Origin of the sequence: Pseudomonas sp. R5-89-07 (assembly GCF_003851685.1) — a bacterium.
Taxonomy (GTDB): domain Bacteria; phylum Pseudomonadota; class Gammaproteobacteria; order Pseudomonadales; family Pseudomonadaceae; genus Aquipseudomonas.
In genome coordinates this window covers 4,343,581-4,401,251 of sequence record NZ_CP027727.1, presented here as the reverse complement: position 1 = coordinate 4,401,251, position 57,671 = coordinate 4,343,581, and the positions used below count along the sequence as shown (strand labels likewise).

At 61.4% G+C, this 57,671-nt stretch carries 45 protein-coding genes, 1 other RNA gene and 2 pseudogenes (2 of these 48 only partly in view); 26 read left to right on the top strand and 22 right to left on the bottom strand.

Annotated elements, in window-relative coordinates:
* A protein-coding gene (locus tag C4J94_RS20020) for an OmpA family protein (RefSeq protein WP_124387731.1) crosses the window boundary here: on the top strand, nucleotides 1-197 show its 3' portion. 784 nt of this gene lie to the left of the window's left edge; 197 of the gene's 981 nt are visible here — the last part of the coding sequence; its start codon lies off the left edge, out of view; its stop codon occupies nucleotides 195-197.
* Nucleotides 198-257: 60 nt separating this feature from the next.
* Here the strand turns inward: C4J94_RS20020 and cobA are convergent, their stop codons facing one another.
* The 8 genes from cobA to C4J94_RS19980 all read right to left on the bottom strand — a co-directional run bounded on the left by cobA (nucleotide 258) and on the right by C4J94_RS19980 (nucleotide 11,554).
* Complete coding sequence (gene cobA / locus C4J94_RS20015) at nucleotides 258-1,001, bottom strand: uroporphyrinogen-III C-methyltransferase (protein ID WP_124387730.1); 744 nt, start codon at nucleotides 999-1,001, stop codon at nucleotides 258-260.
* Nucleotides 1,002-1,010: 9 nt separating this feature from the next.
* Entirely contained in the window at nucleotides 1,011-3,719 is a 2,709-nt protein-coding gene (locus C4J94_RS20010; RefSeq protein ID WP_124387729.1) for a nitrate reductase, read from the bottom strand.
* Entirely contained in the window at nucleotides 3,719-4,036 is a 318-nt protein-coding gene (nirD, locus tag C4J94_RS20005) for a nitrite reductase small subunit NirD (protein WP_065887851.1), read from the bottom strand. Before nirD ends, C4J94_RS20010 begins: the two co-directional genes overlap by 1 nt.
* A complete protein-coding gene (nirB, locus tag C4J94_RS20000; protein ID WP_124387728.1) occupies nucleotides 4,033-6,486 on the bottom strand; it encodes a nitrite reductase large subunit NirB in 2,454 nt (817 codons plus the stop codon). The genes nirD and nirB overlap by 4 nt, the downstream gene beginning before the upstream one ends.
* Before the next feature lie 224 nt (nucleotides 6,487-6,710).
* Entirely contained in the window at nucleotides 6,711-8,381 is a 1,671-nt protein-coding gene (locus C4J94_RS19995; protein WP_124387727.1) for a bifunctional protein-serine/threonine kinase/phosphatase, read from the bottom strand.
* Nucleotides 8,381-9,592 carry a NarK/NasA family nitrate transporter gene (locus C4J94_RS19990; RefSeq protein WP_057721199.1) on the bottom strand — a complete coding sequence of 404 codons (1,212 nt, stop codon included), beginning with the start codon at nucleotides 9,590-9,592 and terminating at the stop codon, nucleotides 8,381-8,383. The genes C4J94_RS19995 and C4J94_RS19990 overlap by 1 nt, the downstream gene beginning before the upstream one ends.
* 146 nt (nucleotides 9,593-9,738) lie before the next feature.
* On the bottom strand, nucleotides 9,739-10,314 hold the full coding sequence (locus C4J94_RS19985; RefSeq protein ID WP_057721200.1) for an ANTAR domain-containing response regulator: 576 nt from the start codon (nucleotides 10,312-10,314) through the stop codon (nucleotides 9,739-9,741).
* 13 nt (nucleotides 10,315-10,327) lie between these two features.
* Nucleotides 10,328-11,554 carry a CmpA/NrtA family ABC transporter substrate-binding protein gene (locus C4J94_RS19980; protein ID WP_124387726.1) on the bottom strand — a complete coding sequence of 409 codons (1,227 nt, stop codon included), beginning with the start codon at nucleotides 11,552-11,554 and terminating at the stop codon, nucleotides 10,328-10,330.
* A 238-nt stretch (nucleotides 11,555-11,792) separates the two neighbouring features.
* Between C4J94_RS19980 and C4J94_RS19975 the strand changes: the two are divergent.
* The 5 genes and pseudogenes from C4J94_RS19975 to C4J94_RS19955 form a co-directional block, all read left to right on the top strand.
* Nucleotides 11,793-12,629: pseudogene (locus C4J94_RS19975) on the top strand (secretin N-terminal domain-containing protein); the annotation flags it as partial.
* A gap of 106 nt (nucleotides 12,630-12,735) precedes the next feature.
* Nucleotides 12,736-12,957 (top strand): FliM/FliN family flagellar motor switch protein, encoded by a 222-nt coding sequence (locus C4J94_RS19970; protein ID WP_124387725.1) that lies wholly within the window; start codon nucleotides 12,736-12,738, stop codon nucleotides 12,955-12,957.
* Between the two features lie 161 nt (nucleotides 12,958-13,118).
* Nucleotides 13,119-13,505, top strand: coding sequence for a winged helix-turn-helix domain-containing protein (locus tag C4J94_RS19965; RefSeq protein ID WP_124387724.1), 387 nt, complete (start codon nucleotides 13,119-13,121; stop codon nucleotides 13,503-13,505).
* A complete protein-coding gene (locus C4J94_RS19960; RefSeq protein WP_256657564.1) occupies nucleotides 13,498-13,959 on the top strand; it encodes a transglycosylase SLT domain-containing protein in 462 nt (153 codons plus the stop codon). The genes C4J94_RS19965 and C4J94_RS19960 overlap by 8 nt, the downstream gene beginning before the upstream one ends.
* Before the next feature lie 85 nt (nucleotides 13,960-14,044).
* Nucleotides 14,045-15,064 (top strand): quinone-dependent dihydroorotate dehydrogenase, encoded by a 1,020-nt coding sequence (locus C4J94_RS19955; protein ID WP_124387722.1) that lies wholly within the window; start codon nucleotides 14,045-14,047, stop codon nucleotides 15,062-15,064.
* Nucleotides 15,065-15,205: 141 nt separating this feature from the next.
* Here the strand turns inward: C4J94_RS19955 and rmf are convergent, their stop codons facing one another.
* The gene (gene rmf / locus C4J94_RS19950; protein ID WP_002553055.1) at nucleotides 15,206-15,421 is read right to left on the bottom strand and encodes a ribosome modulation factor; all 216 of its coding nucleotides are present in this window, start codon (nucleotides 15,419-15,421) and stop codon (nucleotides 15,206-15,208) included.
* Nucleotides 15,422-15,953: 532 nt separating this feature from the next.
* Between rmf and rlmKL the strand changes: the two genes are divergently transcribed.
* The gene (gene rlmKL / locus C4J94_RS19945; RefSeq protein ID WP_124387721.1) at nucleotides 15,954-18,218 is read left to right on the top strand and encodes a bifunctional 23S rRNA (guanine(2069)-N(7))-methyltransferase RlmK/23S rRNA (guanine(2445)-N(2))-methyltransferase RlmL; all 2,265 of its coding nucleotides are present in this window, start codon (nucleotides 15,954-15,956) and stop codon (nucleotides 18,216-18,218) included.
* A gap of 156 nt (nucleotides 18,219-18,374) precedes the next feature.
* Nucleotides 18,375-20,762 carry a GGDEF domain-containing protein gene (locus C4J94_RS19940; RefSeq protein ID WP_124387720.1) on the top strand — a complete coding sequence of 796 codons (2,388 nt, stop codon included), beginning with the start codon at nucleotides 18,375-18,377 and terminating at the stop codon, nucleotides 20,760-20,762.
* Between the two features lie 2 nt (nucleotides 20,763-20,764).
* On the opposite strand, the gene dacB is transcribed toward C4J94_RS19940, so the two are convergent.
* A complete protein-coding gene (gene dacB, locus C4J94_RS19935; protein ID WP_124387719.1) occupies nucleotides 20,765-22,225 on the bottom strand; it encodes a D-alanyl-D-alanine carboxypeptidase/D-alanyl-D-alanine-endopeptidase in 1,461 nt (486 codons plus the stop codon).
* 237 nt (nucleotides 22,226-22,462) lie between these two features.
* Here dacB and C4J94_RS19930 point away from each other — a divergent pair, with 237 nt between their 5' ends.
* Nucleotides 22,463-22,807, top strand: a complete 345-nt coding sequence (locus tag C4J94_RS19930) for a YggL family protein (protein ID WP_010208515.1) — start codon at nucleotides 22,463-22,465, stop codon at nucleotides 22,805-22,807.
* Nucleotides 22,808-22,844: 37 nt separating this feature from the next.
* Here C4J94_RS19930 and C4J94_RS19925 read toward each other — a convergent pair whose 3' ends face one another.
* On the bottom strand, nucleotides 22,845-24,035 hold the full coding sequence (locus C4J94_RS19925; RefSeq protein ID WP_124387718.1) for a benzoate/H(+) symporter BenE family transporter: 1,191 nt from the start codon (nucleotides 24,033-24,035) through the stop codon (nucleotides 22,845-22,847).
* Nucleotides 24,036-24,367: 332 nt separating this feature from the next.
* Here C4J94_RS19925 and C4J94_RS19915 point away from each other — a divergent pair, with 332 nt between their 5' ends.
* Nucleotides 24,368-25,132: a GntR family transcriptional regulator gene (locus C4J94_RS19915; RefSeq protein WP_017739583.1), complete on the top strand. Its 765-nt coding sequence runs from the start codon at nucleotides 24,368-24,370 to the stop codon at nucleotides 25,130-25,132.
* A 140-nt stretch (nucleotides 25,133-25,272) separates the two neighbouring features.
* Here the strand turns inward: C4J94_RS19915 and guaD are convergent, their stop codons facing one another.
* The 4 genes from guaD to xdhA all read right to left on the bottom strand — a co-directional run bounded on the left by guaD (nucleotide 25,273) and on the right by xdhA (nucleotide 31,378).
* Nucleotides 25,273-26,577 (bottom strand): guanine deaminase, encoded by a 1,305-nt coding sequence (guaD, locus tag C4J94_RS19910; protein ID WP_124387716.1) that lies wholly within the window; start codon nucleotides 26,575-26,577, stop codon nucleotides 25,273-25,275.
* Nucleotides 26,578-26,584: 7 nt separating this feature from the next.
* Nucleotides 26,585-27,427, bottom strand: coding sequence for a xanthine dehydrogenase accessory protein XdhC (gene xdhC / locus C4J94_RS19905; protein ID WP_124387715.1), 843 nt, complete (start codon nucleotides 27,425-27,427; stop codon nucleotides 26,585-26,587).
* Between the two features lie 110 nt (nucleotides 27,428-27,537).
* Nucleotides 27,538-29,937, bottom strand: coding sequence for a xanthine dehydrogenase molybdopterin binding subunit (gene xdhB / locus C4J94_RS19900; protein ID WP_124387714.1), 2,400 nt, complete (start codon nucleotides 29,935-29,937; stop codon nucleotides 27,538-27,540).
* Nucleotides 29,930-31,378 carry a xanthine dehydrogenase small subunit gene (xdhA, locus tag C4J94_RS19895; RefSeq protein ID WP_124387713.1) on the bottom strand — a complete coding sequence of 483 codons (1,449 nt, stop codon included), beginning with the start codon at nucleotides 31,376-31,378 and terminating at the stop codon, nucleotides 29,930-29,932. The genes xdhB and xdhA overlap by 8 nt, the downstream gene beginning before the upstream one ends.
* A 280-nt stretch (nucleotides 31,379-31,658) precedes the next feature.
* On the opposite strand from xdhA, the gene C4J94_RS19890 reads away from it, so the two are divergent.
* The 4 genes from C4J94_RS19890 to ligA all read left to right on the top strand — a co-directional run bounded on the left by C4J94_RS19890 (nucleotide 31,659) and on the right by ligA (nucleotide 39,376).
* Nucleotides 31,659-32,318, top strand: coding sequence for a GntR family transcriptional regulator (locus tag C4J94_RS19890; protein ID WP_124387712.1), 660 nt, complete (start codon nucleotides 31,659-31,661; stop codon nucleotides 32,316-32,318).
* Nucleotides 32,319-32,320: 2 nt separating this feature from the next.
* On the top strand, nucleotides 32,321-35,809 hold the full coding sequence (gene smc, locus C4J94_RS19885; protein WP_124387711.1) for a chromosome segregation protein SMC: 3,489 nt from the start codon (nucleotides 32,321-32,323) through the stop codon (nucleotides 35,807-35,809).
* Nucleotides 35,810-36,067: 258 nt separating this feature from the next.
* Nucleotides 36,068-36,931 carry a cell division protein ZipA gene (zipA, locus tag C4J94_RS19880; RefSeq protein WP_124387710.1) on the top strand — a complete coding sequence of 288 codons (864 nt, stop codon included), beginning with the start codon at nucleotides 36,068-36,070 and terminating at the stop codon, nucleotides 36,929-36,931.
* 87 nt (nucleotides 36,932-37,018) lie between these two features.
* Nucleotides 37,019-39,376 carry an NAD-dependent DNA ligase LigA gene (gene ligA, locus C4J94_RS19875; protein WP_124387709.1) on the top strand — a complete coding sequence of 786 codons (2,358 nt, stop codon included), beginning with the start codon at nucleotides 37,019-37,021 and terminating at the stop codon, nucleotides 39,374-39,376.
* Here the strand turns inward: ligA and C4J94_RS28170 are convergent.
* Nucleotides 39,364-39,468, bottom strand: a pseudogene (locus C4J94_RS28170) (outer membrane lipoprotein carrier protein LolA); the annotation flags it as partial. The gene ligA and the pseudogene C4J94_RS28170 sit on opposite strands and share 13 nt — an antisense overlap.
* 98 nt (nucleotides 39,469-39,566) lie before the next feature.
* Here C4J94_RS28170 and C4J94_RS19865 point away from each other — a divergent pair.
* The 5 genes from C4J94_RS19865 (at nucleotide 39,567) to C4J94_RS19845 (ending at nucleotide 44,961) form a co-directional block, all read left to right on the top strand.
* Nucleotides 39,567-40,733: a putative zinc-binding metallopeptidase gene (locus C4J94_RS19865; protein ID WP_124387708.1), complete on the top strand. Its 1,167-nt coding sequence runs from the start codon at nucleotides 39,567-39,569 to the stop codon at nucleotides 40,731-40,733.
* A 225-nt stretch (nucleotides 40,734-40,958) separates the two neighbouring features.
* Nucleotides 40,959-41,055, top strand: an RNA gene (ffs, locus tag C4J94_RS19860) — signal recognition particle sRNA small type.
* A gap of 148 nt (nucleotides 41,056-41,203) precedes the next feature.
* The gene (locus C4J94_RS19855) at nucleotides 41,204-43,165 is read left to right on the top strand and encodes a hypothetical protein (protein ID WP_124387707.1); all 1,962 of its coding nucleotides are present in this window, start codon (nucleotides 41,204-41,206) and stop codon (nucleotides 43,163-43,165) included.
* Between the two features lie 157 nt (nucleotides 43,166-43,322).
* Entirely contained in the window at nucleotides 43,323-44,369 is a 1,047-nt protein-coding gene (locus C4J94_RS19850) for an N-acetylmuramidase family protein (protein WP_124387706.1), read from the top strand.
* Between the two features lies 1 nt (nucleotide 44,370).
* Nucleotides 44,371-44,961, top strand: coding sequence for a hypothetical protein (locus C4J94_RS19845; RefSeq protein WP_124387705.1), 591 nt, complete (start codon nucleotides 44,371-44,373; stop codon nucleotides 44,959-44,961).
* A 78-nt stretch (nucleotides 44,962-45,039) separates the two neighbouring features.
* On the opposite strand, the gene C4J94_RS19840 is transcribed toward C4J94_RS19845, so the two are convergent.
* Nucleotides 45,040-45,903, bottom strand: a complete 864-nt coding sequence (locus tag C4J94_RS19840) for a LysR family transcriptional regulator (RefSeq protein ID WP_124387704.1) — start codon at nucleotides 45,901-45,903, stop codon at nucleotides 45,040-45,042.
* A gap of 103 nt (nucleotides 45,904-46,006) precedes the next feature.
* On the opposite strand from C4J94_RS19840, the gene C4J94_RS19835 reads away from it, so the two are divergent.
* Nucleotides 46,007-46,906: a DMT family transporter gene (locus C4J94_RS19835; RefSeq protein WP_124387703.1), complete on the top strand. Its 900-nt coding sequence runs from the start codon at nucleotides 46,007-46,009 to the stop codon at nucleotides 46,904-46,906.
* Here C4J94_RS19835 and C4J94_RS19830 read toward each other — a convergent pair.
* Complete coding sequence (locus C4J94_RS19830) at nucleotides 46,857-47,609, bottom strand: ABC transporter substrate-binding protein (protein WP_124387702.1); 753 nt, start codon at nucleotides 47,607-47,609, stop codon at nucleotides 46,857-46,859. The two genes, C4J94_RS19835 and C4J94_RS19830, sit on opposite strands and share 50 nt — an antisense overlap.
* A 133-nt stretch (nucleotides 47,610-47,742) precedes the next feature.
* On the opposite strand from C4J94_RS19830, the gene dnaX reads away from it, so the two are divergent.
* From dnaX to C4J94_RS19805, 5 genes are all read left to right on the top strand, one after another.
* Nucleotides 47,743-49,800, top strand: coding sequence for a DNA polymerase III subunit gamma/tau (gene dnaX / locus C4J94_RS19825; RefSeq protein ID WP_124387701.1), 2,058 nt, complete (start codon nucleotides 47,743-47,745; stop codon nucleotides 49,798-49,800).
* A 43-nt stretch (nucleotides 49,801-49,843) separates the two neighbouring features.
* On the top strand, nucleotides 49,844-50,182 hold the full coding sequence (locus tag C4J94_RS19820; protein ID WP_124363899.1) for a YbaB/EbfC family nucleoid-associated protein: 339 nt from the start codon (nucleotides 49,844-49,846) through the stop codon (nucleotides 50,180-50,182).
* A gap of 134 nt (nucleotides 50,183-50,316) precedes the next feature.
* A complete protein-coding gene (locus tag C4J94_RS19815) occupies nucleotides 50,317-51,351 on the top strand; it encodes an NADP-dependent oxidoreductase (RefSeq protein WP_124387700.1) in 1,035 nt (344 codons plus the stop codon).
* Nucleotides 51,352-51,417: 66 nt separating this feature from the next.
* A complete protein-coding gene (gene recR / locus C4J94_RS19810; protein WP_005790294.1) occupies nucleotides 51,418-52,020 on the top strand; it encodes a recombination mediator RecR in 603 nt (200 codons plus the stop codon).
* A gap of 198 nt (nucleotides 52,021-52,218) precedes the next feature.
* On the top strand, nucleotides 52,219-53,367 hold the full coding sequence (locus C4J94_RS19805) for an acyl-CoA dehydrogenase family protein (protein WP_124387699.1): 1,149 nt from the start codon (nucleotides 52,219-52,221) through the stop codon (nucleotides 53,365-53,367).
* Between the two features lie 75 nt (nucleotides 53,368-53,442).
* Here C4J94_RS19805 and C4J94_RS19800 read toward each other — a convergent pair whose 3' ends face one another.
* The 3 genes from C4J94_RS19800 to fnr all read right to left on the bottom strand — a co-directional run bounded on the left by C4J94_RS19800 (nucleotide 53,443) and on the right by fnr (nucleotide 56,125).
* Nucleotides 53,443-54,591 (bottom strand): integrase core domain-containing protein, encoded by a 1,149-nt coding sequence (locus C4J94_RS19800; protein ID WP_124384542.1) that lies wholly within the window; start codon nucleotides 54,589-54,591, stop codon nucleotides 53,443-53,445.
* Between the two features lie 172 nt (nucleotides 54,592-54,763).
* Nucleotides 54,764-55,312 carry an adenine phosphoribosyltransferase gene (locus tag C4J94_RS19795; RefSeq protein ID WP_124387698.1) on the bottom strand — a complete coding sequence of 183 codons (549 nt, stop codon included), beginning with the start codon at nucleotides 55,310-55,312 and terminating at the stop codon, nucleotides 54,764-54,766.
* A 78-nt stretch (nucleotides 55,313-55,390) separates the two neighbouring features.
* A complete protein-coding gene (fnr, locus tag C4J94_RS19790) occupies nucleotides 55,391-56,125 on the bottom strand; it encodes a fumarate/nitrate reduction transcriptional regulator Fnr (protein ID WP_124387697.1) in 735 nt (244 codons plus the stop codon).
* Between the two features lie 151 nt (nucleotides 56,126-56,276).
* Here fnr and C4J94_RS19785 point away from each other — a divergent pair, with 151 nt between their 5' ends.
* Nucleotides 56,277-56,744: a hypothetical protein gene (locus C4J94_RS19785; RefSeq protein ID WP_124387696.1), complete on the top strand. Its 468-nt coding sequence runs from the start codon at nucleotides 56,277-56,279 to the stop codon at nucleotides 56,742-56,744.
* On the opposite strand, the gene hemN is transcribed toward C4J94_RS19785, so the two are convergent.
* Nucleotides 56,745-57,671, bottom strand: the 3' portion of a protein-coding gene (gene hemN / locus C4J94_RS19780; protein WP_124387695.1) for an oxygen-independent coproporphyrinogen III oxidase. 456 nt of this gene lie beyond the right edge of the window; 927 of the gene's 1,383 nt are visible here — the last part of the coding sequence; the start codon falls outside the window, past its right edge — the gene reads right to left on this strand; it ends in the stop codon at nucleotides 56,745-56,747.

The window sequence follows — 57,671 nt, the reverse complement described above, 5'->3', positions numbered from 1 at the left end:
CAGACGCTTACAACCAGAAGCTGTCCCAGCGTCGTGCTGACGCTGTTAAGCAAGTCCTGGTTAAAGATGGCGTAGCTCCTAGCCGCATCACTTCCGTAGGTTACGGCGAATCCCGCCCAGTTGCTGACAACGCAACTGAAGCTGGTCGTGCTGTTAACCGTCGCGTAGAAGCAGCGGTTGAAGCTCAAGCTAAGTAATTAGCCGAGCTTCACAAAAAGCCCGGCTTAGGCCGGGCTTTTTTTCGCCTGCGATTTGCCTCAGGCGCTGGCCGCAGCCGTGACGCAGGCCAGCTGTGCCGCGCTGGCAACACGGCCGATCACCAGGATTGCCGGGCTCTTCAGCGCAAAAGCCTGCGCGTCTTCGTGCATGGCGGTGAGGTCGCTACGGCATTCGCGCTGTTCGGGCAACGAAGCATTTTCGATCATCGCCACCGGCATATCCGCAGCCATTCCACCATCCAGCAACTGCTGGCGAATCTCTTCCAGCTTGGCGACGCCCATGTACACCACCAGCGTCGTTCCCCCCTCAGCCAGTGCGCGCCAGTTCAGGCGGCTGTCATCCTGGGTATGTGCCGTGACCAACGTCACGCCACGGCTCACACCGCGCAGCGTCAACGGGATATCGCAATTCGTCGCTCCAGCCAGCCCTGAGGTGATCCCATTGACCAACTCTACCTCGACACCTCGCTCGCGCAGCCACGTTGCTTCCTCGCCGCCCCGGCCGAAAATGCACGGGTCACCCCCTTTGAGCCGCACCACGCACTTGCCCTGGCGCGCATAGCGCAGCATCAGACGGTGAATGAAATCCTGCGGTGTAGAGCGACAGCCGCCGCGCTTGCCGACGGTGATCACTCGCGCATCGGCACAGTGTTCCAGCACGGCCGGGTTGACCAGATCGTCAATCAGCACCACATCCGCTTCATGCAGGGCTCTAACCGCTTTGAGGGTGAGCAATTCCGGATCACCGGGCCCAGCGCCTACCAGCCACACTTTTGCGCTCATGTTTTTACCTCACAGACTGATTGCGATTGGCTGCGGGCTGGCGGCCAAAAGACGTTTGATTTCGGGCACGCAGGAGCCGCATTGCGTGCCGCATTCCAGTTCTTGTTTGAGTCCATTCAAGTCCAGGCCACGGGCGATCCCGGCGCACACCGCGTTTTCGCTGACGTTTTTGCAATTGCACAGCACCTTGCTGCTGGCCGCGGCACCTCCCGGTGGCGCGCTTAAAGGCGCCAATAGCCAGCGGCGTAATTGATCGTCGGCGCGACCTTCCAGCCACAGGCTTTGCAGCCAATGGCGGGCAAGGGTTTCGCCGGCCAGGCGTAACGCGGTGATGCGACCTTTTTCGATTTTTACCCGTTTACCAATGGAGCGGCGTGGGTCGTCATAGGCCATCACCGGGCCGTCATTGAGCCCCAGCAACTGGTCGATGCGGTTCAGCAACTGCAGGTCTGGCGCTTCGGTATGGGCTGCGCGCACCAGCAGGGCGGGGCGCTCACGGCCGCACAGGCTCAGGCTGACATAGGCGAAACCCTCACAGAGCGGGCGCAGGGCTTCAAAATGTCGCTGCACGTCGCCCTCGATCAGCGCAAACAGCTGCCACGGCAGTTGCACCGCTTCCAGGCGCACGCCGCTGTGTTTGAGTTCCGGCTGTTTCGACAACGGATCGAATGCCGGCTGGGTGAGCACATTGACGCCGCCCTTGAGAAAACGGTCGCCCCAATGCATGGGCAGGAACGCTTGGCCAGGACGCACACTGTCATCGCTGGTGACCGCGACGACCACTTGGCCTCGACGGCTTTTCAGGCTGACCAGGTCGCCGTCTTTGAAACGGTGACGGCGTAACTCGTCCGGATGCAGGCTCAACAGCGCCTCGCTGACATGCCCGAACAACTGCGCCGCGGTGCCGGTACGGCTCATGCCGTGCCATTGGTCGCGCAGGCGGCCGGTGATCAGGGTCAACGGGAAGCGCGCGTCACGCTGCTCCTTGGCGGCGCGATAAGGGTCGGCGACAAACTGCGCACGGCCATTTTCAGTGGGAAAGATACCGTCGACGTAGAGTCGTGGCGTTCCAGCCCGTGCGTCCATGGGGAACGGCCACTGCTGCGGGCCGAGTCGGTCAAGCACGGCATGGCTGATGCCGGACATATCCAAATCGCGGTTTCGCGTGAGCAGCTTGAACTCGTCGAAAATCTGCGCGGGTTGCTCAAAGGCAAACAGGCTGCTCAGTCCCGGCCGCAGACGACGCTCCAGGCGTTGAGCGAAATCCACGGTAATCGCCCAGTCCGGCCGCGCTTCTCCCGGTGCGCTGATGGCGCGCCGTACGTGGGAAATACGCCGTTCGGAGTTGGTTACCGTGCCTTCTTTTTCGCCCCAACTGGCAGCGGGCAACAGCAGGTCGGCGTAGGCGGCGGTCTCGGTGGTTCGAAAAGCTTCCTGCAACACTACAAAAGGGCATGTCGCCAAAGCTGCACGCACTGCGTTCTGGTCCGGCAACGATTGAGCGGGGTTAGTGCAGGCGATCCACAATGCCTTGATCTTGCCCGCCTGTACCTGTTCGAACAGTTCGATGGCCGTGAGGCCGGTGGGGGCGGGCAGTTGATCGATGCCCCAATAAGCGGCCACTTCTGCACGGTGCTCGGGATTGGCGGCGTCACGATGCCCAGGTAGCAGGTTCGACAAGCTGCCGGTCTCGCGCCCGCCCATGGCATTGGGTTGGCCGGTCAGGGAAAACGGCCCACAACCTGGCCGGCCAATGGTACCGGTGGCCAGGTGCAGGTTGATCAGTGCGCTGTTTTTTGCGCTGCCGGCGGTGGATTGGTTAAGCCCCATGCACCACAGCGACAGGAAACTACTGGAGGTGCCGACCCATTGCGCGCACAGGCGCAATTGCTCGACGCTGATCCCGCACAGCTGAGTGACCATCTGAGGCGTGTAGTCATGTACCAGGCGTTTCAGCTCGGCCAGGCCGTCGGTATGCGCCTGGATAAAGTCGCGGTCGACCCAGTCTTCCCACAGCAGCAGATGCAAAATTCCATGGAACAGCGCGACGTCCGTCCCGGGCAAGATCGCCAGGTGCAGGTCAGCCAAGTCGCAGGTGTCTGTGCGCCGTGGGTCGATCACCACCACTTTCATCTGCGGCCGTTTCGTCTTGGCTTCCTCCAGGCGTCGGAACAGTACCGGGTGCGCGTAGGCCATGTTGCTGCCGACGATCATCACGCAGTCGCTGGTGTCCAGGTCTTCATAGCTGCAGGGCGGGGCATCGGCGCCCAGGCTGCGCTTGTATCCAACAACGGCCGAGGACATGCACAGCCGTGAGTTGCTGTCGATATTGTTGGTGCCCACCAACGCCCGTGCCAGTTTGTTGAAGCTGTAGTAGTCCTCGGTCAGCAATTGCCCGGAGATGTAGAAGGCAACGCTGTCCGGCCCGTGCGCGGCGATGGTCTCGGCAAACACCGTGGCTGCATGTTCCAGGGCGGTACCCCAGTCGATACGGGCGCGGGCCAGGTCTTTGCCCAACCGCAGCTCCGGGTACAAGGCGCGGGCGTCGAGGTCACCGGTCAGGTGCAGGCTGGCGCCCTTGCTGCACAGCTTGCCGAAGTTGGCCGGGTGGTCCGGATCGCCTTGCACGCCGAGGATCCGGGTGCCGTCATGCTCAATCAGCACGCCGCAGCCCACCCCGCAATAGCAGCAGGTGGACGCCGTCACCTGGCGGTTCATCACCCTGCATCCCGCAGGGCCAGCATCACTCGGCCGTTTTCCACGCGGGCGAGGTGATGATGGGCGCAGCCGATATCCGGCGCCTGGGCTTCGCCGGACGCCAGATCGATTTGCCAATTGTGCAGCGGGCAGGCCACGCGCTTGCCATAGATCAAGCCTTGGGACAGCGGCCCGCCTTTGTGCGGGCAGCGGTCATCCAGTGCGAAGACTTCATCGTCGCTGGTGCGAAAAATCGCAATGTCGCCCTTGGGTCCGTTGATGATGCGCGAGCCCAATGTGTTGATCTCTTCCAGGGCGCAGATATCCAGCCAGTTCATGCTGGCACCTCCAGTTGCTTGACCGGGATGACGTCGAATTCTTTTTTCAGCAGCGGCTGTTCCAGCCGCTCTTTCCACGGGTCTTGCTCGAACGACAGCGAAAACTGCAGGCGTTCGTTGAGGGCCTGGCGCCGAGCCGGGTCTTCCAACACGGCTTTCTTGATATGGTCCATGCCGACCCGCTGCAGGTAATGCACGGTGCGCTCCAGGTAGAAGGCTTCTTCGCGGTACAGCTGTAAGAAGGCGCCGTTGTATTCGCGCACCTCTTCGGCGGTCTTGAGCTTGACGAAGAACTCCGCGACTTCGGTCTTGATCCCGCCGTTGCCGCCGATATACATCTCCCAGCCTGAGTCCACGCCGATAATTCCCACGTCCTTGATACCCGCTTCCGAGCAATTGCGTGGGCAACCGGATACCGCCAGCTTGACCTTGTGCGGCGACCACATATTGAACAGGTCGTGCTCCAGCTCGATGCCCAGTTGCGTGGAGTTCTGCGTACCGAAGCGGCAGAACTCGCTGCCCACGCAGGTCTTCACGGTACGGATGGATTTGCCGTAGGCATGCCCGGACGGCATGTCGAGGTCTTTCCAGACGCCGGGCAAATCCTGCTTCTTGATGCCGAGCAAGTCGATGCGCTGGCCGCCGGTCACCTTGACCATCGGCACGTTGTACTTGTCGGCCACGTCGGCGATACGGCGCAGCTCCGACGGATTGGTCACGCCGCCCCACATCCGTGGGACTACGGAGTAGGTACCGTCTTTCTGAATGTTCGCGTGGGCACGCTCGTTGATCAGGCGCGATTGCGGGTCGTCCTTGGCTTCGCCAGGCCAGGTGGAGATCAGGTAATAGTTCAGCGCCGGGCGGCAGGTGGCGCACCCGTTGGGCGTGCGCCAGTTCAGGTAGCTCATGGTGCCGGCGATGGTCAGCAGGTGCTGGTCGCGAATGGCCTGGCGGATTTGCCCGTGGTTGAGGTCGCTGCAACCGCAGATGGCTTTTTCGCTCTTGGGTTTGACGTCGGCGGCACCGCCCACGGTGTTGATCAGGATCTGCTCCACCAGCCCCGCGCAGGAGCCGCACGAGCTGGCAGCCTTGGTGTGCTTTTTCACCTCATCGACGCTGAACAGCCCCTGTTCCTGGATCGCCTTGACGATGGTGCCCTTGCACACGCCATTGCAGCCGCAGACCTCGGCGTTGTCGGCCATGCTCATGGCTTTGTCCTGGCCTTGGTGGCCGACGTCGCCCAGCGCATTCTCACCAAACATCAAATGGTCGCGGATCTCGCCAATCGCGTGGTTCTCACGGATCTGACGGAAATACCAACCGCCATCGGCGGTATCGCCGTACAGGCAGGCGCCGACCAGGATGTCGTCCTTGATCACCAGTTTTTTGTACACGCCGCCGATGGGGTCGGAGAGGGTGATGGTCTCCGTGCCTTCGCCGCCCATGAAATCACCGGCGGAGAACAGGTCGATGCCGGTGACTTTCAGCTTGGTGGAGGTCACGGACCCTTTATAGGTGGCGAAACCCAACTGGGCGAGGTGGTTGGCGCAGACCTTGGCCTGTTCGAACAGCGGTGCCACCAGGCCGTAGGCAATCCCACGGTGGCTGGCGCATTCACCGATGGCGTAGATGCGCGGGTCGTAGGTTTGCATCGTATCGTTGACCAGAATCCCACGGTTGCAGGGGATGCCGGACTTTTCCGCAAGCTCGGTGTTGGGACGGATACCGGCGGCCATCACTACCAGGTCGGCGGGGATGATGTCGCCATTCTTGAACTGCACCGAGCCGACCCGACCGTTGCCGGCATCGTGCAGGGCCTGGGTCTGTTCGCACAGGCGGAACACCAGGCCACGGCTTTCCAGTTCGGTTTGCAGCAGTTGGCCGCTGGTCTTGTCCAGTTGCCGTTCCAGCAGCCATTCACCGATATGCACCACGGTCACGTGCATGCCGCGCAGCATCAAACCGTTGGCGGCCTCCAGCCCGAGCAGGCCGCCACCGATGACCACGGCGTGGGTGTGGGTCTTGGCGGTGTCGATCATGGCCTGGGTGTCTGCGATGTCGCGGTAGCCGATCACGCCCTGCAAAGTGTTGCCGGGAATGGGCAGGATAAACGGCGTGGAGCCGGTGGCGATCAGCAGGCGGTCGTACTCGGCTTCGGTACCGTCCTCAGCGATGACGCGACGCTTGACCCGGTCGATCTGCACCACCTTGCGGTTGAGCAGCAGCTTGACGTTGTTATCCAGGTACCAGTCCAGATCGTTGAGCACGATCTCTTCGAAGGTCTGCTCGCCGGCCAGCACCGGCGACAGCAGGATGCGGTTGTAGTTGGTGTGGGGCTCGGCGCCGAACACCGTGATGTCATAGAGCTCGCTGCTGAGCTTGAGCAATTCTTCCAGGGTGCGAACCCCGGCCATGCCGTTGCCGATCATCACCAGTTTGAGTTTTTTCATGTCGCTCTCCGACCAATCACGCGCAAACAAAAAAAGGCGTCCCCGCTAGTTACCTAGCGAGGACGCCTTTGTCCTGGTCCCGTTCTCTCGGGAAGCTCGATCCTTCGACGTTGAAGGCGCGGCTGTATGTGGGTTGTTGGGATAGCTAATGCAGCAGCTGTGCCAAGTGTGGATATCCCCTGTTTTATTGGGGTCTCAAGCGCAAAGCCGGGAAATTCTGCCCGTTAGTGGTGCAATAGCCAGAACAGCAGCACCAGATTGATCAGCAGCGAAACCGTCGCCAGGGTTTGCCAGACCTTGAGCGGTTCACGCTCCAGCAAGGGCCGTGGCCTCACGCTCAGCTCACGGCGGTCGGCCTGTTCCAGCACCAGCAACCATTCTTCGGCGGTTTCATAACGTTGCTGCGGGTGCGCGGCCACCGCCCGTTCGAGGCTTGCGGGCAGCCAGTCCGGCAAATCGGGACGGTAGCGGCTGGCGCTGACCGCATGGGTGAAGCGGGGGCGTTGGAAGGCTTCGATTTCGCCGTAGGGATAGTGGCCGGTGAGCAGGTAATAGAGCGTGACGCCGACGCTATACAAATCCTGTTGCGTCGTAGGACGTTCGCCGTTGAACGACTCCGGTGCGATAAAGCTCGGGGTTCCGGGCAGCACGCTGGCGCGGTCTTCGGAAAGCCCGGGGCAGTAGGCCAGGCCGAAATCCAGCACGCGCAGTTCGCCGTCGTCTCCCAGCAACAGATTTTCCGGCTTGATATCTCGATGCAGGATCTGCCGCCGGTGCAGCAGGCCGACCGCGCGCAGCAAGCGTTCGGCGATGGCCTGCCATTGCGCCAGGGGCAATGGGCCCTGGCGCTTGAACAGTTCGGCAAGGGTTTGCCCCGGATATTCACGCATCACGTAGTACAAATGCTGACGCCCACTGGCGGCATGCACTTCAGGGAAGGCGCGGCCGGCGACCCGGCGCAGGAACCATTCTTCCGAGAGTAAGGCCTGGGCGGCATCAGAATCTTCTTCGCGATTCAACGGCAAGGTTTTCAGCAGCCAGGGCCGCTGCTGATCATCCTGTACCCGATACAGCAATGACTGTCGGCTCTGCGCCAGCAGGCTTTGCACGTGCCAACCTTCGAAGCGTTGCCCGGCTTTGAGCAGTGGCGGCAGCGGCCACTGCTGCAACTGCACCAGTGCGTCACCAAGCGTGGCGGCGCCGAGGGCATCGATGCGCACCAGCAAAGCGCTGGCGTTGTCCTGGCTGCCTGCCAGGTGCGCGGCGGTGACCAGCGTGTTGACCGCCAGGTCCAGGTCGGTTTGCTCGCGCAGAATCGCGCTGATGCTGGGATCGCCCAAGGTGGCCCAGACGCCGTCACTGAGCAGCAGGAAACACTCGCCTGCGCGCAGTTCTCCGTCGAGAAAGTCCAGCACCAGGTGCTGGTCCAGGCCGAGGGCGCGCTTGAGCACATGCTGCATGCCCGGCTGCTCCCACACATGGTCTTCGCTGATGCGCTGCAACTCGCCGTCCAGCCAGCGATAGGCCCGGCAGTCACCGACATGGGCCAGGGTGAAACGCTGGCCGCGAAACACCAGGGCACTGAGGGTGGTCAGCAAAGGCTGGCCGCCGCCATTGGCTTGCAGCCAGCGATTCTGCGCGACCAATAAACGTTCCAGCGCCTGGGCCACGCCCCAGGTTTGCGGCGTGGCGTAGTAGTCCAGGGCCAGCGCCTGCAAGGTCGAGCGCGCGGCCAGGCCGCCGTCGGCGCATTGGCTGACACCGTCGGCCAGGGCGCACAGGTAGCCTTTGCTCGCGGCCAGTTCTGCCACGGGCGTGACCACCCGCAAGGCATCCTGGTTTTCCGCCCGTGGGCCGATCGCAGTGGCCTGGGCAACGCTCAGTTGCAGGCTCATCAGACGCGCGCGGCGGTCACGGCGGCCGAGCCCCAGGTGGTTCTCCAGCGGCGCTTGACGCCGTGCAGGCCAAACCAGGCCAGCACGCCCAGGCTGGCGAACAACCACAGGGCCAACTGGTAACTGCCGGTACTCTGTTTGATCGCGCCCATGCCGGCGGCCAGGGCAAAGCCGCCGATACCGCCAGCCATGCCGATCAGGCCGGTCATGACGCCGATCTCACTGCGAAAACGCTGCGGCACCAACTGGAATACCGCGCCGTTGCCGGCGCCAAGGCCGAGCATGGTGCACACGAAAAGCGCCAGCGCAGCGTAGGAACTGGGCAGGTTGAAACCCACCGCCGCAATGCAGATCACCGCCACGCTGTACATGCCGAGCAGGGTCTTGATCCCACCAAAACGGTCCGCCAGGGCGCCGCCCAGGGGGCGCATCAGGCTGCCACCGAAGACACAGGCCGCGGTGTAATAGCCGGCGGTCACCGGGCTCAGGCCGTACTGGTCGTTGAAGTAGCCGGGCAGGGCGCTGGCCAGGCCGATGAAGCCGCCGAAGGTCACGCTGTAGAAGAACATGAACCACCAACTGTCGCGATCACCCAGCGCCTTGAAGTAGTCGGCCATCGACTTGGCTTTCGGGCGTTGCGGAGCATTGCGCGCAAGCCAGGCGAACACGATCAGGGTGAGGATCAGCGGAATCAACGCAAAGCCGAACACATTGCTCCAGCCAAAGGCCGCCGCCAGTACCGGTGCCAGCAAGGCGGCAAACACGGTGCCGGAGTTGCCGGCGCCGGCGATGCCCATGGCTTTGCCCTGGTGCTCGGCCGGGTACCACTGGGAGGCCAACGGCAGGGCCACAGCAAAAGAGGCGCCGGCCATGCCGAGGAACATGCCCAGCAGCAGGGCTTGCTCGTAGCTGTGAATGCCCAGCTTCCAGGCGCAGAACAACGCGACGATGACAATGACCTGGCCAATCAGCCCGGCGGTCTTGGGTGACAGCTTGTCGGCCAGCATGCCCATCAGAAAGCGCAACACTGCGCCCGCCAGGATCGGCGTAGCGACCACAAGGCCACGCTGTTGAGTGGTCAGGTGCAGGTCGGCGGCAATCTGTACCGCCAGTGGGCCCAGCAGATACCAGACCATGAAGCTCAGGTCGAAATACAGGAACGCGGCAAACAGGGTCGGGGTGTGCCCGGATTTCCAGAAGCTTGATTTCATCACGCACCTCAACGGTTGGGGGTCTAAAACGAAAAAACGCCGCCACCGGGTTCGCGAGGGCAAACCGGGTGTGCGACGTCTTTGTCGTGGGTGGGGCAACCGCCGTTGGCTACCTGTAGAGGTTGTTTAGCAAGAGCCGCGCCAGATCAGCCGAGCAACTCGCTCATGGCAATAATCTGTTCGGCCACCTGAATCAGTTTCTGCTGACGGCTCATGGCCTGGCGACGCATAAGGGTGTAGGCCTCTTCCTCATTGCAGTCCTTCATTTTCATCAGCAGACCTTTGGCCAGCTCGATGCGCTTGCGCTCCGCCAACTGCTGATCGCGGGCGTGGAGCTGGGCGCGCAGGGCCTGGTCGCTTTCAAAGCGGGCCATGGCCACATCGAGGATCGGTTGCAGGCGCTGGGCCTGAATGCCTTCGACAATGTAGGCGCTGACGCCGGATTTGATCGCCTGGCGCATGACATTCGGGTCGTGCTCATCGGTAAACATCACGATAGGGCGAGGCTGGTCGCGGCTGACCAGCACCACCTGTTCCATCACATCGCGGCCGGGTGACTCGGTATCGATCAGGATCACGTCGGGGCGCACCGTTTCGACGCGCGCGGGCAGGTCGATGGTCAGGCCGGACTCATCGATCACTTCAAAACCGGCCTCGGTCAGCGCAGCCTTGAGTCGACCGACTTTGCGCGGGGTGTCATTGATCAACAGGATTCGCAGCATGGTTGTGCTCCTGTCAGCGCAGCGCTTGGCGTGTAGTGTTGTCCGCCATGGCGTGCAGGCGGAAGCTGCGGGCATAGCCGGCGGGGTCGGAGCCGTCCCAGACCTTGCCGTCGATCAACTGGCTGCTGCGCATGTCCTGGGCACTGGTTGCCACGCCCACGGCACTGGCGGCTTGACGATATAAGTCCAGTTGTTGCACCTGGCGCGCGACGGCAAGGTAGTCCGGGTCTTCGCGCAGCAGGCCCCAGCGGCGAAATTGGGTCATGAACCACATGCCGTCGCAGAGGTAGGGCAGGTTGACCGCACCATCGGCGAAAAAACGCAGCGCGTGCGGGTCTTGCCACTGGTTGCCCAGGCCATCGTCGTAGTTGCCCAGCAGGCGTGGTTCGATGCAGTCCAGCGGTGCATCGAGATATTCACGGGCGCTGAGCAGTTGGGCGGTGGAGCGACGGTTTTGTATGCTCGCCTCGATAAAACGACTGGCCTCGAGAATGGCCATCACCAATACACGGGCCGTATTGGGGTATTGGTCGACGAAGGCCTGGGTGCAGCCCAGGACTTTTTCCGGATGATTCGGCCAGATCGACTGGCTGGTCGCCAGGGTGAACCCCTGGTTCTGCTTCACTGCGCTGGCGCACCAGGGTTCACCGACACACAGGCCATCGATACGGCCCGCTTGCAGGTGCGCAACCATTTGCGGCGGAGGGACCACCACGCTGTCCACGTCCTGCAGCGGATGGATGCCCTGGCTCGCCAGCCAGTAATACAGCCACATGGCGTGGGTGCCTGTCGGAAACGTCTGGGCGAAGGTGAGTTTTGTGCGGCTTTGGTGCACGTGACGGTCCAATGCCTCAGGAGTGGTCACGCCTTGCTGTTGCAGCCCACGGGAAAGGTTGATGCTCTGCCCATTCTGGTTCAGCCCCATCAGCACCGCCATCGGGCTCGGAGCAACGCCGCCGATGCCCAGGTGCACGGCGTAGATCAGCCCGTAGAGGCTATGGGCGGCGTCCAGCTCGCCGCTGACCAGTTTGTCGCGCAAGTTGGCCCATGACGACTGACGCTTGAGGTTCAGCGTAAGTCCGTAGGGTTGTGCAAACCCCTGGGTGGCTGCGACCACCACCGAGGCGCAATCGGTCAAGGCCATGAACCCCAGATCCAGGCTGCTTTTTTCCGGGGCGTCACTGCCGTTCACCCAGGCCAGCGCAGGGCTCACCGGGCTGTTGCCGACCGAATCGTTCATCAATACCTACCTATTCTCTGAAAAAAAAACGTCGTTTCCTCGGATGGCGATACCGGCCATTACAGGGAAACGACGCCTTTGTCCGTAGGCCCGCTCCGTCGTTGGCGCGCGCCCTGATAGAAAGCGCATAGCAAGGCACATGCCACGGGGACGCCGTCAGCTTTCCATCATGATTGAAGTTCGCCCGCCTTTCAGTATGGCCGCTCTTTTGCGTTCTACCGCCCCAGGAAAATCCAAGGTGCCTGCTGATTCCGCCAATACGACGAACCACTACTGGCTCGGTAGCACGCTGCTTTGGGGCGCGCTGTTGCTGGTCAGCTGTGTCGCGTGGGGCGAGCCGTATGAGGCCAGGGACGAAAGCCTGGACAGTTTTTTCACTGCGCTGGCGGTGCCTTTGGGAATGCCTGTGGTGGTCAGCCGGGAAGCAGCGCACAAGCGTGTCAGCGGAACATTCGATTTCGAGGCGCCGCAACAGGTGCTCGAAGCGCTGGCCCGGCAGGAAGGCCTGATCTGGCACAGCGACGGGCAGGCAGTGCACCTCTACGACGCGGCCGAAGCGAGAACCTCTGCCGTGGCGCTGCGATACATTTCGGTCAATCGGCTGCGCGGCATCATGCGCCGCACGGGGCTGGATGAGTCACGCTATCCGCTGCGCGACAGCGGGGTGCGCACGTTCTACGTGTCCGGGCCGCCCAGCTATGTCAACCAGGTGCTGCGGCTGGCGCAATTGACCGATCGGCAACGCAGTGAGTTGCGTGTGGGGGCGCATGCCTTTGGCGTGGTGCAGGTGTTCAACACAAGCGTCGAGGATCGGCAGTATGGGACCGGTGCAAACAAGGTCAGCGTGCCGGGAATCGCATCCATCATCCGAGGCCTGCTGGCCAGTGAACAAAAGGGCCCGCTGGCGGACAAGAACCTCACGTTGATCGCTTATCCGGATACCAACAGCCTCCTGATCAAAGGCAAGCCTGCTCAGGTCAGCCTGATCGAAAAACTGGTAGAGGAATTGGATGTGCCCAAGCAACTGAATGAAATCTCGTCATGGCGGGCGGAAGTGAGCCGTGACGAATCGAAGCCCCCGGCCGGGCCGCCGCTGTTGACGGCTGCGCAATATGAACGCGTGCAACGTGCGTTCGTAAGACTGGGCCGCGAGCGTTCCCCCTGAATAAAGGCGTTTGCCTATGTACCTGGAAATACTGCTGCAGGAGCAATTGATCAGCCGCAAGCGTCTGGCTGCGTTTGCGCCGGGGAAGGTGTTGCCTTTGGCGCCTGAGGTCATCCATTGCGTGGAAGTACGGGTCAACGGGCAACTGATGGCGCTGGGCGAGTTGGTGCAGTTGGAGGACCGGCTAGGGGTTGAACTGCATGAGGTGTATCAGGATTGGATGCCTCATTCGGGCTAAGCCTCGAATTGTCTTACAACAAAAAGCTGAAAAGCGCTGACTGAATAGGGCTTTTCCTAGCGTGATGGGCGAGACAGGTTTTTATAGTCACAGCATCGGGCGAGTGCGCCGTCACGGGTAAAAGGGATTTGAATGTCAGCAGTCGAATGTACAGGTGCTCCATGGCCGTAGGGATTGAAGAGTCGCCAAAGCCCCTCGTTTTCGCTCACTGGACCTTGCAGGGCGATGGTCGGCTGACAAACAGGGAAGTCGATATTCAACTGCCACCAAAAGAGGGTCGCGTGCTTCGGCTGTTGCTGGCTTCCGGCGGTTCGTTGATGACCAAGGACCGGCTGTTGGCGCTCGCTTGGCCCAGGGGCGAGGTGGCTGATGAGTCATTGACGCGTTGCATTTACGCGTTGCGCAAACACTTGGGAGCCGACAAAGGCTTTATCAAGACCGTATATGGCAAGGGCTATCGATTTACCTGCCCCGTGCAGGTTGAAGACCCTGAGCCAAAGCAAGTCATGCACCTGTGTTCGGCGTGTGGGCAGGTCAGCAGTGTCTAAGGGATGGGGCAAGGCCCTGATACTGAGCGCGCTGATTAATAGCAACCAGGCCCTCGCCTACTGTTGGGATGAAGTGGCGCGTCGCTATGACTTCGAGCCGGAGTTGTTGCAGGCCATCGCGGCGGTAGAGTCGGGGTATCGTGCGCAAGCGATCAACTATGCCAACGGGAACGACACGCATGATATCGGTTTGATGCAAATCAACAGCAGTCACTTGCCTCGCTTGCTCAAGCTGGGCATTACCGAAGAACGGCTGTTGAACGAGCCGTGCTTGTCGGTGGAAGTCGGCGCCTCGATTCTTGCCGGGCTCGTTCAGCGTTTCGGCTATAACTGGACGGCGGTGGGTTCCTACAATGTGGGGCCGGGCGCCGGGCCGCAGCGCGACGCATTGCGCATGCGCTACGCCGAAAAAGTCTGGGTACGCTACGAGGCCTTGATGGCTCATCGTAATTGACGAATGGGCGGCACGCCTCGCATGCAGCCCTTCTCCCCGGCTATAATCGCGCCACCTTTCGCCGCCATCCGAGTCTAGCCCGCCCATGTATACCCTGGCCCGCCAGCTGTTGTTCAAACTCTCCCCGGAAACCTCCCACGATCTGTCCCTGGACCTGATCGGCGCCGGTGGCCGCCTGGGGCTCAATGGCCTGGTATGCAAGGCTCCGGCAAAAATGCCGGTGTCGGTGATGGGGCTCCAATTCCCCAACCCGGTCGGGCTGGCTGCCGGCCTGGACAAGAACGGTGCGGCCATCGACGGGTTTGCACAATTGGGTTTCGGTTTCGTCGAGATCGGCACTGTCACCCCCCGACCGCAACCGGGCAACCCCAAGCCCCGGATCTTCCGCCTGCCGGAAGCCGAGGCGATCATCAACCGCATGGGCTTCAACAACCTGGGCGTGGATCATTTGCTCACGCGGGTGCAGGCGGCGAAATACAAGGGCATCCTCGGTATCAACATCGGCAAGAATTTCGACACGCCGGTGGAGCGTGCGGTGGACGATTACCTGATCTGCCTGGATAAGGTCTACGCCCACGCCAGCTACGTCACCGTCAACGTCAGCTCGCCCAACACCCCGGGCCTGCGCAGCCTGCAGTTCGGTGACTCCCTCAAGCAATTGCTCGAAGCGTTGCGCCAGCGCCAGGAAGACCTGGCGGTGCGCCACGGCAAGCGGGTGCCGTTGGCGATCAAGATCGCGCCTGATATGAGCGATGAAGAAACCGTGCTGGTGGCCCAGGCCCTTGTGGATTCGGGCATGGATGCGGTGATCGCGACCAACACCACCCTCAGCCGCGTAGGCGTCGAAGGCCTGGCTCACGGTGACGAGGCCGGCGGTCTGTCCGGCGCGCCGGTTCGGGACAAAAGCACCCATATCATCAAGGTGCTCGCGGCCGAACTGGCGGGGCGCCTGCCGATCATCGCCGTAGGTGGCATCACCGAAGGCAAGCATGCGGCTGAAAAGATCGCGGCGGGCGCAAGCCTGGTGCAGGTGTATTCCGGCTTCATCTACAAAGGCCCCGCGCTCATTCGCGAATCGGTGGACGCAATCGCCGCCCTGCGCTGATGCGCCCAAAAAGCTACGAGACAGAGGCAATAAAAAGGGCTCCATAAAGGAGCCCCTGGGCCGAAGCCCGCCGCCCGGATAGGACGTGCGTGGTTAAGTCGTTACGTATTCAAGTTGATGTGTCGGAATTAAGTGCCCTGATTAGCCGACGGCGTGAAGTTCGTTGAGTCTGTGGATACCCGCAGTGCCAGTCATACCGTCCCAGTTGTCGCCGCGTCCTTCTCGCCAGCCATTGATCCAGGCTTGGCGTACCGACGGTAGAGTAAATGGGCAAAGCTCACGGGATTTTCCATGAACGCCATATTGATATCCGCGTAAAAATGCTCTTTCCAACGGATCACGCTTAAGTCTTCTCATAGGGTGTTTCCCTCACTTGTTGACTGTCTAGATATCCTTCGGCCTCGTGTGAGGCCGGGCAGAGTTTTTCTGCCGTTGGTGGGCTCGCTGCCGGCGTGGCGAGCCGATGTGTCGACGCCGTTACGGCGCCAACCTGTGTTGAGTTCTAACCAATAGGTCACATGGATTCAATGATCGTTTTGTCATAAGCACGTAACGATAACGATGCTATAGCCATAAGCTGGGACGGTTTTTCGCCCCTTTTACAGGGCAAAGCCAGTTATGATGTGCCCTGCGAAGCGCAACGGTTTAATCCTTTGGTGAGAATGCCCGCCTGTTGCAGTCGGTTATTATTCGACGAAGGGTCGGAATATTTCCTTTTGTTGCTTCACTTTCTTCTTCTGCCCCGTCAATAAAGGCCCAAGGGCCGGCCAGACGGAGTGGGACGGCACATTCGTGCCACGCGAGCACTCTTCGAGAAAAGTGCTTGATTGAAAACCGAGCCGGCGATGCGTCGCCCGCTCATTTATTGCTGAAAAGCCTGGAATGCCCCATGTCGGACCGTTTTGAACTCTTCCTCACCTGCCCCAAGGGCCTCGAAGGCCTGCTGATCGAGGAAGCCGTCGGGCTTGGCCTTGAGGATGCCCGTGAGCACACCTCGGCTGTGCGCGGCATGGCCGACATGGAAACTGCCTACCGCCTTTGCCTCTGGTCGCGCTTGGCCAACCGCGTGCTGCTGGTGCTCAAGCGCTTCCCGATGAAGGACGCCGAAGACCTCTACCACGGCGTGCTGGATATCGAATGGGCCGACCACATGGTCAGTGACGGTACGCTGGCGGTGGAATTCAGCGGTCACGGCTCGGGCATCGACAACACTCACTTCGGCGCGCTGAAGGTCAAGGACGCGATCGTCGACAAGCTGCGCACCCCGACTGGCGAGCGCCCCTCCATCGACAAGATCAACCCGGACCTGCGCATCCATCTGCGCCTGGACCGTGGCGAAGCCATTCTGTCCCTGGATCTGTCCGGCCACAGCCTGCACCAGCGTGGCTACCGCCTGCAGCAGGGCGCTGCGCCGCTGAAGGAAAACCTGGCGGCCGCGATCCTGATCCGTGCCGGCTGGCCGCGCATCGCTGCCGAAGGCGGCGCATTGACCGACCCGATGTGTGGCGTGGGCACTTTCCTGGTGGAAGGCGCGATGATCGCCGCCGACATGGCACCCAACCTCAACCGCGAACTGTGGGGTTTCACCACCTGGCTGGGACACGTCCCGGCGTTGTGGAAGAAACTGCACGCCGAGGCCACCGAGCGCGCCGCTATCGGCATGAACAAAACCCCGCTGTGGGTGCGTGGCTACGAAGCCGATCCGCGCCTGATCCAGCCAGCGCGCAACAACATCGAGCGCGCAGGCCTGAGCCACTGGATCAAGGTGTACCAGGGCGAAGTCGGCACGTTCGAGCCGCGCCCGGACCAGAACCAGAAAGGCCTGGTCATCTGCAACCCGCCCTACGGCGAGCGACTGGGTGACGAAGCCAGCCTGTTGTACCTCTACCAGAACCTCGGCGAGCGTCTGCGCCAGGCCTGCATGGGCTGGGAAGCTGCAGTGTTCACCGGCGCGCCGGACCTGGGCAAGCGTATGGGCATCCGCAGCCACAAACAGTATTCGTTCTGGAACGGCGCCTTGCCGTGCAAATTGCTGCTGATCAAGGTCAACCCGGATCAGTTCGTCACCGGCGAGCGCCGTACTCCGGAGCAACGCCAGGCCGAGCGTGAGCAAGCGGCTTACGATCAAGCCCCGGCCGAGCCGCAAGAGCGCCAGTACAACAAGAACGGCAACCCGATCAAGCCCGCCCCGGCCCCCGTGGTCGAACAGGCGCGCCTGAGTGAAGGCGGGCAGATGTTCGCCAACCGCCTGCAGAAGAATCTCAAGCTGCTGGGCAAGTGGGCCAAGCGTGAAGGTGTGGATTGCTACCGCGTGTACGACGCTGATATGCCGGAATATTCCATGGCTATCGACCTGTATCACGACTGGGTGCATGTGCAGGAATACGCCGCACCCAAGTCCATCGACCCGGAAAAAGCCTCCGCGCGCATGTTCGACGCGCTGGCCGCGATTCCCCAGGCGCTGAACATCGACAAGAGCCGCGTGGTGGTCAAGCGTCGCGAGCGTCAGAGCGGCACCAAGCAATACGAGCGCCAGAGCGCCCAGGGCAAGTTCACCGAGGTCAGCGAAGGTGGCGTGAAGCTGCTGGTCAACCTCACCGACTATCTGGACACCGGCCTGTTCCTTGATCATCGCCCGATGCGCATGCGCATTCAGAAGGAGGCGGCGGGCAAGCGTTTCCTCAACCTGTATTGCTACACGGCCACCGCCAGCGTGCATGCGGCCAAGGGCGGCGCGCGCAGTACCACCAGTGTCGACCTGTCCAAAACCTACCTGGACTGGGCGCGCCGCAACTTTTCCCTCAACGGGTTTTCCGACAAGAACCGCCTGGAACAAGGTGACGTGATGGCGTGGCTGGAAGCCAGTCGCGATGAATTCGACATGATTTTCATCGACCCGCCGACCTTCTCCAACTCCAAGCGCATGGAAGGCGTTTTCGACGTGCAGCGTGACCACGTGCAGTTGCTCGACCTGGCCATGGCGCGCCTGGCGCCGGGCGGCGTGCTGTACTTCTCGAACAACTTCCGCAAGTTCCAGCTTGAAGACAACCTCAGCGAACGCTATGCGGTCGAGGAGATCAGCGACAAGACCATCGACCCGGATTTTGCGCGCAATGCGAAGATCCACCGCGCCTGGAAAATTACCGCACGCTGATTGTCAGCAGGGAGCGAGCTCTGGTGGTGAGGGAGCTTGCTCCCTCACACAGCAAGCGCTCGCGGTATTTGCGCTGGTCAAACTCTCGACCGATGGCTATAACTTAACGTCCAGCCAAAGTGACACCCCCGCACGCTGGCGTTGTGAGTGTTGCCTATGCCGATGCAAGCCGTACGCCCGAAAATCCTTGGTTTTATCAGTGAACAGGCATCGGCTTGGCTGGTGGCAGTGGTGGTATTGGCAACCGGTAGCGCATTGACCCTGGTCATCGCATGGGCCGCTGCCGACCTCTATCAGCAACAGGTGCGCCAGCGCTTCCAGTTGCTGGTCAGCGAGCGCTACAACCGGATTCAGGAGCGCTTCGAAGACCAGGAACTACGCCTGGACAGCCTGCGCCGCTTCTTCGTCAATTCCGGCGAGGTCTCGCGCGCCGAATTCGACGGTTTCGCCCAACCCTTGTTATTGCATGCGCGTGCCTATGCCTGGGCGCCGCGGGTGTCTCGGGAACAGCGCAGCCAGTTTGAACAGGACATCTCGCGCCAGCGCGGCGCACCGTTCAATATCCGTGAACTGAATTCGGCGGGTGAGTTGGCGCCGGCTTCCGAGCGCAATGAATATGTACCGGTGCTGTACAGCCAGACCCAAAGTCTGTTGGGCTCGCCATTGGGCTTTGATCTGCTGGCCCAACCCCTGCGGCGCGCGGTGCTTGAACGTGCGCAAAAAAGCGGCAAGGCGGCGGTGTCCCAGCCCATGCAATTGGTGGGCGTGGAGCCGGCCTATGCCGCGGGAGTACTGCTGGTGGCGCCGGTCAGCAAAACTGTCGATGCGCAGCCGTACGGCTATGTCATGGCAGTGATCAGCATGCGCCAATTGGTGGCCGACGGCTTGCCCAAGCCAAACCGGGATAACCTGGCGATGCAGATCGTCGATACCTCCGACTCTCAGCAGCGTGTGCTGTATGCATCCAGCAATGCGCCCGGCGGCAGCAACCTGGTGGCCGCCCGGCGTCTTAGCCTCGGTGACCATGTGTACGCGCTGAGCCTGCGTGCCAGCGGGGTATTCGACAAGGCCAACCATTCCTCGACCAACACGATACTGGCCATGGGCGTGTTGCTGAGTGCACTGCTCAGCGCCTTGCTCTACGTGCTGGTCAGCCAACGCCAGCGGGCGCTGACCCTGGTAGAGCAGCGCACCGCTCAGTTGCGCATGCGTGAACAGGAATTACGGGGAACGCATGGTCAATTGCGCAGCGTGCTGAATGCCGCGACGCATGTCGCAATCATTGCCACGGATTTGCGTGGTGTCATCAACATGTTCAATGCTGGCGCCGAACGAATGCTGGGGTTCAAGGGCGAGCACGTGGTAGGTCGCCTGACGCTGGAAAGCCTGCACCTGGCCTCGGAACTCGAAACCCGCGCCGCGCGTTTGAGTGTGGCGCTGGGTAAGCGCATCGCACCGAGCCAGGCGATGCTGGTGGACAGTCCGGACAGTCAGCATGACGCCCGTGAGTGGACGCTGGTGCGTGAGGATGGCAGCCCCTTGACCGTCAACATGCTGGTCACGGTGTTGCTGGATGACCATGGCCTGTGGGTCGGGCACCTGGCCATTTACCTGGATATCACTGAGCAGAAGCGCGCCTACGAGGCCTTGGCCGCGCGGGATCGCTTGCTGAAAAAGCTCAGTGCCCATGTGCCTGGCGGCATCTTCCAGTTCACGCTGGAGCCCCACGACACCTGGCGTTTCATATACGCCAGCGAAGGCATGCGCGATATCTATGAAATCGAGCTGGGCGTGTTGCAGCAGGATGGGGGCAAGGTGCTTGAGCGTATTCACCCCCTGGATGTGGAGCGGGTACGCGCCTCGATACGTTTGTCGGCGTTGCAACTGAGCCACTGGCGCGAAGAATATCGCGTGCAGTTGCCCCAGCGCGGCCTGCGCTGGATTCGTGGCGAGGCTACTCCGGAGGAATTACCCGGTGGCGGTACGTTGTGGCACGGTTATGTGTCGGATATTTCCGATCTTAAGCGTGTGGAAGAAGAGCTGCGCACGCTGTCCATCACCGACTCCCTGACGGGCATCCACAATCGCCGCTATTTCCAGGACCGTATGAAAGCTGAACTGCTGCGCCTCAATCGGACGTCGGGGGCGCTGTCGGTGATCATGCTGGATATCGATCACTTCAAGCGGATCAACGACCAGCACGGGCATGGTGCCGGCGACGGCGTGTTGCAGGAGCTGTGCAGGCGCATCAGCCAGCGCCTGCGCCGCTCCGACGTGTTCTGCCGGTTGGGTGGGGAAGAGTTCGTGGTGTTGTGCCCGCACACCGATGGCGAGCAGGCATACCGCCTGGCGACGGAGTTGTGGCAGTCATTGCGCAGCGTGCCGATGGCGCCGGTGGGCATCGTCACCGCCAGCTTTGGGGTTGCCAGCTGGCGTGTCGATGAAGGCATCGACGGGTTACTGCTGCGCGCGGACTCGGCGGTGTATGCGGCCAAGCAGACGGGCAGGGACCGGGTGGAGGCCTGTGGCAGCGGCGTGCAATAGTTCTAGAGCACCGGCGCGGCTGCAACTGCCTTCGGCTGGCGATACAGGTCCAGCAGCACCTGGTCCAGCACCGATGACGCGCCCCACGGCTTGGAATCGTTGAGAATCGCCACCACCGCCCAGGTGTTGCCGTTGTTGTCGCGGCTGAAACCGGCGATGGCGCGCACGGTGTTCAAGGTACCGGTCTTCACATGGGCTTCGCCGCGCATGGCGGTGGTTTTCAGGCGTTTACGCATGGTGCCGTCGGTGCCGGCGATCGGCAACGAGCTGATGTATTCGGCGGCGTAGGGGCTTTTCCAGGCGGCTTGCAGCATGGCGGCCATCTCGCGCGCGCTGATCCGCTCGGCACGGGACAGGCCGGAACCGTTCTCCATTACCAGGTGCGGTGCGGTAATGCCTTTCTTCGCCAGCCACTGACGCACTACGCGTTGCGCAGCCTTGGCATCGTCGCCGTCGGCATCGTTGCGAAACTGCGCACCCAGGCTCAGGAACAGCTGCTGGGCCATGGTGTTGTTACTGTATTTGTTGATGTCGCGGATGATTTCCGCCAGGTCCGGCGAGAACGCACGCGCCAGCACCTTGGCATCCTTGGGCACTGGCGCCTGGATATCACGGCCCTGGATGGTGCCGCCCAGTTCCTTCCAGATCGCCCGCACGGCGCCGGCGGTGTAGGTGGCATGGTCGAGCAGCGACAAGTAGGTCTGCGAACTGCAACCGTCGGCCAGTTGGCCGCTGACCGTCACGGTCACACTGCCATCGGCGGCGGTTACCGGGCTGTAGCGCACGTCGCCGGTGCACTGTTTGGCGTTGGACACTTTCACCTGGTTGTCGATGCGAATGTTCGCAATCGGCGGCTCGACCGACACGATCACCCGGCCTGCATCATTGCGCGTCACGAAGCGCAGGGCCTTGAGGTTGACCAGCAGCGCATCGGGCTTGACCAGGAACGGCTTGTTCTCATCGTTGCCGTCGTCATTGAATTCCGGCAACTGCGGCTGCTGGAAGAAGTTGCGATCCAGCACCAGGTCCCCGGTGACCTGCTGTACGCCGTTGGCGCGCAGGTCGCGCATCAGCAGCCAGAGTTTTTCCATGTTCAGCTTGGGGTCGCCGCCGCCCTTGAGGTACAGGTTGCCACGCAACACGCCGCCACTGAGTACGCCGTCGGTGTAGAACTCGGTTTTCCACTGATGGTTGGGGCCGAGCATTTCCAGGGCCGCGTAGGTGGTGACCAGTTTCATGGTGGAGGCCGGGTTTACCGAAACATCGGCATTGAATACGGTCGGTGTACCGGGGCCGTTCAACGGCAACATCACCAGGGACAACGCCGTGTTTTGCAGTTTTGCTTTCTGGAGGGCCTGGGCAACGCTAGGGGGCAGGGTGTTATTGACGGGGGCGGCGGTGGCACAAACGGCCAGTGGCAGGAGAACGCCGGCGAGGAGAACAGAACGTAAAGATTTGATCATAAGAAATAAGACCCTACTGCAGGGAAGGGTGAAAAAGGTGAGGGGTATGCAAGAAAAATCCCTCATTGGTCATGAAAGTGTCGGCATTATGCCCCAACCCAAGCTTACTTGTAGCTGAACGATAGCGGGGAATCCGGGTTTTTTTATCGGCAAAGCGCCGCCCGTCCCAGAGAGTCGGGCAATTGCCGTCTTAAACTGCTAAAGTGCCGCCCGTTATTACTTATGAGGATTGTTCCAATGGCGACTAACCGTTCCCAGCGTCTGCGCAAAAAACTGTGCGTTGATGAATTTCAAGAGCTGGGTTTCGAACTGAACCTGGACTTCAAAGAAGGCCTGAGTGAAGAAGCTATCGACGCTTTCCTCGAAGCATTCATCAAAGAAGCCATGGAAGCCAACGGTCTGGGCTATGTCGGCGGCGATGACTACGGTCTGGTTTGCCTGCAGAAGCGCGGCTCGGTCTCCGAAGAGCAGCGTGCTGCCGTTGAAGCCTGGCTGAAAACCCGTTCCGAGCTGACCAAGGCTGAAGTCAGCCCGTTGCTGGACGTGTGGTATCCGGAAAAGCCGATCAACGCGGCCAAGTGATACTAAACAAAACGGCGACCTGAGGGTCGCCGTTTTTTTATGCCTTGCGCCAATTCAGGATCAGCAGCGTCAACACCCCCGCCACAATCCCCCAGAACGCCGAACCGATGGAAAACAACGTCAGGCCTGACGCGGTGACCATAAACGTGATCAGCGCCGCTTCCCGTTCCTTGGGCTCATTCATGGCGATGCTCAGGCCATTGATGATCGAGCCAAACAACGCGAGGGCCGCAATCGACAGCACCAGTTCCTTGGGCAACGCTGCGAACAGTGCCGCCAAAGTGGCGCCGAATACCCCGGCAATCCCGTAGAACACCCCGCACCATACGGCGGCGGTGTAGCGCTTGTTGCGGTCTTCATGGGCGTGCGGCCCGGTGCAGATCGCCGCGCTGATTGCCGCCAGGTTGATGCCGTGGGAGCCAAAGGGCGCCAGCACCAGCGAGGCGAGGCCGGTGGTGGTGATCAGTGGCGAGGCCGGCACGGTGTAGCCGTCGGCGCGCAGCACGGCGACGCCCGGCATGTTTTGCGACGTCATCGCCACCACGAACAGCGGGATGCCAATGCTGATGGTCGCCGCCAGTGAGAAATGCGGTGTGGTCCATACCGGTGTCGCGACTTCCAGGTGAAAACCGCTGAAGTCCAGCAGCCCCATCAAGCCCGACAGCAGGGTGCCGATCACCAGCGCAGCGAGCACGGCATAACGCGGCGACAGGCGCTTGATGATCAGGTAAGTGAAAAACATCCCCAGCACCAGGCCGGTGCGATGCTGCGCGGCGACGAAGATTTCGCTGCCGATCTTGAACAGAATCCCCGCCAGCAACGCCGCCGCCAGTGATGCGGGGATGCGCTTGACCAGTTTTTCAAAGCTGCCGGTCAGCCCGCAGATCGTTACCAGCACCGCGCAGGTGATGTAGGCGCCGATGGCCTCGCCGTAGCTGACCCCGCCCAGGCTGGTGATCAGCAGCGCCGCGCCGGGGGTGGACCAGGCAATGGTGATCGGCGTGCGATAGCGCAGGGACAGGCCGATGCTGCACACCGCCATGCCGATGGAGATCGCCCAGATCCACGAGGAGATCTGCGCCGTGGTCAAGCCCGCTGCCTGACCGGCCTGGAACATCAGCACCAGCGAGCTGGTGTAGCCGGTCATCATGGCGATGAAACCGGCGACGAGAGCCGACGGCGAGGTGTCGGCCAGCGGGCGCAAGGGCGCTTGGGTGGCGTCGGTCATGGGAAGATGTTCCTTGTGTCAGGCTTTCTTGTAGGAGCGAGCTTGCTCGCGAAAAACGTCAACGATAACGCGAGCTTCCTGAATAACCGTGGCGTTCTCAGGTTTTTCGCGAGCAAGCTCGCTCCTACAAAAACGGCGTGGGAAATCGTGGAATCAAGCCTAAACTCAAACGTAACGTCCCATTGCAATACAGCCGACGCCGCAAACAGCCGTACAGTGTGTTGGCCCATTGGGTTGTGTACAATGTGCCCTGTTTTTAGGTGATACTTGCCAGCGACCCGCTGTTGCCGTATTACCGTTAATTCGCCGCCGTTCTCCAAACCCGAGTGCCCATGAACGAACAGTTGCAACCTCTCAAGAAACAACCGCGAGCCGGCAAGGCTGGTCGCAGCGGAACCCAGGACGATATCGTCTACGCGCATATCTTCGAGGCGATCCTCGAACAACGCCTGGCACCCGGCACCAAATTGAGCGAAGAGGCACTGGGCGAAATTTTCGGCGTGAGCCGCACCATCATTCGCCGCGCGTTGTCGCGCCTGGCCCATGAAGGCGTGGTGTTGCTGCGGCCCAATCGTGGCGCGGTCGTCGCCAGCCCCAGCGTTGAGGAGGCGCGCCAGGTATTCATGGCCCGGCGTCTGGTGGAGCGGGCGATCACCGAATTGGCGGTACAGCACGCCACCGCTGAGCAACTGGCCGAGCTGCGCCAGATGGTCAACGACGAACGCGACAGTTTCTCCCGTGGCGACCGGGGTGCCGGCATCCGCCTCTCTGGCGAGTTTCACTTGAAGCTGGCTGAAGCGGCGAAGAATGCGCCGCTGATCAGCTTCCAGCGTAGCCTGGTGTCCCAGACCTCATTGATCATCGCCCAGTACGAAAGCGGCAACCGCTCGCACTGTTCTTACGATGAACACACCCAGTTGATCGACGCGATCGAAGCGCGCGATGCGGTACTGGCGGTGGATTTGATGATGCATCACATGGATCACATCGACAGCAAGCTCAACCTCGATGAGGAAAGTGCGTCGGACGACTTGCATGCGGTGTTCTCGCATTTGCTGCAGACCAAGAAGCCTGGGCGCTCTTCGGTAAAACTGTAATTTCCCTGGCTCACCTGGGATAAAAAATGTGGGAGGGGGCTTGCCCCCGATGGCGGTGTGTCAGTCAACTGAATCAGTGACTGATACTCTGCTATCGGGGGCAAGCCCCCTCCCACATTGGTTTTGTGGTGTGGCTGGGATCAGCGCTGGTGCACCAGTTGGCCGGCGGCGTAGGCCTGCAACACCGTCCGATCATCTCCCAGCGTCATCAGCACGAACAACGTCTCGGCAATGTTATTGGCCTGCTTCAGGCGATAGCTCAGCAGCGGCGTGGCGTTGTAGTCCAGCACCAGGAAGTCCGCATCCGTGCCCGGTTGCAGGGTGCCGATCTTGTCTTCCAGGCGCAGCGCTCGCGCCCCGCCCAGGGTGGCCAGGTACAGTGATTTGAAAGGGCTCAACCGCGCGCCTTGCAGTTGCATGACCTTGTAGGCTTCATTCAGCGTTTGCAGCAGCGAGAAGCTGGTGCCGCCGCCCACGTCCGTGCCCAGGCCTACATGCAGTTTGTGCTTTTCGGCCATCGGCAGGTTGAACAGGCCACTGCCGAGGAAGAAGTTCGACGTCGGGCAGAACGCCACGGCCGAGCCGGTCTCGGCCAGCCGTGCGCATTCCTCGTCGCACAGGTGCACGCCATGGGCAAACACCGAGCGTTCGCCGAGCAGTTTGTAGTGGTCGTACACGTCCAGGTAGCCGTTGCGCTCCGGAAACAGCGCCTTCACCCACTCGACTTCCTGCTTGTTCTCACTGATGTGGGTCTGCATGTACAGGTCCGGGTATTCCCCCAGCAGTTGCCCGGCCAGGGCCAGTTGCTCCGGCGTGCTGGTGGGGGCGAATCGCGGCGTGACGGCGTAATGCAGGCGGCCCTTGCCGTGCCAGCGCTCGATCAGCGCCTTGCTTTGCTCGTAGCCCGATTGTGGGGTGTCGGTCAGGTAGTCCGGCGCGTTGCGGTCCATCATCACTTTGCCGGCGATCATGCGCAGGTCGAGTTTTTCGGCGGCTTCGAAGAATGAGTTCACCGATTGCGGGTGCACGCTGCCGAATACCAGCGCAGTGGTGGTGCCGTTGCGCAGCAGTTCCTTGATGAAGATATCCGCCACTTCGTCAGCGTGCGCCTTGTCGGCGAACTGGCTTTCACACGGGAAGGTGTAGGTGTTGAGCCAGTCCAGCAGTTGCTCGCCATAGGCGCCCACCATGCCGGTCTGCGGCAGGTGGATGTGCGTATCGATCAGGCCGGGGGTGATCAGCGCGTCCTGATAGTGGGTGACCTCGATATCGGCGGGCAGGGTCGGCAGCAGGTCGCCGGCGTGGCCAACCGCGCTGATCTGGCCGTTGTCGATCACTAGCAGGCCGTCTTCGAAATACTCGTAGGACGCGTCGATGCCGACCTCGGCGGGGTCGGCGATGCTGTGCAGGATGGCGGCACGGTAGGCTTTGCGAGTCAAAGGCATGGTTATCTCAATTCTTGGCTTGGCTGCGGCGTGACACCGGCAGCAATTTGGCAATCGGTTCAGCGCTGGCGGCGTGCTGGCCGAACTGGGCGTTATAGGTGGCGATGATTTCGCCGGCGATGGAAATGGCGATCTCCACTGGCAATTTGCCCTTTACCTCGGTGAGGCCCATCGGGCAGCGCATGCGTTGCAGTTGCGCGGGGTCGAAGCCGCGATCACGCAGGCGGTGTTCGAACTTGACGCGTTTGGTCCTGGAGCCGATCAGGCCGAAGTAGGCAAAATCATTGCGCTTGAGCAGGGCGGCGGTCAGTTCCAGGTCCAGGGCGTGGTTGTGGGTCATGACGATGCAATAACAGCCCGCCGGCAAGTCGGCTATTTCGTCGACCGGCTCTTCGCTGACGATTTTACGCACGCCCTGGGGGATCTGCTGCGGAAACTCCTGCTCGCGCGAATCGATCCAGCGCACGCGGCACGGCAGGCTCGCCAGCAACGGCACCAGCGCACGCCCCACGTGGCCGGCGCCGAACACGGCAATCTGCGCCTGCACCTGGCCCATGGGTTCGAACAGCAGCACCGTCACGCCGCCGCAGCACTGGCCCAGGCTCGCGCCGAGGCTGAAGCGTTCCAGGTGGGTGTTGTGCTGGCCACTGGCAAGCATCTCGCGGGCGATGTGCGTCGCCTTGTATTCCAGGTGCCCGCCGCCGATGGTGTCGAAGGTGTGGGCGGCGCTGATCACCATCTTGGAACCGGCGTTGCGCGGGGTGGAGCCGAGTTCTTCGATGATGGTGACGAGCACGCAGGGTTCGCCTTGGTTCTGCAGGTCGGCGAGGGCGCTGATCCAGTTGTTCATGGTCACCTCTTGTGGTGTCTGTCAGGCCGTCATCGGGGGCAAGCCCCCTCCCACATGGGAACGCATTCCAAATGTGGGAGGGGGCTTGCCCCCGATGGCAGCGCCTCGGTCTAGAGCGAAGCTGTCTCGGTTTCAATCTCAACGGCTGGCGCCACCTGTAACCGCCGCATCTGCTCACACCCCCACAACACCCGCTCCGGCGTTGCCGGCGCGTCGATCCTGGGCTGATGGCGATAGTCACCCAGGCTCGCCACCGCATCCTTGATCGCGCACCACGAGGCTATCCCGAGCATGAACGGCGGCTCGCCCACGGCCTTGGAATGGAACACCGTGTCTTCCGGGTTCTTGCGGTTTTCCACCAGCTTGACCCGCAGGTCCAGCGGCATGTCGGCCACGGCCGGGATCTTGTAGCTGGCCGGGCCGTTGGTCATCAGCTTGCCTTTGTTGTTCCACACCAACTCTTCCATGGTCAGCCAGCCCATGCCCTGGATAAACCCGCCTTCGACCTGGCCGATGTCGATGGCCGGGTTCAGCGAGGCGCCCACGTCGTGCAGGATGTCGGTGCGCAGCATCTTGTATTCGCCGGTCAGGGTGTCGACGATCACTTCGCAGCACGCCGCGCCGAAGGCGAAGTAGTAGAACGGCCGCCCGCGTGACTGGCTGCGGTCGTAGAAGATTTTCGGGGTCTTGTAGAAACCGGTGCTCGACAGCGACACCTGGGCGAAATACGCCTGCTGGATCAGCGCCTCGAAGCTCAAAATCTGTTCACGCACGCGCACATGGCCGTTGCGAAATTCCACGTCCGCCTCGCTCACGTCGTACTTGCGCGCGGCAAACTCCACCAGGCGCTGCTTGATGGTTTCGGCGGCATTCTGTGCGGCCTTGCCATTCAGGTCGGCGCCGCTGGAGGCGGCTGTCGGCGAGGTGTTGGGCACCTTGTCGGTGTTGGTGGCGGTGATCTGCACGCGGTCGATGTCCACCTGGAACACTTCGGCCACCACCTGGGCGACCTTGGTGTTCAGGCCCTGGCCCATCTCGGTGCCGCCGTGGTTCAGGTGGATGCTGCCGTCGGTGTAGATATGGATCAGGGCGCCGGCCTGGTTGAGAAAGCTCGCGGTGAACGAAATACCAAATTTGACCGGAGTCAGCGCCAGGCCCTTTTTCAGGATCGGGCTGTGGGCGTTGTACAGACGCACCGCTTCGCGGCGCTCGGCGTATTGGCTGCTGGCTTCAAGTTCGGTGGTCATTTCTTCGAGCATGTTGTGCTCGACGGTCTGGTAGTAGTGGGTGACGTTGCGCTCGGTCTTGCCGTAATAGTTGGCCTTGCGCACGGCCAACGGATCCAGCGCCAGGTGGCGAGCGATGGCATCCATCACTTCCTCGATGGCGACCATCCCTTGCGGGCCACCGAAGCCACGATAAGCGGTGTTGGACGCGGTGTTGGTCTTGCAGCGATGGCCATTGACCGTGGCATCGCCCAGGTAATAGGCGTTATCGGCGTGGAACATCGCGCGGTCGACAATCGAGTTGGACAAGTCCGGCGAGCAGCCGCAGTTGCCCGCCAGTTCCAGGTTGATGCCGTGCAACCGGCCGTTGTCGTCAAAGCCCACGTCATATTCGATATAAAAAGGGTGGCGCTTGCCCGTCATCAGCATGTCTTCGACCCGCGGCAGGCGCATCTTGGTGGGCTGGCCGGTGAGGCGCGCCACCACCGCGCACAGGCAGGCGGGGCTGGCGGCCTGGGTTTCCTTGCCGCCGAACCCGCCGCCCATGCGGCGCATGTCGACGACGATTTTGTTCATCGACACGTCGAGCACTTCCGCCACCAGTTTCTGCACTTCGGTGGGGTTTTGCGTGGAGCAGTAGACGATCATGCCGCCGTCTTCGGTGGGCATCACCGACGAGATCTGGGTTTCCAGATAGAAGTGTTCCTGGCCGCCAATATGCAGCGTGCCCTGGATACGGTTTTTCGCCGTGGCCAGCGCACTGGCCGAGTCACCGCGTTGATGGCTGTGGCTGTCGAGCACGAAGTGTTTGTTGCGAAACGCCTCGACCACATCCAGTACCGGCTCCAGGTCTTCGTACTCGATCACCGCTGCCATCGCGGCCTTGCGGGCCGTTTCAAGGTCACGGGCGGCCACGGCCAATACCACCTGGCCGACGAACTGCACGGTGTCGATGGCCAGCAGCGGATCGCCCGGCATCAGTGGGCCGATGTCCTTGAGGCCCGGTACGTCTTCGTGGGTGATCACGATGCGCACGCCGTCGAAGGCATAGCAGGGGGCTGTGTCGATGCTGAGGATTTTTGCGTGGGCGCGGTCGGACATGCGCGCGTACAGGTGCAGCTGATTGGGGAATTCGAGGCGGTCGTCGATGTACTGCGCCTCACCGCTGACATGCTTGGCGGCGCTGTCATGCTTGACGCTGCGCCCGACCCCGCAAGTGAGGTCGCGGGCAAACAGTTCGGCCAGTTCGGCCTGGGTTTTTTCCACGGCGTGATGGTTAGACATAAGCGGTCACCCGAGTCTCGATGTGCGGCGTTTGCAGTTCGATGAAGTATTTGCGCAGCAGGTTTTGCGCGCTGAGCAGGCGGTATTCCTTGCTGGCGCGGAAGTCCGAGAGCGGGGTGAAATCCTCGGCCAGGGCGGCACAGGCTTTCTCCACGGTGGCTGCGTTCCAGGTGGCGCCAATCAGTTGCGTCTCGCAGTGCCTGGCGCGCTTGGGGGTGGCGGCCATGCCGCCGAAGGCAACGCGGGCCTCGCTGACCACGCCGTTGTCGAGTGTCAGGTTGAAGGCGGCGCACACGGCGGAAATATCGTCGTCCAGGCGCTTGGAAACCTTATAGGCGCGAAACAGCGAGTGGCCCTTGGGCACGATGATCTTCTCGATGAATTCACTGTCCTGGCGGGCGGTGACGCGGTAATCGATGAAGTAGTCCTCCAGCGCCAGAGTACGGCGGGTATTGCCCTTGCACAGCACAATCTGCGCGCCGAGGGCGATCAGCAACGGCGGCGAATCACCAATCGGCGAGGCGTTGCCGATATTGCCGCCCAGGGTGCCCTGGTTGCGGATCTGCAGCGAGGCGAAGCGATGCAGCAGTTCGCCGAAGTCGGGGTATTCGTGGTGCAGCGCGGCGTAGCAGTCGGAGAGGGCGGTGGCGGCGCCGATTTCCAGGCGGTCGTCGAAGGCTTCGATGCGCTTCATCTCGGCAATATTGCCGACGTAGATCATCACCGGCAGGGTGCGATGGAACTGGGTGACTTCCAGCGCCAGGTCGGTGCCGCCGGCCAGCAGGCGGGCTTGCGGGTAGGCGTCGTAAAGGTCGGCCAGGTCGGCGACGGTCAACGGTACCAGGCAGCGCTTGTCGCCACTGTTGAGTTCGCCGGTTTGGGTCGGCGCGATGGCTTTGAGGCGGGCAATGGTCTCGGCCTGGCGGCTGTCGAACTGGTCCTGAGGCTTGTTGCAGCAGGCTTGTTCCGCAGCCGCCAGAATCGGCCGATAGCCGGTGCAGCGGCACAGGTTGCCGGCCAGGGCTTCGTGGGCCTTCTGGCTGTCGGGCCTGTCGCTGTTCTTTTGCAGGGCAAACAACGACATCACGAAACCTGGGGTGCAGAAGCCGCACTGCGAGCCATGGCATTCGACCATCGCCTGCTGCACGCTGTGCAGTTGGCCCTGGTGCTTGAGGTCTTCGACGCTGATCAGTTGCTTGCCGTGCAGCGACGAGACAAAGGTCAGGCAGGAATTGAGGCTGCGATAGCGAATCTGCTCAATGCCTTGATCGTCGCTGTGCAGTTCGCCCACCACCACGGTGCACGCACCGCAGTCGCCGCTGGCGCAGCCTTCCTTGGTACCGGGTTTGCCCACATGCTCGCGCAAGTAGTTGAGCACGGTAAGGTTGGGGTCCAGGGCGTGCTCGCTACGGAGTTCCTGGTTAAGTAAAAACTGGATCACGGAAGGCCTCGCAGACTCATTATTGTTGTTAACCGCTTTGCGCCGAATCTAGTCATGTCTGACTTTTCGGTCAATGGTTTTCTGACCTAAGGGTCAAGAAAATGCGGTCACAACACTTACTATTATGGTTCAGTCTTCTGGAACCGGCGTTTTCAGGGGCTTATGGCTTTTCAGGCTTGCGTGTTTCATGCCAAATTCGCCACGGTGGGCGTAGCGCCATCAGCGGGCCAATGCGCTACACTGCCGCGTTTGTACCGATAGCAGATTTTGAAGGGAAAACATGACGTTCAAGGCGCCGGACAGTCTCGCCGAGCAAATCGCTCACCACCTCGCCGAACGTATCATCCGCGGCGATCTCAAGCCTGGGGAGCGGATCCAGGAACAGAAGGTCACGCTGGCGCTGAATGTCAGCCGTGGCTCCGTGCGCGAAGCCTTGCTGATCCTCGAGCGCCGGCACCTGATCGCGATCCTGCCGCGCCGTGGCGCCCACGTCACCGAACTCACCGCACACAAGGTGCAGAGCCTGTGTACGTTGATGGGCGAGATGTACATCCTGCTCGGCAATGCGGTGGCCGAAGGCTGGCAGACCCAGGCCGACATGGCGCCCTTCCTGCAAATCCAGCAGCGCCTGATGGGCAGCTATGAGCGTCAGGACATCCGCGCCTTCGTCGAAGAAAGCTTCAATGTGATGCGCGCCGCGTACCCCTTCGCCAACAACCCGTATCTGCAGGAAACCGTAGAGAACCTGCAGCCGGCGATGAACCGCGCCTATTACCTGGCCCTCGAGCAGCGCAAGGCGGAAATGAGCGAATACCTGACGCTGTTCGAACAGTTGCTCGCTGCCGTGCTGGCCCGTGACCTGGCGCAGATCCGTCTGGTGCTGTCGGCCTACTGCCAGCGCAGCAGCTCGCTGGTGATCGCAGCGTTGGCGGACGCCTAAGCGTGCGGCTCAAGTGCATCAAGCTGGCGGGGTTCAAATCCTTCGTCGACCCGACCACGGTAAACTTCCCCAGTAACATGGCGGCGGTGGTCGGGCCCAATGGTTGCGGCAAGTCGAATATCATCGACGCCGTCCGCTGGGTGATGGGCGAGAGCTCGGCGAAAAACCTGCGCGGCGAGTCGATGACCGACGTCATCTTCAACGGCTCCACCAGCCGCAAGCCGGTGAGCCAGGCCAGCATCGAGCTGGTGTTCGACAACTCCGATGGCACCCTGATCGGCGAATACGCGGCCTACGCGGAAATCTCCATCCGCCGTAAAGTCACGCGTGACAGCCAGAACAGTTACTTCCTCAACGGCACCAAATGCCGTCGACGCGACATCACCGATATCTTCCTCGGCACAGGCCTGGGCCCGCGCAGCTACTCGATCATCGAGCAGGGCATGATCTCCAAGCTGATCGAAGCCAAGCCTGAAGACCTGCGCAATTTCATCGAAGAAGCGGCCGGCATCTCCAAATACAAGGAGCGGCGCCGCGAGACCGAAAGTCGCATCCGCCGCACCCATGAAAACCTCGCCCGCCTGACCGACCTGCGCGAAGAGCTGGAGCGCCAGTTGGAGCGCCTGCACCGCCAGGCCCAGGCCGCCGAGAAGTATCAGGAATACAAGGCCGAAGAGCGCCAGCTCAAGGCACAGCTGTCGGCCCTGCGCTGGCAGGCGTTGAACGATCAGGTCGGCCAGCGCGAGGCGATCATCGGCACCCAGGAAGTCAGCTTTGAAGCGCTGGTGGCCGAGCAGCGCAATGCCGACGCCAGTATCGAGCGTCTGCGGGACGGGCACCATGAGCTGTCCGAGCGCTTCAATCTGGTGCAGGGGCGTTTCTATTCGGTGGGGGGCGACATTGCCCGGGTCGAACAGAGCATCCAGCACGGCCAGCAGCGTCTGCGCCAGCTGCAGGACGATTTGAAGGAAGCCGAGCGCGCGCGCCTGGAAACCGAATCGCACCTGGGCCACGACCGCACCTTGCTGCTGACCCTGGGCGAAGAGCTGGACATGCTCACCCCCGAGCAGGAAATCACCAGTGCCGCCGCCGAAGAAGCGGCAGCGGCCCTGGAAGAAGCCGAAACCAGCATGCACGGCTGGCAGGAGCAGTGGGACACCTTCAACCTCACCTCCGCCGAACCGCGGCGCCAGGCCGAGGTGCAGCAGTCGCGCATCCAGCAGCTGGAAACCAGCATGGAGCGTTTGGCCGAGCGTCAGCGCCGCCTGCAGGAAGAGCGCGTATTGCTCGCCGCCGACCCGGAAGACGCCGCGATCCTGCAGTTGAGCGAGCAACTGGCCGAAAGCGAAATGACCCTGGAAGAGCTCGAAGCCAGCGAAGAGCAGCAAGTGGAGCGCCTGGAGCAATTGCGTCAGCAACTGCACACCGCGACCCAGGCGCAGCAGCAGGCCCAGGGCGATTTGCAACGGCTCAACGGGCGGCTGGCATCACTTGAAGCCTTGCAGCAAGCCGCGCTGGACCCCGGCACCGGCACCGCCGAATGGCTGCGCGACCAGCACCTGGCCGAGCGCCCACGCCTGGCCGAAGGGCTGAAAGTGGAGGCCGGTTGGGAACTGGCGGTGGAAACCGTGTTGGGCGCCGACCTGCAAGCGGTGCTGGTGGATGATTTTGGCGGCTTCGACCTGGCCGGTTTTGCCCAGGGTGACTTGCGTCTGCTCAGCCCGGCTGCAGACGGTACGCGCGTGCCGGGCAGCCTGCTGGACAAGGTCGAGGCGGCGATTGACCTGTCGCCGTGGCTGGGCCAGGTCAAGCCGGTTGAATCGCTTGAGCAGGCCCTGGCCCAGCGCGGTCAGCTCGGTGCTGGTGAAAGCCTGATCAGCCGCGACGGTTACTGGGTCGGTCGCCATTTCCTGCGCGTGCGGCGTGCCAGCGAAGCCGAGAGCGGGGTATTGGCCCGTGGCCAGGAAATCGTCAACCTGAGCGCCGAGCGTGAAGAGCGCGAAGCCACCCTGGAAAGCCTGGAAGCCGAGCTGCAAACCCTGCGTGCTACCCAGCGCCAGCAAGAGACCGGCCGCGAACACCTGCGCCGCCTGTTACAGGACGAAGCGCGTCAGCAAGGCGAACTCAAGGCCCAGCTGTCGGCGAGCAAGGCCAAGGTCGAACAACTGACCCTGCGCCGCACCCGCCTCGACGAAGAAGTGACCGAGATGGGCGAGCAGCGCGCCCTTGAGCACGAACAGATCGGCGAAGCGCGCCTGCAACTGCAGGAGGCCCTCGACAGCATGGCCCTGGACACCGAGCAGCGCGAATTGCTGCTGGCCCAGCGCGACAGCCTGCGCGAACGGCTCGACCGCGTGCGCCAGGAAGCCCGCCAGCACAAGGACCACGCCCACCAGTTGGCGGTACGCCTGGGCTCGTTGCGCGCCCAGCACGCTTCCACGGCCCAGGCGCTCGAGCGCCTGGAGATGCAATCGGAACGTCTCACCGAGAAACGCGAGCAACTGAGCCTGAACCTGGAGGAGGGCGAAGCGCCCCTTGAAGAGCTGCGCCTCAAGCTTGAAGAGTTGCTCGACAAACGCATGAGCGTCGACGAAGAACTCAAGACCGCGCAGATCGCCCTGGAAGATGCCGACCGCGAACTGCGCGACGCCGAAAAGCGCCGCACCATGGCCGAGCAGCAATCCCAGCTGATTCGCGGCCAGCTCGAACAGCAACGCATGGAGTGGCAAGCCCTGACCGTGCGCCGCAAGACCCTGCAGGACCAGTTGCTGGAAGACGGTTATGACCTGCACGGCGTACTCAACACGCTGACCGCCCAGGCCAACGAAAAAGACGCCGAGGAAGAACTTGAGCGGATTGCTGCGCGTATCCAGCGGCTCGGTGCGATCAACCTCGCGGCCATCGATGAGTACCAGCAGCAGTCCGAGCGCAAACGTTATCTGGACGCCCAGGACGCCGACCTGGTGGAAGCCCTGGATACGTTGGAAAACGTGATCCGCAAGATCGACAAGGAGACCCGTAACCGCTTCAAGGATACCTTTGATCAGATTAATGGCGGTTTACAGGCGTTATTCCCAAAAGTTTTCGGTGGCGGCAGCGCCTACTTGGAACTGACGGGCGAAGATCTACTCGATACAGGGGTAACGATCATGGCGCGGCCACCGGGCAAGAAGAACAGCACCATCCATTTGTTGTCCGGCGGCGAAAAGGCGCTGACCGCTCTGGCACTGGTATTTGCCATCTTCAAGCTGAACCCGGCGCCGTTCTGCATGCTCGACGAGGTTGACGCACCGCTGGATGACGCTAACGTTGGACGCTACGCTCGGCTGGTCAAGGAGATGTCCCAGACAGTGCAGTTCATCTACATCACCCACAACAAGATCGCCATGGAAATGGCCGATCAGTTGATGGGCGTGACGATGCATGAGCCCGGCTGTTCGCGTTTGGTGGCGGTGGATGTGGAAGAAGCCATGGCAATGGTTGAATCCTGAGATCAGTCAGGAAGGATTTTTTACAGCACGCTGTAGGGCGATTTACCTATGTGGCAAAAGTGGCAAATGGACATATTTGTTCAAGGCATTTTGACAGACGGTGTAAAGTTATCTTTGGTCGTGCTAGTTTAATGTCAATTTTTCGTATGCGTGGGCAAAACGCCAGTCAGAACATAGAGTTGGCGCCACGTTTTAAAGCGGTTTGCACGGTGCTAAACCCCTTATTTTTCAGCATTTTTTATAGAGGCACGGGATTACATGGAAATCGGTCTGCGCGAGTGGCTGATCGTCATCGGCATTATTGTCATTGCCGGTATTCTTTTTGATGGCTGGCGCCGCATGCGCGGTGGCAAGGGCAAGCTTAAATTCCGCCTGGACCGAAACCTGTCCAACCTGCCGGACGATGACGGCAGCGCCGAGCTGCTGGGGCCGCCCCGTGTGCTGGACACCCACAAGGAACCGCAGCTGGACGAGCACGACTTGCCGTCGATGAGTGCGCCGGTGCGTGAAGCCCGTGAACCCTTGTCCAAGCGTGGCAAGCGCGGCAGCGCTGCATCGGCTGAGCCGCATCAGGGCGACTTGAACCTTGATGTCGACGAAGGCCCGAGCTTCAGCAGCCGCGACGACGATTTCCCGGACGAAAACGCCGGCAAGAACGCGGCGCGCCAATCGGTCAACGATCAGCCGGCCGCCGAAGAAGTGCTGGTGATCAGTGTGATCTGCCGCGACGCGGGTGGCTTCAAGGGCCCGGCGCTGTTGCAGAACATCCTTGAGAGCGGCCTGCGCTTTGGCGAGATGGATATCTTCCACCGCCACGAAAGCATGGCCGGTAATGGCGAAGTACTGTTCTCCATGGCCAACGCGGTCAAGCCGGGCACCTTCGACCTGGACGATATCGACCTGTTCAGCACCCCGGCGGTCAGTTTCTTCCTCGGCCTGCCAGGCCCGCGTCACCCCAAACAAGCGTTCGACGTGATGGTGGCCGCGGCGCGCAAGCTGTCCCAGGAACTGAACGGCGAACTCAAGGACGATCAACGCAGCGTCCTCACTGCCCAGACCATCGAGCATTACCGTCAGCGCATCGTCGAGTTCGAGCGTCGCGCCCTGACACAGAAACGCTGAGGATTGCGCTTCGGCGTTGTCAGTAGAATAAGCGCACTAACATATTGAGCAGCTTCGGCTGCTCTTTTGCTTTATGAGAGAACACCCATGACCGCCGCCCATACCCGCATCCTCGAACTGCGCGCTGAGCTGGATCAGCACAACTACCGCTACCACGTCCTCGACGAGCCGAGTATTCCGGACGCCGAGTACGACCGGTTGTTCCATGAGCTCAAGGCGCTGGAGGCCGAGCACCCGGAGCTGGTGACGCGTGATTCGCCGACGCAGCGGGTCGGCAGTGCGGCGCTGTCGGCGTTTACCCAGGTCAGGCATGAGATCCCGATGCTCAGCCTGGGCAACGCCTTCGATGAAGCGACCATGCTCGAATTCGACCGCCGGGTGACCGAAGGCCTGGACCTGCCGGCCGGTGACCTGTTCGGCAGCGTCGAATACAGCTGCGAGCCGAAGCTGGACGGCCTGGCGGTCAGCCTGTTGTATCAGGACGGCGAACTGGTGCGCGGCGCGACCCGTGGCGACGGCACCACTGGCGAAGACATCAGCGTCAATGTGCGCACCGTGCGTAACATCCCGTTGAAGCTGCACGGCAGCGGCTGGCCGGCCACTCTGGAAGTGCGCGGTGAAGTGTTCATGTCCAAGGCCGGTTTCGAGCGCCTGAACGCCTCGCAACTGGAAGTCGGCGGCAAGACCTTCGCCAACCCACGCAATGCGGCGGCCGGCAGCCTGCGCCAGCTGGATTCGAAGATTACCGCCAGTCGCCCGCTGGAATTCTGCTGCTACGGCATCGGCCAGGTGACGGCGGATATCAGTGACACCCATATCGGCAACCTCAAGCAATTGCAGAAGTGGGGCATGCCGATCAGTCATGAACTGAAGCTGGCCAAGGGTATCCAGGAATGCCTGGACTATTACCGCGATATCGGCGAGCGGCGTAACAGCCTCGGGTATGAAATCGACGGTGTGGTGTTCAAGGTCAACAATATTGCCTACCAGCGCGAACTGGGTTTCCGCGCCCGCGAGCCGCGCTGGGCCATTGCGCATAAATTCCCGGCCATGGAAGAGCTGACCGAGTTGCTTGACGTGGAATTCCAGGTCGGCCGCACCGGCGCCGTCACCCCTGTGGCGCGTTTGAAGCCGGTCAAGGTCGCTGGCGTCACCGTGTCCAACGCCACCCTGCACAACATGGACGAAGTGGCGCGCCTGGGCCTGATGATCGGTGACACGGTGGTGATCCGCCGCGCCGGGGATGTGATCCCGCAGGTGGTGTCGGTGGTCACCGAGCGTCGCCCGGAACACGCCCGTGCGGTGCAAGTCCCCGAGAGCTGCCCGGTATGCGGCTCCCATGTGGAGCGCACGCAACTGGTCAAGCGCAGCAAGGGCAAGGAAACCGTCAGCGAGGGCGCGGTGTACCGTTGCGTCGGGCGCCTGGCCTGTGGCGCGCAGCTCAAGCAGGCGATCATTCATTTCGTCTCGCGCCGCGCCATGGACATCGACGGCCTGGGCGACAAGACCATTGAGCAACTGGTGGACGAAAAACTCATCGGTTCGCCAGCCGACCTCTACAAGCTCAAGTACGAACAGATCATCGACCTGGAAGGCTTCGCCGACATTTCCAGCAAGAAGCTGATCGCCGCCATCGAAAACAGCAAGACGCCCACCCTGGCGCGGTTCATCTACGCCCTGGGTATTCCCGATGTGGGCGAGGAGACCGCCAAGGTGCTGGCGCGCTCCCTGGCCTCTCTTGAGCGTGTACAAAAAGCGCTGCCGGAAGTGCTCACCTACTTGCCGGATGTGGGCCTTGAAGTGGCGCACGAGATCCATAGCTTCTTTGAAGACCGCCATAACCAGGACGTGATCGGTGCGCTGCTGTCGCCGCAGGAATGCGGCCTGCAATTGCAGGAACAGGCCGAGCTGAGCGCCGAATTCGCCGCCAGCACCACCCTGGGCGGCCTGCTCGACAAGCTGCACGTGCCCACTGTGGGGCCGGGCGCGGCGCAAAAACTGGCGGACAAGTTCGGCAGCCTCGAAGGCGTGATCCAGGCCGACTGGCTGGACATGCGCCAGGCCCTGCCCGAGAAGCAGGCCAAGGCCGTGCGCGAGTTCTTCGACAACCCCGACAACGCCCGCCACGCCCTGGCCATCGAGCAGCAGCTCAAGGACTTCGGCATGCACTGGCAAAGCGAGAAAAAAGTCGTCGAAGGCTTGCCGGAAGCCGGGCACACCTGGGTGCTCACCGGCTCCCTGGAGCTGATGAGCCGCGATGTGGCCAAGGACAAACTGGAAAGCCTCGGCGCCAAGGTGGCCGGTTCCGTTTCGGCCAAGACCCACTGCGTGGTGGCCGGGCCGGGCGCCGGTTCCAAACTGGCCAAAGCCAGCGAGCTGAGGGTAAAGGTGCTGGACGAGGAAGCGTTCGTCGCCTTCCTGGCCAAGCACAACATAAGCGTGTGAAACATTGTAGGAGCGAGCTTGCTCGCGAAGAGCCGGAGTGCGCCGCGTTGAATCAGGCACCCCGCGTTATCGTTGATGACCTTCGCGAGCAAGCTCGCTCCTACAGGGGGCAGGGGTGCTGATCCATCCGAGTGGAACGATCCTGCGAGGGAAATGATCTAGTCTCAGTCACCCCCTGGGAGAGATCGCCATGTTCCGCTACTTCGACCAACTCAGCTCGCGTATCGCGGCACCGTTCATGGCCGGCTCTTCGCGTAACAGCAAGGTCTGGCAGTGCCGCTGTGGCCAGTCCTTGTTCTTTCGCAACAGCCAGTGCCTGGCCTGCTCGGCGCTGCTGGGCTACCACCCCCAACAAAGTCGCTTGTCCTCGCTGCAACCCGGTCCCGTGGCCGACACCTGGCTGATGGATGACAACCTCGACGCCGGCGCCTTCCGCCGCTGCGCCAACCTGGACACACCGGCTGCCTGCAACTGGCTGATCCCGGCGCACAGCACCTTTCCCTTGTGCGTGGCCTGCAGCCTGAACCGCACCATTCCCGACTTATCGGTCCCGGAAAACCCCGAGCGCTGGCGCAAGGTGGAAACGGCCAAGCGCCGACTGGTGGCGCAGCTGATCAGCCTGGGCCTGCAGGTGGTGCCCAAGCGCGTCGACGAAGAGACCGGCCTGGCATTCGATTTTGTCGGCATCGACCTGGCAGGCAATGCGCCCACCACCGGTCACGCCAACGGCCTGATCACCCTCGACATCAAGGAGGCCGACGACGCCCATCGTGAAAAAGTTCGCGTGCAGATGCGCGAGCCCTACCGGACATTGCTCGGCCACTTTCGTCATGAAGTCGGCCACTACTACTGGGATCGCCTGATCGCAGGCAGCCACTGGCTGGAACCCTTTCGCAACCTGTTCGGCGACGAACGCGCCAGTTACGCCGACGCGCTCGACCAGCACTACCAGAACGGGCCTCGCCCGGACTGGCAGCAAACCTGCGTCAGCGCCTACGCCACCATGCACCCCTGGGAAGACTGGGCCGAAACCTGGGCTCACTACCTGCACATGATGGACGCCGTCGACACGGCCCTGGGCTTTGGCATGAGTGCGCGGGAGATGGACCTGGACTACCAGCCGTTTCCCCTGACCACCTTGTACGACCCCGAACACCCTGGCGGTGCGGCGTTTCTCTCCTTCGTCAACGCCTGGATCGAGCTCGCCGGCATGCTCAACGAATTGTCGCGCAGCATGGGCCAACCGGATTTCTACCCCTTCGTGCTGCCGCCGGCAGTGATTGCCAAGTTGCACTTCATTCACCTGGTGATCCAGGAAGAGGGCGGCAAGGCGGATAAAGTCCTACAGGCCCAATGATGAAAAAATGTGGGAGGGGGCTTGCCCCCGATAGCGGGGTGTCAGCCAACAAATTTATTGGCTGGTTCACCGCCATCGGGGGCAAGCCCCCTCCCACATTGGATAGCGTCATTGTTGGAGGCCATGGCAAGTACTTGAAGCTTCTCATTTTTTACGGTTGTAACTTCCGATGAGATCGGTACAATGGCCCCGCTTGCCGAGAGGCCAGCGTCGTTATGGTGACCCCATCGGTCCCCCCGCAACGATTACCCGTGAACCTGGTCAGAGCCGGAAGGCAGCAGCCACAGCGGGAACATTGTGTGCCGGGGTGTGGCTGGTGGGGTTGCCTCCATAACGCTCCCTCCTGTAACACCCATCAAAAATCCAAATACCCAGCCAGTCATCTGTGACGTTTATTGCACAGTGCATGACGGCCATTTCACGACTAGTGGCATACTCCCAAGCGTCTCTTCCCCTGGCTATGAGGCTGTATGCACTCGGAACATTTTGCGTTATCCAGCCCGGTATTCCTGCCGATCACCGACGAAACCTGCGCCGGGTTGTTGAGCGCTGACGCTGCGGCTGCGCTCGCTGCGCTGAGTGAGCCGGAGCTTGCAGCGGTGCTGGTTATCCAGAATCTGGCGCAAATGCCGGAACACGAACTGAGTGCAGTGGGCGCTGAACGGGTGTTGGCCAAGCTCATTGGCTGGGCGGCAGAGGCCAGGCATTCTGCGGCCGTGAGCCTGCTGTCGGAAGCGCAGCGGCTGTTTGACACGCGCAAGCTGTACTTCGGCCTCAATGTGGTCAAGAGCCTTGGATTGCGTTTTCTGCTGGCCGATGAAGTGTCGGCCCGGGACTATCTATTGCCCGACGGCAAATGGGACGTCGAATACAAAGTTCGTCACCTCAAGGCCAACAATCCGTTCCGCCAGCAGATGGTCACGCCCCGGCACCGCGAGCGCTGGTTGAGTGCCGAGCAAGACAAGCTGGTCCGAACCTTTCGCGCCAACCTGAACGAAGACCTGCATGTCCAGGGGTACGCGGGCATCGGCAAAAGTCACCTGCTGGTGGCGCTGATGGAGCATCTGCGCCCCGAGAAGACCTTGCTGCTGGCCCGTACGCCGGCCAAGCTGGAAACCCTGCGCGCGCGTATGGTGGGCACGCGGGAAAGAAAGGCCGGGCAGACCTTCCAGGCGTTCGCCCATGCCTTGCTGCATGGCCCGAGGCCGCAGCCGGTGAATACGCAAGTGCGTGTCCCGAGCAAGCAGGCACTGGCCCAGGAACTGAATATCTTTGGTTTTCGTCGCCTGGAAGGGCAGGCAGTGCTGGAGGTGTGCCTCAAGGTGTTGGAAAGCTACTGCCGTTCCTGGGACTACAGCCTGTCGGCCAAGCACTTGCCGCATTTCAAGCAACCGTTGTCGGCGGTTGATGCCCAGGCGCTGCTCGAATATTCCAGCCGGGTGTGGGGTTACCTTGAGGCGAATGCGGCCTGGAGCAGCCACACAGGCTTCGAAGCCTTGTTGATGATCAAGCGTGCAGCCCTTGCAGGCAGTGTGGTGCCTGAACGCTATACCCATGTGCTGATCGACGAGAGCCAGGATATTCCGGCGCCGCTGCTGCAAATCATCGAGCGCGGCCGCCAGGTGCTGATCACACTGGGCGATGAGTATCAGCAGGCCAGTGGCGTGATGGTCAAACGCGCCCGTGAGGTTCGCCACACGGACGTGGGCTATTCGGTGCGTTCCGGGCGCAATGTCGAGCGCCTGGTCAATCCGCTGATCAGCCAGCACTCCGAAAAAAGCAAAGTGCTGTTCGAGGGCGCGCGGGATGCTGACGTCGGGATCGAGCTGTATCCCCAGGGCTTTGTGCCGCCGCCAGGTTGTGTGGTGCTGACTGCGTCCGCCTGGGACAGCATGAAATGGCTCATTGAACTGAGCGAAGCGCGTTGTGCCTGTGCCTTTGCCAGCCATGAAGCGCAGCAGGACCTCAAATACTTCATGGACACCGTCATCGCCCTGTTCAAGCCAGAGTTTTATGGCAGCGAGTACAGTGACCGTGGGCCTCATCCGTTTTTCAGCGATATGACCGACTGGCAACAGGTGCGTGACGCGTGCCGGTTCGACGAGGCGTTTCTGTGGGTCGAGGCCAGGCTGGAAAAAGGTTTCAACGTGGCCGATGTAACGCGTTTGAACAGGCTGAGCGGCGACCCGGCCGAACGCTGTCTATTGATGCTGGCCCAGGACGCTGGCGGCATGGAATTCGATCAGGTCTTGCTCACCCCTGAGCTGCTGACCAATGTGAAATTCAAGGACGCCTATGCGTTCGACCAACGGTTGTGCGCGGTGTATATCGCGATTTCCCGGGCCAGAACGCAGCTTTATCTGCCCTACGACGTGGTCGAATGGATCGATTACCACCAGTACCAGAAGACCCGTGAAGTGCATGGCTACTGAGTGATTTACTCTGGCTGATTCACAACTTTCGAAACCCCTTGTGGACAAGCCCAAACCGCCTTGTTAGCGTGCGCCGGCCACTTGTTTCAGAACATGAAAAGGGCGCGGATTTGATATTGAAGTGCTATCACTTCTTTAACTAACAAGGATGTCTGTCATGAAAAGCCTGCAAGGGTTGCCTCGTCTTATCAGTGCCTCGGTCGGCACCCCCGGTAAAGCCCGCAACCTGCCCGCCGATGTGCAGTGCATCCAGTATCTGTTCAACCTGATCATTCCCAAACTGGGGTTCCCCCTGCCTGAAAATGGCAAATGCGACGGCCAGTTGGTGCAGTGCATCAGCCAGTACCAGTTTCGTCATCTCAAGTACGCCCATCCCGATGGCGTGATCGACCCTACCGGCCGTACCTTCAACAGTTTGATCGAAGAGGCGGTGAAGGTGCCGGTGCAGGCCTTCCCGACGATGCGTATACCCACCTTTCTGAACGCCTTCGGCAATAACAATGCCGATGCGGTGCAGGCCACCGTCAACGTGTACCTGAACCAGGTGCGTGCGGTGATCGAGGCCGAACGGCGCAACCGGCAGTTGATGATGCAGGCTACCTGCGACGGTGGCACGACGCTGAGCGAAACGGACTTCCAGAATGCTGCCAAGCAACTGGGCAACGGGATCTCGGTGAATGTCATCAAGGCATTCGCCACCGTGGAGTCGGGCGGCAAGGTGGGCTTCGGGCCGGCCAAGTTGCCGATCATCGCCTTCGAAGGTCATCAATTTCGCAAGTACACCAAGCATATCTACGACCAGGCGCACCCGTTGCTGTCGTACATCTACAAGAAAAAAGCCGGCCCGCAATGGCAGACCAACAACAAGGATCAGGTCAAGGCCTGGGAAACCATGGCCACTGCGTTCGCACTGGATCAGGAAGCAGCGTTGATGTCGGCCTCGTGGGGCATGTTCCAGATCATGGGGTTCAATTTCGCGTCGTGCGGGTTCAAGACTGTGTTTGAGTTCGTGGCGTCACTGAAAGTGAATGCCGGCAATCAGCTCAAGGCCTACCTGGCCCTCTGCGGTAACAACACTGCGTTGATGAGTGCGATGAAAAACAAGGATTTTACCGCCATGGCCCGCAATTATAACGGTGATGACTATGGCAACTACGACGTGCTGATGAAGCAGGCCTACGACGTACTGGAAGGGAAGAAATAAGATGATTCGTTTGCTGGTGGCAGGTGTGTTGTCGCTGTGCGCCGTGGTGCCTGCCTTTGCAGGTTCGGCCGCGTTGCAGTCGGGCAAGTACGAAGGGCTGATGCTGGCGGTGACGCCGCAGCATCAGGTCGAAGGGTTCTACGCCGAAGACATGGGCGAGGGCGTGAAGCGGGGCTGTAGCTTTTTTCTGCAAGGCCCGCCCGAGGCGCTGACTACCTGGCGCGATGTGGCTTATCCCGGCAGCGTGGCGGCATCGTCCGATGGCGTGACCCTGACCGTGGCGCAAGGGCGTCAGCATCCCGGCTGCATCAATGTGTTGATGCCGGAAATAGCCACCGGTCTGGAACTGAGCCAGACCGCCAGGAAAAAATGGATCGGCCTGGTAACGGTATCGGCCGACAAGGCTTACCTGCTGAAAATCCCCGGTGCGAAAGCCGCCAAGCGTCCCTACATCGTCAAGAATGACGTGGTAGGGGTGCTCGCCTTCAAGGACGGTTGGGCACAGGTCGAATTCATCAATGCCGATGACCGCTCGTTCACGGGCTGGATCAGTCAGGAGCAATACGCACGGTTGGCTGCGCCGAAGCGCTGATCCTGTCAGGCGCGAGGATCGCTCCCACGCTCCCGCATGGGAATGCAGCCCGTGACGCTCTGCGTCAGCTCAGCCCGATCAGCCGAAGGTCTCGCGCAACAGCTGGGCAAACGCATCCCGTGCCAGGTGCCGCTGGCTGTCTGGGTTCCAGAACAGCAGGTTATCAACCGGCGCCAGTTCCTCGAATCGATACGACGCCAACTGATCGACCTGTTCATACCGAGCCAGGATGCCTTCCGGCGCCAGGGCCACGCCGATCCCTGCGCTGACGCAGCCAATGATCGTGCCCCAGCTGGCGTAGCTGGCAATGGCGGGCGTGAGGTCATGGGGCTTGAGCCAGTTCTCCAGGGCGGCGCGATACGGGCAGCCCACTGGCCAGACCAGCAAGGTGCGGCCCGCCAGATCTGCGGCGCCCTGGATCGGCGCGCTGGCTGCACTGGCGATCAGCACCAGGCGTTCGCGGTACACCACGCTATGTTCCAGCTTCGTGCGGGAATTGGCTGACGCCACCAGCGCCACGTCGAGCCGATGGTGCTGCAGGTCGTCCAGCAGCTGCGCCCAGGCGCCGGTGACCAGTTCCAGGCTGACGTCGGGATAGCGCCGATGATATTCAGCCAGCAGCGGCGGCAGGCGCCCGCTGGCGCTGGACTCCACCGCGCCGATGCGCAGGGTGCCGCGAGGCATCGCGTTGGCCTCCACCGCGCGTCTGGACTCGTCCACCAGCGCCAGGATGCGCTCGCAATAATCCAGAAAAACCTCCCCGGCGGCACTGATCGCCAGGCCGCGTCCTGCGCGAATGAACAACGGCGTGCCCAACTCGCTTTCCAGCTGCTTGATGCGCGTGGTGATGTTGGACGGCACGCAGTGCAATTGCAGGGCGGCCTGGGCCACGCTGCCGGTTTGCGCCACGGCTCGCACCATTTTCAGTTGGGCCAGTTCCATTGCTCAGTTCCAGTGATCTCAGAAGTCAGAAACGCTTAATTGTGCTGCGCCTGGCGCGGGCCAAGACTGACGGCATTCCTTCTCAGTGCCCCGGATGCCGTCGATGAATGCCCCATCCCCCGTAAAGCTAACGCTAGTGGTTGCCGCCGTCATCCTTTGTTGGGCGTATTCGCCGATTGGTGTGCACCTCGGGCTGCACAGCTACAGCCCTGGCCAACTGGCGCTGCTGCGGTTTTTGATCGCGTCGGTGTTCATGGGCGCGTTGGCGCTGGTGATGGGCATCGGTCGGCCACGCCTGCGGGATCTGCCGTGGCTGCTGGTACTGGGTTTTTTCGGCGTGTTCCTGCACCACACCAGCCTTAACAGCGGCCAGCAATGGGTGACGGCGTCGGCGTCCAGCGTGCTGGCGCAGTCGGCGCCGTTGTTCAGCGTGTTGATTGCGTTCTTCTGCTTGAAGGAGCGGGTCAGCGCCTGGCGCTGGGGGTGCGTGCTGCTGGGGCTGTGTGGTGTGCTGGTGGTGATCCGGGGCGATCAAGGCATGGCCGACCTGGATCCACGCGGCTTGCTGATCCTGCTGGCTGCACTGTCCTGGAGCGTGTATTTCGCGGTGCAGAGGCATTACGCGCACCGCTACAGCCCGCTGACCCTTGCCTGCTACATGGTGTGGTTCGGCACCCTGATGCTGGGCGTGAACCTGCCGGGCCTGCCTGCTGCGGTCATAAGGGCGCCGATGTCGGTCAACCTGGCGGTACTGGTGCTCGGTGTCTTTCCCAGCGCCCTGGCGTACCTGGCCTGGGGCTATGTGCTCAAGCATGTCGAGGTCAGCCGCGCCTCGGTGGCGATGTACCTGGTGCCACCGGTTGCGATGGCGATGGCGGCGCTGCTGCTCGGTGAACACATCGGCCTGCAGTTGGTGCTGGGTGGGCTGATGGTGCTGGCCAGCGTGGCCGCTATCAGTCTGGAGACACGCTGGGTGCGTTCTCCCCGGTGTACAGCTGGATGATGTCGTCGATTTCGCCGGACTGCTTCATGCGCAACAGGGTGCGCAGGATCTGTTGCACCGGCACGCTGGGATCGTTGCGCACGATACAGCCCAGGAATTGTTCTTCGATCACGGCGACTTTATGCAGGCGACGGTCGATCGGCAGTTGCTGATTGAAGCGATCCAGTATCCATTCGTTGCTCACTGCATAGGCATAACGCCCGGCCACCAGCTTTTGCAGCACCTGCTCTTCGCTGCGCGCGTCGTCGCGGGTCAGCCGGCCATCGGCAAATAATGGGTCGAGGAGGGGGTAGCGGTAGTTGAGCACCGTTCCTACCGCCTGCGGCAACAGCCTGGCTACCGGCATCAGTTGAGGGTGGATGCTGGTCAACACATTGCGCTGCATCATCAGCGGTACGCTCCAGAGGTAGTCGCCGGGTACGTTGTCGAACCACTCCCGGGCGACGTAACAACGCACATCGATTTCCCCATGGCCCATGGCATTGGCCAGGCGCGCACGGGCCAGCACCTGGAACTGGGCGGGCTGGCCGACCTGAGTGGCCAGGCTTACCATCACGTCATACAGGATGCCCTGGGTCGGGCGGCCGTTCTCAAGGTGCACCATGGGCATCGCCCAGCTGTCGGAAATCGAGAAGCGCAACGGCGCGGGTGCCGCCAGAAGGGTCGTGGCTATCATCCATAAAGCGCCCAGGACTACGCGCATATGCTCTCCGGGTTCAGGCCTTGGCGCAGCCTTTGAGGTCAGCTTAGTCAGATTAGACGAGCGTGCCGGATGCAATTTCCCCCTTGCTCCGCTAGCATTACCGGCTTCCGCTTCCCAGTTGCGACGGTTTTCGATGAGTTATCAGGTTCTTGCACGTAAATGGCGCCCGCGCTCGTTCCGCGAAATGGTCGGCCAGACCCATGTGCTCAAGGCTCTGATCAATGCCTTGGACAGCCAACGGCTGCACCACGCCTACCTGTTCACCGGTACACGCGGGGTGGGCAAGACCACGATTGCGCGCATCATCGCCAAGTGCCTGAACTGTGAGACGGGTATCACATCGACACCTTGCGGCACCTGTTCGGTCTGCCGCGAGATCGACGAAGGGCGTTTCGTCGACCTGATCGAGATCGACGCCGCGAGCCGCACCAAGGTCGAAGACACCCGCGAGCTGCTCGATAACGTGCAGTACGCGCCGAGCCGTGGCCGCTTCAAGGTCTACCTGATCGACGAAGTGCACATGCTTTCCAGCCATTCCTTCAACGCACTGTTGAAAACCCTTGAAGAGCCGCCGCCCTACGTCAAATTCATCCTGGCGACCACCGACCCGCAGAAACTTCCTGCGACGATTTTGTCGCGCTGCCTGCAGTTCTCCCTGAAGAACATGACGCCTGAGCGGGTAGTCGAGCATCTGACCCACGTGCTTGGCGTCGAGAACGTACCGTTCGAAGACGACGCGCTGTGGCTGCTGGGCCGCGCCGCCGATGGCTCGATGCGTGATGCCATGAGCCTCACCGACCAGGCCATCGCCTTTGGCGAAGGCAAGGTCATGGCCGCCGATGTGCGCGCCATGCTCGGCACGCTGGACCACGGCCAGGTGTTCGACGTGCTGCACGCGCTGATCGAGGGTGACGCCAAGGCGTTGCTCGAAGCCGTGCGCCATTTGTCGGAGCAGGGCCCGGACTGGAATGGCGTGCTCTCGGAAATCCTCAATGTGCTGCACCGCGTCGCCATCGCCCAGGCATTGCCTGAGGGTGTCGACAACGGCCATGGCGACCGCGACCGCGTATTGGCGCTGGCCCAGGCGCTGCCGGCTGAAGACGTGCAATTCTACTACCAGATGGGCCTGATCGGGCGCCGCGACCTGCCCCTGGCGCCGGACCCGCGCGGTGGCTTCGAGATGGTGTTGCTGCGGATGCTGGCGTTCCGGCCCGCAGACTCGGCGGATGCGCCGAGACAGCCGCTAAAGCCAGTGGGGATCAGCCAGGCCACAGTTGATTCCGCCAAACCAGTGGCTGGCGCGGCGGTAGTCGTGCCAGTAGTGGCTGCGCCCGCAGCGGTTCCCGAGCCTGTCGTTGCCGCTGCGGTGGCCGAGCCTGAACCGGTTATCGAGCCAGAGCCCCAACCCGAAGTTGCCCTGGTGGTCGATCTGCCCTGGAATGACCCGGTTGAAGCGCCCGTCGAGCCCGAGCAACAGCCCGCCGTGGAGCCGGTACTGGAGACCACCGGCGAGCAGCCGGAATTGACCCCGATGCCCACGCCGACCCCGGACAGCGTGGTGCCGGATGCCCCTGAGTGGGTATCCGCGCCTGTGCCGGAGCCGACCGTGGCCCAGGTTGAAGCCGCCACCCCCGGCATCGACCTCGACGACGAGCCGCCGCTGGACGAAGACTACATCGAGCCGGACATGGATTCGGCCTACAGCTACCTGGACGAACTGGCCAGCGAGCACACCGCCGAGCCGGCCCCCGAGCCGGAGGTAGAGCCCGCCGCCGCCCCGGCCACCGGCCTGGCCCTGCAGTGGCTGGAATTGTTTCCGAAATTGCCGATCTCCGGCATGACCGGCAGTATCGCCGCCAACTGCACGCTGATCGCCATCGACGGTGACCACTGGCTGCTGCACCTGGACCCGGCCCACAGCGCCCTGTTCAATGCCACCCAGCAGCGCCGGCTCAACGATGCGCTCAACCAGTACCATGGGCGCACGCTGACCATCGCCATCGAGCTGATCAAGCCCGAGCAGGAAACCCCGGCCCAGGCGGCGACGCGTCGGCGCCTGGGCCGTCAGCGCGAGGCCGAGGAGTCGATCCAGGCGGATCCGCTTATCCAACAAATGATGCAACAGTTCGGTGCGGTCGTCCGTCACGATACTATTGAACCTGTCGAAGCCCCGACGCCCCAGGCGTCATGAACCGGGCGACTAATTTGATCCACGTACTTTTGAGGTGATTCCCATGATGAAAGGTGGCATGGCCGGCCTGATGAAGCAGGCGCAGCAGATGCAGGAAAAAATGGCCAAGATGCAGGAAGAACTGGCCAACGCCGAAGTCACCGGTAAAGCCGGTGGCGATATGGTCAGCGTGGTGATGACCGGTCGTCACGACATCAAGCGCGTCAGCATCGACCCAAGCCTGCTCGAGGGCGTCAGCGATGACGACCGTGAAGTGCTGGAAGACTTGTTCGCCGCGGCTGTCAACGACGCCGTGCGCAAGATCGAAGCCAACAGCCAGGAAAAAATGGGCGGCGTGACCGCTGGCATGCAACTGCCACCCGGTATGAAGCTGCCGTTCTAATCGGTCGGTTTTCAACTGCACTCCAATGCCAGGCCTCGTGCCTGGCATTTTTGTTTGTGCCTATCGGATCTGAACCCTGGCGCTGCAATCGGGGTCTGCACCCTATACTCATGCATTCCCCAAGGGAGCCCCTGATGCCTCAAGAACCGACGCTCAACCAACGCATCGTCCTGGTCTCACGCCCGCAAGGCGCGCCGACTCCGGAAAATTTCCGCCTCGAACGCGTCAACCTGCCAGAGCTGGCGGACGGTCAGGTGTTGCTCAAGACGCTGTACCTGTCGCTGGACCCCTACATGCGCGGACGCATGAGCGACGCGCCGTCCTACGCCGCGCCGGTGGAAATCGACGAGGTGATGACCGGTGGCGCTGTCAGCCGCGTCGAGCAATCGCGCAATCCGAAATTCGAGGTGGGCGACCTGGTGGTCGGCTCCACCGGCTGGCAAAGCCACAGCATTTGCGATGGCCGCAACCTGATGCCAGTGCCCAACGGTTTGGCGAGCCCATCGATGGCGCTCGGCGTATTGGGCATGCCAGGCGTGACCGCCTACATGGGCCTGATGGACATTGGCCAGCCCAAGGCCGGTGAAACTCTGGTCGTAGCGGCGGCCTCCGGTGCGGTGGGCTCGGTGGTAGGCCAGGTCGCCAAGCTCAAGGGCTTGCGCGTGGTGGGGATTGCCGGCGGTGCGGACAAGTGCCGCTACGTGGTGGATGAGCTGGGTTTTGATGCCTGTATCGATCACAAGGGCGCAGATTTCGCCAGTGAGCTGGCGCTGGCCTGTTTCAACGGCGTCGACATTTATTACGAAAACGTCGGTGGCAAGGTGTTCGATGCGGTGATGCCGCTGCTCAACCCCAAGGCGCGAGTCCCCCTGTGCGGACTGATCGCCGGGTACAACGCCCATGAAGCGCCAAGCGGCCCTGATCGTCTGCCGGCGCTGCAACGCACCTTGCTGACCAAGCGCGTGCGCATCCAGGGCTTTATCGTTTTCGATGACTACGGTGATCGCCAGCCCGAGTTCCTGAGCGCCATGGCGCCGTGGGTGCGCGACGGCAAGATCAAGTTCCGCGAAGACGTGGTCGACGGCCTGGAGCAGGCGCCTGAAGCCTTCATTGGTTTGCTCGAAGGGCGCAACTTCGGCAAGTTGGTGGTGCGCGTCGCACAGGATTGAGCATTTGACGCTAATCCGGGGCGCGGGTATAAACCGCGTCTCGTTGTTTTGTCGGACCCTACGCCCATGAGCTTCAGCCCTCTGATTCGCCAACTGATCGACGCCCTGCGCACCTTGCCGGGCGTCGGCCAGAAAACTGCCCAGCGCATGGCGCTGCAATTGCTGGAACGTGATCGCAGCGGCGGTACCCGCTTGGCCCAGGCCCTGAGCCAGGCCATGGAAGGCGTAGGCCACTGCCGCCAGTGCCGCACCCTCACCGAAGAAGAACTCTGCCCGCAATGCGCCGACCCACGTCGCGATGACACGCTGCTGTGCGTGGTGGAAGGGCCAATGGATGTATACGCGGTGGAGCAAACCGGCTACCGCGGGCGTTACTTCGTGCTCAAAGGTCACTTGTCGCCGCTGGATGGCCTGGGGCCGGAAGCGATCGGCATCCCGCAACTGGTGGCGCGGATTGAAGAGCAGGGCACCTTCAGTGAAGTAATCCTGGCAACCAACCCGACGGTGGAAGGCGAAGCGACGGCGCATTACATCGCCCAGTTGCTGACCAACAAGGGGCTGATCACTTCGCGCATCGCCCACGGTGTGCCGCTGGGTGGCGAGTTGGAGCTGGTCGACGGCGGCACCTTGGCGCACTCGTTCGCTGGCCGCAAGCCGATCGCCCTCTAAAAGCCACCGCAAAACCTAATGTAGGAGGGGGCTTGCCCCCGATAGCGGAGTGTCAGTCAACAAATTCGTTGCTGGTGCACCGCAATCGGGGGCAAGCCCCCTCCCACATTGGTTCTGTGATGAAGCCTACATTTCATCTGCCTTGATAACCAAGCAAGCGCTTGGTAAGTTCGCTCCATCTCGCCATGGAGCTTGCCGATGTCTGCCTATCAGGACTACTTCGACCCCAGCCACCAATTGGTTCGCGACAGCGTGCGCCGTTTTGTCGAGCGCGAAATACTGCCGGGTGTCGAGCAATGGGAGGAAGCGCACAGCTTCCCCCGCGAGTTGTACCTCAAGGCTGGCGCGGCGGGGATCCTCGGCATCGGTTATCCCGAAAGCCTGGGTGGCAGCCACGAGGGCGATGTGTTCGCCAAGGTGGCGGCCAGTGAAGAGCTGATGCGCTGTGGCTCGGGCGGCGTGGTGGCGGGGCTTGGTTCGTTGGATATCGGCCTGCCCCCTGTCGTCAAATGGGCGCGGCCCGAGGTGCGCGAGCGTGTGGCTCCGCAAGTGCTGTCGGGCGAGAAGATCATCGCCCTGGCCGTGACCGAACCTGGCGGTGGTTCCGATGTGGCCAATCTGCAGACCCGCGCCGTTCGCCAGGGTGATTATTACCGCGTCAGCGGCAGTAAGGCTTTTATCACCAGTGGTATCCGTGCCGACTTCTATACCGTTGCCGTACGCACCGGCGGGCCTGGGTTCGCCGGCATCAGCCTGTTGCTGATTGAAAAAGGCACCCCCGGCTTCACGGTCGGCCAACCGCTCAAAAAAATGGGCTGGTGGGCGTCGGACACGGCCGAATTGTTTTTTGACGACTGCCAGGTGCCGGTAGGCAACCTGATAGGCGCCGAGAACATGGGCTTCGCCTGCATCATGGGTAATTTTCAGAGCGAGCGCCTGGCCCTGGCGTTGATGGCCAATATAACGGCGCAATTGGCACTGGAAGAAAGTCTCAACTGGGCGGCCCAGCGCGAAGCCTTCGGCAAACCCATCGGCAAGTTCCAGGTGCTCAAGCATCGTCTGGCGGAGATGGCTACGGCGGTTGAAGTCTCGCGGGAATTCACCTATCGCCAGGCGGCGAAGATGGCGGCGGGCAGGAGTGTGATCAAGGAGATTTCCATGGCCAAGAACCTGGCCACCGACACCGCCGACCGGGTGACCTATGACGCGGTGCAGATCCTGGGTGGCCAGGGCTATATGCGCGGCAACCTGGTGGAGCGGTTGTATCGTGACAATCGTATCCTGTCGATTGGTGGCGGGACGCGGGAAGTGATGAACGAGATCATCAGCAAGCAGATGGGGTTGTGATGTGCAGTGCTCTTTCGGGCCTCATCGGGGTGTAGAACCGTAGACATCGTTTACATCTGAAACCGGGGACATCGTTTACACATTTGAGGCCTGGACGCGGGTCATACCTCGCCCAAGCCTCCCCAGGGGATAATCACACAGGTACAAATCCCAAACATCATCTTCAACTTCTTTGAGTCCTATCCTTTCCCCAGATAGTGCCTCGCTGACAAATAACAACTTGCCGTTCCATTTGATCGATCCGTCCTGTCTGACGCTGCGAACCCTCATTTCTGCGGGATACTCCACATCGGGCAAACAGCCTGGGTAAAGTCGGGTAGACGGCACATATAGGTCTCCCGGACGTTTCATGCCGAGGGCTTCATGAGGGCGTACGTAATTGAACTCATGCCTGAAATGCTCCAGCAAAAGCTGCTGCTCGACTAAGTTTTTCCCTATGGGCAGCTCAAGTTTCAAACTACGGTGCATTCGCTCATGGCGACCATTCTGGGCGGGTCTTCCTGGCATGGTGCGCTCCGGATAGATGCCCAGACGAATCCACCAAACTGCCAATGTGGACATTCTTGCCAGACCCGGAGAGGCGAACGGAACCCCGTTGTCCGAACGGATAACTTCCGGCATGCCGTACTCCTGAAAAAGCCTTTCAAATGCTTGTTTTACTGGCTGGGTCTTGATCTGGGGATGGGCCCTGCACGCCAGAATCATCCGGGACGCGTGGTCTGTAACGGTCAAAGGGAAGCACATCTGCGCGTCAAGCATCTTGAATTGCCCTTTGTAATCAGCGCACCAAGTCTTGTTAGGTTCGTTGGCCTCTCGCATTTCTGCCTGGGAAATACTGTGCCGGCGCTTGAAACGTCGTTTGTTGACGAGCCCAAGTCGTTCAAGCCACTGGCCCGCTGTACTTGGAGAAGGCCAGGCGACGGAAGGATCTTCAAGCCGTAATAGTTCGAGAAGCTTCTTAGGCCCCCATTTATCGTGGGCCTCCTTCATCGCCACCACACGAGCCAAGATCTCGTCGTCGGTTTTATTTGGGCTGTTGTGAGGTCGTCGGGACAGCTCGGATAAGGACTTTAAATCGCCGTTGTGCCGGGCAATCCATTTGTCGACCGTAGGCCGACTAACGTCAAAGCGACGTGCCAACTGGCTTTTGGTGTAGTTGCCAGAAAGCCAGTCGGCAACCAGTCTGATTCGTTGATTCATCGGAGACTCTTGGTTCCAGGGCATGATCAGTTACCTCCTGATCATGCGTATTAACCTGTAAACCATGTCCCCGGTTAGAAATGTAAACGATGTCCCCGGTTTGTACCGGAGCAAGCCCCCTCCCACAGGTTTGACTGGGTTCACAATCAAACTGTGGGAGGGGGCTTGCCCCCGATGAGGCCAGCCAAGGCAATATTTATCGCTCGGTCAGCGCAAACTGCGTCAGGCAAAAAGTCGGTATGCCCATATCCTCCAACCGCTGCGACCCACCCAGCTCCGGCAAATCGATAATCGCCGCCGCCTCAAAGATGTTCGCGCCCATTCGCCGCACCAGGTTCGCCGCAGCAATCAGGGTGCCGCCGGTGGCGATCAAGTCATCGAACATCAGCACTGAATCACCTTCACACAGGCTGTCGGCGTGGACTTCAAGGAAGGCTTCGCCATATTCGGTCTGGTAACCCTCAGCCAGCACGTCAGCCGGCAGCTTGCCTTGCTTGCGAAACAGGATCAGCGGTTTATTGAGCTGGTAGGCAATGATCGAGCCGATCAGGAAGCCTCGGGCATCCATCGCGCCGATATGGCTGAAGTCGGCTTCGACATAGCGCTGGGCAAAGCTGTCGGCGACCAGGCGCAGGGCGCGGGGCGATTGGAATAACGGTGTGATGTCACGGAAGATCACCCCAGGCTTGGGGAAGTCGATGACGGGGCGGATCAGGGATTTGATGTCGAACGAATCGAAGGTCATCGTCGAAGAGTCCTGGGCGAAAAGAGGACTCGAAGTATACCTGCGGCCTCGCGGGTTCGCTTGGCCGCAGGTCCTGGATCACACTTCCAGGGAACCGCCGGCCAGGGCGCAGAGCTGGATGGGATCGAGGATATGCACTTCTTTGCCCTCGGCGGCAATCAACGCGTTCTGCTGAAAGCGGGTAAACACGCGGGACACAGTTTCCACCGCCAGGCCCAGGTAATTGCCGATTTCATTGCGCGACATGCTCAGGCGGAACTGATTGGCAGAAAACCCACGGGCGCGGAAACGTGCCGACAGGTTGACCAGGAAGGTCGCGATGCGCTCGTCGGCGGTTTTTTTCGACAGCAGCAGCATCATCTGTTGATCGTCACGGATCTCGCGGCTCATCACGCGCATCAATTGACGGCGCAATTGCGGCAGCTGCAAGGCCAATTCGTCCAGGCGCTCGAAGGGAATTTCGCACACCGAGGTAGTCTCCAGTGCCTGCGCCGACACCGGATGCATCTCGGTGTCCATCCCGGACAGCCCGACCAGTTCGCTGGGCAAATGGAAGCCGGTGATTTGTTCTTCGCCGCCGTCGCTGAGGCTGAACGTCTTCAACGCCCCTGAACGCACTGCATAAACGGAATCGAACTTGTCGCCCTGGCGAAACAGGAACTCGCCTTTTTTCAGTGGGCGGCCGCGTTTAACGATGTCGTCCAGCGCATCCATGTCTTCCAGATTCAATGAAAGTGGCAGGCAGAGGGGGGCCAGGCTGCAGTCCTTGCAATGGGCCTGGCTGTGAGCGCGCAGTTTGACTGGCTCGGACATTTCTTAAATCCTTGTGGGAAATCACACATAAGACGTAAGGGTAACGCACTGGAGGCCGGCGAGGCCAGCCTCTAGAACAAACCGCCGCTTGTCTAAAGATCCCGATATTGAGGTCGATAAAGGGGCATATCCTTTAGACGGAGCTCGGATAATGTCTGTTATCAGTGCCTACAACCCTACTGTGCGGGTCCCGATTGTGCCCGACGCGAAGCCGGCGACCGAGGCCAATGAAAAAGTACCTGCGGTTGAAAAGAGCACTGAAACCAAAGCGGTTGAAGGTGTGACGGTGACCGTTTCCGCTGCGGCTTTCCAGGCTGCAGGTAAAGCCAAGAGCAGCAATGCGGATATCGACGACAGTGGCCTGGATGACAACGTCAAGCAGGTACTGAAAATGATCCGCCAGTTGAAACAGCAGATCGCCGAAAAACAAGCCGAACTGGCGGCGGTAGCCATGGCCAATAACCTTTCCCCTGAAGAGGCACGCGCCAGGACCAGCGCATTGCAGGGCGAGATCAGTTCGCTGCTGGCGGGCCTGATGTCGGCTCAGATCTCGCTGGCCAAGGCGATGAAAGGCATGAGCGGCGACGATGCAATGAAAGCGGCCTCGCTGTCGATGTAATCAGATCACCCGCGAGAAACGCTGCCGGTTCTGGTGCTCAAGGTACGCATCGAACACCATGCACACCGAGCGCACCAGCAGGCGCCCGGCCGGCAGCACGCGGATGCCCAGCGCGTCCAGCTCGATCAAACCGTCGGCGGCCATCGTTTGCAATTGCGGCCACAGTTCGTCGAAATAGCCGCGAAAATCGATGTTGAACGCCCGCTCGATGGCCTCGAATCCCAAGCTGAAATTGCAGATCAACTGCTGGATCACCGCCCGCCGCAAGCGGTCGTCGGTGGTACAGATCAGGCCGCGACTGGTGGCCAGTTGCGCGCCTGCCAGGGCGTTCTGGTACTGGTTGAGGTCGCTGCTGTTCTGGCAGTACAGATCGCCGATCTGGCTGATCGCTGAAACCCCCAAGCCAATCAAATCGCAATGCCCGTGAGTGGTATAGCCCTGGAAGTTGCGTTGCAGGGTGCCTTCTTCCTGGGCGATGGCCAGTTCGTCGTCCGGCAGCGCGAAATGGTCCATGCCGATGTAGCGATAACCCGCCTGGGTCAACTGCTCGATGGTGGTTTGCAACATCAATAGTTTTTCTGCTGGCGAGGGCAGGTCGTCGGTATGAATGCGCCGCTGGGGCATGAAGCGTTCCGGCAGATGCGCGTAGTTGAACACCGACAGGCGGTCTGGCTGCAGGCTGATGACTTCTTCCACGGTGCGCGCAAAATTGATCGGCGACTGCTTGGGCAGGCCGTAGATCAGGTCGATATTGATCGAGCGAAATTGCAGGGTGCGCGCCGCGTCGATCACCGCGCGGGTTTCTTCCAGGCTTTGCAGGCGGTTGACCGCCCGTTGCACCTCGGGGTCGAGGTCCTGTACGCCAATGCTCACGCGGTTGAAGCCCAATTCGCGCAGCAGGCCCATGGTTGCCCAGTCGGCTTCGCG

Coding starts and splice junctions, on each gene's coding strand:
- cobA (WP_124387730.1), bottom strand. CDS start 1,001: ATGAGCGCAAAAGTGTGGCTGGTAGGCGCTGGGCCCGGTGATCCGGAA.
- C4J94_RS20010 (WP_124387729.1), bottom strand. CDS start 3,719: ATGAACCGCCAGGTGACGGCGTCCACCTGCTGCTATTGCGGGGTGGGC.
- nirD (WP_065887851.1), bottom strand. CDS start 4,036: ATGAACTGGCTGGATATCTGCGCCCTGGAAGAGATCAACACATTGGGC.
- nirB (WP_124387728.1), bottom strand. CDS start 6,486: ATGAAAAAACTCAAACTGGTGATGATCGGCAACGGCATGGCCGGGGTT.
- C4J94_RS19995 (WP_124387727.1), bottom strand. CDS start 8,381: ATGAGCCTGCAACTGAGCGTTGCCCAGGCCACTGCGATCGGCCCACGG.
- C4J94_RS19990 (WP_057721199.1), bottom strand. CDS start 9,592: ATGAAATCAAGCTTCTGGAAATCCGGGCACACCCCGACCCTGTTTGCC.
- C4J94_RS19985 (WP_057721200.1), bottom strand. CDS start 10,314: ATGCTGCGAATCCTGTTGATCAATGACACCCCGCGCAAAGTCGGTCGA.
- C4J94_RS19980 (WP_124387726.1), bottom strand. CDS start 11,554: ATGAACGATTCGGTCGGCAACAGCCCGGTGAGCCCTGCGCTGGCCTGG.
- C4J94_RS19970 (WP_124387725.1), top strand. CDS start 12,736: ATGTACCTGGAAATACTGCTGCAGGAGCAATTGATCAGCCGCAAGCGT.
- C4J94_RS19965 (WP_124387724.1), top strand. CDS start 13,119: ATGGCCGTAGGGATTGAAGAGTCGCCAAAGCCCCTCGTTTTCGCTCAC.
- C4J94_RS19955 (WP_124387722.1), top strand. CDS start 14,045: ATGTATACCCTGGCCCGCCAGCTGTTGTTCAAACTCTCCCCGGAAACC.
- rmf (WP_002553055.1), bottom strand. CDS start 15,421: ATGAGAAGACTTAAGCGTGATCCGTTGGAAAGAGCATTTTTACGCGGA.
- rlmKL (WP_124387721.1), top strand. CDS start 15,954: ATGTCGGACCGTTTTGAACTCTTCCTCACCTGCCCCAAGGGCCTCGAA.
- C4J94_RS19940 (WP_124387720.1), top strand. CDS start 18,375: ATGCCGATGCAAGCCGTACGCCCGAAAATCCTTGGTTTTATCAGTGAA.
- dacB (WP_124387719.1), bottom strand. CDS start 22,225: ATGATCAAATCTTTACGTTCTGTTCTCCTCGCCGGCGTTCTCCTGCCA.
- C4J94_RS19930 (WP_010208515.1), top strand. CDS start 22,463: ATGGCGACTAACCGTTCCCAGCGTCTGCGCAAAAAACTGTGCGTTGAT.
- C4J94_RS19925 (WP_124387718.1), bottom strand. CDS start 24,035: ATGACCGACGCCACCCAAGCGCCCTTGCGCCCGCTGGCCGACACCTCG.
- C4J94_RS19915 (WP_017739583.1), top strand. CDS start 24,368: ATGAACGAACAGTTGCAACCTCTCAAGAAACAACCGCGAGCCGGCAAG.
- guaD (WP_124387716.1), bottom strand. CDS start 26,577: ATGCCTTTGACTCGCAAAGCCTACCGTGCCGCCATCCTGCACAGCATC.
- xdhC (WP_124387715.1), bottom strand. CDS start 27,427: ATGAACAACTGGATCAGCGCCCTCGCCGACCTGCAGAACCAAGGCGAA.
- xdhB (WP_124387714.1), bottom strand. CDS start 29,937: ATGTCTAACCATCACGCCGTGGAAAAAACCCAGGCCGAACTGGCCGAA.
- C4J94_RS19890 (WP_124387712.1), top strand. CDS start 31,659: ATGACGTTCAAGGCGCCGGACAGTCTCGCCGAGCAAATCGCTCACCAC.
- zipA (WP_124387710.1), top strand. CDS start 36,068: ATGGAAATCGGTCTGCGCGAGTGGCTGATCGTCATCGGCATTATTGTC.
- ligA (WP_124387709.1), top strand. CDS start 37,019: ATGACCGCCGCCCATACCCGCATCCTCGAACTGCGCGCTGAGCTGGAT.
- C4J94_RS19865 (WP_124387708.1), top strand. CDS start 39,567: ATGTTCCGCTACTTCGACCAACTCAGCTCGCGTATCGCGGCACCGTTC.
- C4J94_RS19855 (WP_124387707.1), top strand. CDS start 41,204: ATGCACTCGGAACATTTTGCGTTATCCAGCCCGGTATTCCTGCCGATC.
- C4J94_RS19850 (WP_124387706.1), top strand. CDS start 43,323: ATGAAAAGCCTGCAAGGGTTGCCTCGTCTTATCAGTGCCTCGGTCGGC.
- C4J94_RS19845 (WP_124387705.1), top strand. CDS start 44,371: ATGATTCGTTTGCTGGTGGCAGGTGTGTTGTCGCTGTGCGCCGTGGTG.
- C4J94_RS19840 (WP_124387704.1), bottom strand. CDS start 45,903: ATGGAACTGGCCCAACTGAAAATGGTGCGAGCCGTGGCGCAAACCGGC.
- C4J94_RS19835 (WP_124387703.1), top strand. CDS start 46,007: ATGAATGCCCCATCCCCCGTAAAGCTAACGCTAGTGGTTGCCGCCGTC.
- C4J94_RS19830 (WP_124387702.1), bottom strand. CDS start 47,609: ATGCGCGTAGTCCTGGGCGCTTTATGGATGATAGCCACGACCCTTCTG.
- dnaX (WP_124387701.1), top strand. CDS start 47,743: ATGAGTTATCAGGTTCTTGCACGTAAATGGCGCCCGCGCTCGTTCCGC.
- C4J94_RS19820 (WP_124363899.1), top strand. CDS start 49,844: ATGATGAAAGGTGGCATGGCCGGCCTGATGAAGCAGGCGCAGCAGATG.
- C4J94_RS19815 (WP_124387700.1), top strand. CDS start 50,317: ATGCCTCAAGAACCGACGCTCAACCAACGCATCGTCCTGGTCTCACGC.
- recR (WP_005790294.1), top strand. CDS start 51,418: ATGAGCTTCAGCCCTCTGATTCGCCAACTGATCGACGCCCTGCGCACC.
- C4J94_RS19805 (WP_124387699.1), top strand. CDS start 52,219: ATGTCTGCCTATCAGGACTACTTCGACCCCAGCCACCAATTGGTTCGC.
- C4J94_RS19800 (WP_124384542.1), bottom strand. CDS start 54,591: ATGCCCTGGAACCAAGAGTCTCCGATGAATCAACGAATCAGACTGGTT.
- C4J94_RS19795 (WP_124387698.1), bottom strand. CDS start 55,312: ATGACCTTCGATTCGTTCGACATCAAATCCCTGATCCGCCCCGTCATC.
- fnr (WP_124387697.1), bottom strand. CDS start 56,125: ATGTCCGAGCCAGTCAAACTGCGCGCTCACAGCCAGGCCCATTGCAAG.
- C4J94_RS19785 (WP_124387696.1), top strand. CDS start 56,277: ATGTCTGTTATCAGTGCCTACAACCCTACTGTGCGGGTCCCGATTGTG.